This window comes from Streptomyces olivochromogenes, from assembly GCF_021538895.1.
Lineage (GTDB): Bacteria > Actinomycetota > Actinomycetes > Streptomycetales > Streptomycetaceae > Streptomyces > Streptomyces olivochromogenes_A.
In genome coordinates, this window is sequence record NZ_JADDRL010000086.1 from 1 (window position 1) to 40,910 (window position 40,910).

At 69.1% G+C, this 40,910-nt stretch carries 37 protein-coding genes, 1 tRNA gene and 4 pseudogenes; 19 read left to right on the forward strand and 23 right to left on the reverse strand.

Features of this window, described 5'->3' with window-relative positions:
* Nucleotides 1-935 (reverse strand): SpoIIE family protein phosphatase (locus tag IPZ69_RS33215; RefSeq protein WP_374294707.1); only part of this gene is annotated, 935 nt, incomplete at its 3' end.
* A gap of 161 nt (nt 936-1,096) precedes the next feature.
* On the opposite strand from IPZ69_RS33215, the pseudogene IPZ69_RS33220 reads away from it, so the two are divergent.
* Nucleotides 1,097-1,737, forward strand: a pseudogene (locus tag IPZ69_RS33220) (carbonic anhydrase).
* 46 nt (nt 1,738-1,783) lie between these two features.
* On the opposite strand, the pseudogene IPZ69_RS33225 reads toward IPZ69_RS33220, so the two are convergent.
* Nucleotides 1,784-2,743 (reverse strand): annotated as a pseudogene (locus IPZ69_RS33225) (L-threonylcarbamoyladenylate synthase); the annotation flags it as partial.
* Nucleotides 2,744-2,920: 177 nt separating this feature from the next.
* A pseudogene (locus IPZ69_RS33230) lies at nt 2,921-3,061 on the reverse strand (VOC family protein); the annotation flags it as partial.
* Between the two features lie 249 nt (nt 3,062-3,310).
* Here IPZ69_RS33230 and IPZ69_RS33235 point away from each other — a divergent pair.
* Nucleotides 3,311-3,384 (forward strand) — tRNA-Met (locus tag IPZ69_RS33235).
* A 366-nt stretch (nt 3,385-3,750) separates the two neighbouring features.
* On the forward strand, nt 3,751-5,319 hold the full coding sequence (locus IPZ69_RS33240) for an SWIM zinc finger family protein (protein WP_235458385.1): 1,569 nt from the start codon (nt 3,751-3,753) through the stop codon (nt 5,317-5,319).
* Nucleotides 5,320-5,440: 121 nt separating this feature from the next.
* Here IPZ69_RS33240 and IPZ69_RS33245 read toward each other — a convergent pair whose 3' ends face one another.
* Entirely contained in the window at nt 5,441-5,677 is a 237-nt protein-coding gene (locus tag IPZ69_RS33245; RefSeq protein WP_235458386.1) for a hypothetical protein, read from the reverse strand.
* 443 nt (nt 5,678-6,120) lie between these two features.
* Between IPZ69_RS33245 and IPZ69_RS33250 the strand changes: the two genes are divergently transcribed.
* From IPZ69_RS33250 to IPZ69_RS33265, 4 genes are all read left to right on the forward strand, one after another.
* The gene (locus IPZ69_RS33250) at nt 6,121-7,323 is read left to right on the forward strand and encodes an IS110 family transposase (protein ID WP_235458387.1); all 1,203 of its coding nucleotides are present in this window, start codon (nt 6,121-6,123) and stop codon (nt 7,321-7,323) included.
* The gene (gene pcaH / locus IPZ69_RS33255; protein WP_374294728.1) at nt 7,236-7,913 is read left to right on the forward strand and encodes a protocatechuate 3,4-dioxygenase subunit beta; all 678 of its coding nucleotides are present in this window, start codon (nt 7,236-7,238) and stop codon (nt 7,911-7,913) included. The genes IPZ69_RS33250 and pcaH overlap by 88 nt, the downstream gene beginning before the upstream one ends.
* Before the next feature lie 6 nt (nt 7,914-7,919).
* Entirely contained in the window at nt 7,920-8,525 is a 606-nt protein-coding gene (pcaG, locus tag IPZ69_RS33260) for a protocatechuate 3,4-dioxygenase subunit alpha (RefSeq protein WP_235458388.1), read from the forward strand.
* A gap of 433 nt (nt 8,526-8,958) precedes the next feature.
* On the forward strand, nt 8,959-9,474 hold the full coding sequence (locus IPZ69_RS33265) for a GNAT family N-acetyltransferase (RefSeq protein WP_235458389.1): 516 nt from the start codon (nt 8,959-8,961) through the stop codon (nt 9,472-9,474).
* On the opposite strand, the gene IPZ69_RS33270 is transcribed toward IPZ69_RS33265, so the two are convergent.
* Genes IPZ69_RS33270 through IPZ69_RS33290 form a run of 5 tightly spaced genes read right to left on the reverse strand, consistent with a single transcriptional unit; the run spans nt 9,471 to nt 14,751 of the window.
* A complete protein-coding gene (locus IPZ69_RS33270; protein WP_235458390.1) occupies nt 9,471-10,643 on the reverse strand; it encodes an MFS transporter in 1,173 nt (390 codons plus the stop codon). The genes IPZ69_RS33265 and IPZ69_RS33270 overlap by 4 nt on opposite strands.
* A 4-nt stretch (nt 10,644-10,647) precedes the next feature.
* Complete coding sequence (locus tag IPZ69_RS33275; RefSeq protein ID WP_235458391.1) at nt 10,648-11,193, reverse strand: GNAT family N-acetyltransferase; 546 nt, start codon at nt 11,191-11,193, stop codon at nt 10,648-10,650.
* Entirely contained in the window at nt 11,190-12,368 is a 1,179-nt protein-coding gene (locus IPZ69_RS33280; RefSeq protein ID WP_235458392.1) for a type III PLP-dependent enzyme, read from the reverse strand. Before IPZ69_RS33280 ends, IPZ69_RS33275 begins: the two co-directional genes overlap by 4 nt.
* An 8-nt stretch (nt 12,369-12,376) precedes the next feature.
* The gene (locus IPZ69_RS33285; RefSeq protein ID WP_235458393.1) at nt 12,377-13,696 is read right to left on the reverse strand and encodes a DUF6271 family protein; all 1,320 of its coding nucleotides are present in this window, start codon (nt 13,694-13,696) and stop codon (nt 12,377-12,379) included.
* A complete protein-coding gene (locus IPZ69_RS33290) occupies nt 13,678-14,751 on the reverse strand; it encodes a phytanoyl-CoA dioxygenase family protein (RefSeq protein WP_235458394.1) in 1,074 nt (357 codons plus the stop codon). Before IPZ69_RS33290 ends, IPZ69_RS33285 begins: the two co-directional genes overlap by 19 nt.
* Before the next feature lie 282 nt (nt 14,752-15,033).
* On the opposite strand from IPZ69_RS33290, the gene IPZ69_RS33295 reads away from it, so the two are divergent.
* Nucleotides 15,034-16,545, forward strand: coding sequence for a glycoside hydrolase family 3 protein (locus tag IPZ69_RS33295; RefSeq protein ID WP_235458395.1), 1,512 nt, complete (start codon nt 15,034-15,036; stop codon nt 16,543-16,545).
* 25 nt (nt 16,546-16,570) lie between these two features.
* Here the strand turns inward: IPZ69_RS33295 and IPZ69_RS33300 are convergent, their stop codons facing one another.
* Entirely contained in the window at nt 16,571-16,726 is a 156-nt protein-coding gene (locus tag IPZ69_RS33300; RefSeq protein WP_235458396.1) for a hypothetical protein, read from the reverse strand.
* 146 nt (nt 16,727-16,872) lie between these two features.
* On the opposite strand from IPZ69_RS33300, the gene IPZ69_RS33305 reads away from it, so the two are divergent.
* The 3 genes from IPZ69_RS33305 (at nt 16,873) to IPZ69_RS33315 (ending at nt 19,450) form a co-directional block, all read left to right on the forward strand.
* On the forward strand, nt 16,873-17,466 hold the full coding sequence (locus IPZ69_RS33305; protein WP_235458397.1) for a hypothetical protein: 594 nt from the start codon (nt 16,873-16,875) through the stop codon (nt 17,464-17,466).
* Between the two features lie 519 nt (nt 17,467-17,985).
* Nucleotides 17,986-19,218 (forward strand): cytochrome P450 family protein, encoded by a 1,233-nt coding sequence (locus IPZ69_RS33310; protein ID WP_235458398.1) that lies wholly within the window; start codon nt 17,986-17,988, stop codon nt 19,216-19,218.
* A 25-nt stretch (nt 19,219-19,243) separates the two neighbouring features.
* Nucleotides 19,244-19,450 carry an FAD-dependent oxidoreductase gene (locus IPZ69_RS33315; protein ID WP_235458399.1) on the forward strand — a complete coding sequence of 69 codons (207 nt, stop codon included), beginning with the start codon at nt 19,244-19,246 and terminating at the stop codon, nt 19,448-19,450.
* Nucleotides 19,451-19,591: 141 nt separating this feature from the next.
* Here IPZ69_RS33315 and IPZ69_RS33320 read toward each other — a convergent pair whose 3' ends face one another.
* From IPZ69_RS33320 to IPZ69_RS33335, 4 genes are all read right to left on the reverse strand, one after another.
* A complete protein-coding gene (locus tag IPZ69_RS33320; protein WP_235458400.1) occupies nt 19,592-20,155 on the reverse strand; it encodes a hypothetical protein in 564 nt (187 codons plus the stop codon).
* A 606-nt stretch (nt 20,156-20,761) separates the two neighbouring features.
* A complete protein-coding gene (locus IPZ69_RS33325) occupies nt 20,762-21,070 on the reverse strand; it encodes a hypothetical protein (protein WP_235458401.1) in 309 nt (102 codons plus the stop codon).
* Between the two features lie 92 nt (nt 21,071-21,162).
* On the reverse strand, nt 21,163-21,747 hold the full coding sequence (locus tag IPZ69_RS33330; RefSeq protein WP_235458402.1) for a TerD family protein: 585 nt from the start codon (nt 21,745-21,747) through the stop codon (nt 21,163-21,165).
* Nucleotides 21,748-22,128: 381 nt separating this feature from the next.
* Nucleotides 22,129-22,602, reverse strand: a complete 474-nt coding sequence (locus tag IPZ69_RS33335) for a DUF6193 family natural product biosynthesis protein (protein ID WP_268835357.1) — start codon at nt 22,600-22,602, stop codon at nt 22,129-22,131.
* Between the two features lie 319 nt (nt 22,603-22,921).
* Here IPZ69_RS33335 and IPZ69_RS33340 point away from each other — a divergent pair, with 319 nt between their 5' ends.
* A complete protein-coding gene (locus tag IPZ69_RS33340; protein ID WP_235458404.1) occupies nt 22,922-23,455 on the forward strand; it encodes a GNAT family N-acetyltransferase in 534 nt (177 codons plus the stop codon).
* A gap of 230 nt (nt 23,456-23,685) precedes the next feature.
* Here the strand turns inward: IPZ69_RS33340 and IPZ69_RS33345 are convergent, their stop codons facing one another.
* Nucleotides 23,686-24,879, reverse strand: coding sequence for a PASTA domain-containing protein (locus tag IPZ69_RS33345; RefSeq protein ID WP_235458405.1), 1,194 nt, complete (start codon nt 24,877-24,879; stop codon nt 23,686-23,688).
* A gap of 89 nt (nt 24,880-24,968) precedes the next feature.
* Nucleotides 24,969-25,373: a hypothetical protein gene (locus IPZ69_RS33350; protein WP_235458406.1), complete on the reverse strand. Its 405-nt coding sequence runs from the start codon at nt 25,371-25,373 to the stop codon at nt 24,969-24,971.
* 177 nt (nt 25,374-25,550) lie between these two features.
* Here IPZ69_RS33350 and IPZ69_RS33355 point away from each other — a divergent pair, with 177 nt between their 5' ends.
* The gene (locus IPZ69_RS33355; protein WP_235458407.1) at nt 25,551-26,240 is read left to right on the forward strand and encodes a response regulator transcription factor; all 690 of its coding nucleotides are present in this window, start codon (nt 25,551-25,553) and stop codon (nt 26,238-26,240) included.
* Nucleotides 26,237-28,117 carry a histidine kinase gene (locus IPZ69_RS33360; RefSeq protein WP_235458408.1) on the forward strand — a complete coding sequence of 627 codons (1,881 nt, stop codon included), beginning with the start codon at nt 26,237-26,239 and terminating at the stop codon, nt 28,115-28,117. The genes IPZ69_RS33355 and IPZ69_RS33360 overlap by 4 nt, the downstream gene beginning before the upstream one ends.
* A gap of 109 nt (nt 28,118-28,226) precedes the next feature.
* Here IPZ69_RS33360 and IPZ69_RS33365 read toward each other — a convergent pair whose 3' ends face one another.
* The 5 genes from IPZ69_RS33365 to IPZ69_RS33385 all read right to left on the reverse strand — a co-directional run bounded on the left by IPZ69_RS33365 (nt 28,227) and on the right by IPZ69_RS33385 (nt 33,652).
* A complete protein-coding gene (locus tag IPZ69_RS33365) occupies nt 28,227-30,908 on the reverse strand; it encodes a tetratricopeptide repeat protein (RefSeq protein ID WP_235458409.1) in 2,682 nt (893 codons plus the stop codon).
* A 23-nt stretch (nt 30,909-30,931) separates the two neighbouring features.
* Nucleotides 30,932-31,234, reverse strand: coding sequence for a trypco2 family protein (locus IPZ69_RS47540; protein ID WP_235458410.1), 303 nt, complete (start codon nt 31,232-31,234; stop codon nt 30,932-30,934).
* A gap of 359 nt (nt 31,235-31,593) precedes the next feature.
* On the reverse strand, nt 31,594-31,938 hold the full coding sequence (locus tag IPZ69_RS33375) for a hypothetical protein (RefSeq protein WP_235458411.1): 345 nt from the start codon (nt 31,936-31,938) through the stop codon (nt 31,594-31,596).
* 19 nt (nt 31,939-31,957) lie between these two features.
* Nucleotides 31,958-32,506 (reverse strand): DUF6232 family protein, encoded by a 549-nt coding sequence (locus IPZ69_RS33380; RefSeq protein WP_235458412.1) that lies wholly within the window; start codon nt 32,504-32,506, stop codon nt 31,958-31,960.
* Nucleotides 32,507-32,518: 12 nt separating this feature from the next.
* Nucleotides 32,519-33,652 carry a hypothetical protein gene (locus IPZ69_RS33385; protein WP_235458413.1) on the reverse strand — a complete coding sequence of 378 codons (1,134 nt, stop codon included), beginning with the start codon at nt 33,650-33,652 and terminating at the stop codon, nt 32,519-32,521.
* Between the two features lie 378 nt (nt 33,653-34,030).
* Here IPZ69_RS33385 and IPZ69_RS33390 point away from each other — a divergent pair, with 378 nt between their 5' ends.
* Nucleotides 34,031-34,306 carry a hypothetical protein gene (locus IPZ69_RS33390; RefSeq protein WP_235458414.1) on the forward strand — a complete coding sequence of 92 codons (276 nt, stop codon included), beginning with the start codon at nt 34,031-34,033 and terminating at the stop codon, nt 34,304-34,306.
* 79 nt (nt 34,307-34,385) lie between these two features.
* Here the strand turns inward: IPZ69_RS33390 and IPZ69_RS47545 are convergent, their stop codons facing one another.
* Nucleotides 34,386-36,059, reverse strand: coding sequence for a sensor histidine kinase (locus tag IPZ69_RS47545; RefSeq protein ID WP_235458415.1), 1,674 nt, complete (start codon nt 36,057-36,059; stop codon nt 34,386-34,388).
* 226 nt (nt 36,060-36,285) lie between these two features.
* On the opposite strand from IPZ69_RS47545, the gene IPZ69_RS33400 reads away from it, so the two are divergent.
* From IPZ69_RS33400 to IPZ69_RS33415, 4 genes are all read left to right on the forward strand, one after another.
* Nucleotides 36,286-37,716: a TRAP transporter substrate-binding protein gene (locus tag IPZ69_RS33400; RefSeq protein WP_235458416.1), complete on the forward strand. Its 1,431-nt coding sequence runs from the start codon at nt 36,286-36,288 to the stop codon at nt 37,714-37,716.
* Nucleotides 37,717-37,816: 100 nt separating this feature from the next.
* Complete coding sequence (locus IPZ69_RS33405) at nt 37,817-38,152, forward strand: response regulator (RefSeq protein WP_235458417.1); 336 nt, start codon at nt 37,817-37,819, stop codon at nt 38,150-38,152.
* A gap of 7 nt (nt 38,153-38,159) precedes the next feature.
* Nucleotides 38,160-39,815 carry a sensor histidine kinase gene (locus IPZ69_RS33410; RefSeq protein WP_235458418.1) on the forward strand — a complete coding sequence of 552 codons (1,656 nt, stop codon included), beginning with the start codon at nt 38,160-38,162 and terminating at the stop codon, nt 39,813-39,815.
* Nucleotides 39,721-40,371 carry a response regulator transcription factor gene (locus IPZ69_RS33415; protein WP_235458419.1) on the forward strand — a complete coding sequence of 217 codons (651 nt, stop codon included), beginning with the start codon at nt 39,721-39,723 and terminating at the stop codon, nt 40,369-40,371. The genes IPZ69_RS33410 and IPZ69_RS33415 overlap by 95 nt, the downstream gene beginning before the upstream one ends.
* Nucleotides 40,372-40,587: 216 nt before the next feature.
* Here the strand turns inward: IPZ69_RS33415 and IPZ69_RS33420 are convergent.
* Nucleotides 40,588-40,832, reverse strand: a pseudogene (locus IPZ69_RS33420) (nuclear transport factor 2 family protein); the annotation flags it as partial.
* Between the last annotated feature and the right edge of the window lie 78 nt (nt 40,833-40,910).

The window sequence follows — 40,910 nt, forward strand, 5'->3', positions numbered from 1 at the left end:
AGGACGGGCGGGGGGTGGCCGGCGCTGCTGTAGATGAGCAGTTGGCTGTGGCAGTCGACGAGGACCTGGACGGCGGTGGCGGCGAGGGCTCCCTCGACCGAGCGGGCGTACAGCCCCAGGACCTCCAGTGCCTGGGCGGGGCCGTGGACGGTGCGGGTGGCGGCGCTCAGCGCGCTGCGGAGCCTGCCCATGACGGTGGCGGCCGTCAGCCCGTGGCCGACCACGTCGCCGACCGCGACGGTGAAGCGGTCCGCGGGCAGGTCGACCGCGTCGTACCAGTCGCCGCACACGTTCAGTGATCCGGTCGCGGGCAGGTAGCGCACCGCGATGTTCGGGTGCCGGGCCAGATCCGGCGAGTGGAGCATCGCTTCTTGCAGGGCGACAGCGACGCGCCGTTCACGGGCGTGGGCTTGTCGCAGTTCCTGGTTCAGCTGCTGCAGCTGCCGTGCCCGGGCGTACAGCTCGGCTTCCATGGCCGCTTCCCGGCCGGGGCTGACCGACGGCAGATGCGCGGTGCGGCGGGCACGGACGACGTCGGTCATGTCCTCGGACCGGTGGATGATCCAGGCGACTTTGCCGTCCGGGCCGAGGACGGGCACATTGATCGCGGTCCACCACCGCTCCTTGAACACCTCGGGGCTGCCGGCGACCGGGATGTCGTACTTCTGCAACGCCATGTGATCGGTCTGGCCGGTGGACAGGACACGGTGCAGTGAGGCTTTCAGCGTGTCCACCCCGTGGGCGTCCGGGTCGGCGGGGTTGTCGGGGAAGGTGTCGAAAAGGTACTGCCCGAGCAGTTTGGCCCGGCTCTGTCCGGTCACCTCGCAGAAGGCCGGGTTGGCGTCGGCGATCGCCAGGTCCGTGCCGAGCACCAGGCACGGGCTCGGAAGGGCTGCGAACACCCCTGGGTAGTCGATCTTCGGTGTCACAGGCATTCCCTGCCACTCGCTCGCTCTTCAATCTACGGAAGGTCCAGCTCCCGCGCCCGCCGACCTCGCTCGTGGGCAGCGGGTTGCAGGGTGTGACGGCGTCGCGGGAAGAGGTTTAAGCATGGCCAGGCGATGCGACAGGTGGTGCCGGGTCCTTGGCTGCGGACATGACCGAGATCAAGACCCTGACGCCCCGCGACGCCTTCGAGCTGCTGCTGGCTGGTAACCAGCGCTTCGTCGCGGGCACCCCCGAGCACCCGAACCAGGACGCCACCGGCCGCGTCGAGATCGCACCGTCCCAGCAGCCCTTCGCCGGTTGTTCGGCTGTTCCGACTCCTGGCTGGCCGCCGAGATCATCTTCGACCGCGGCCTAGGCGACCTGTTCGTGGTGCGCACCGCAGGCCACGTCATGGGCACGGAGGTGCTGGGCAGCATCGAGTACGGCGTGAACGTGCTGGGCTGCCCGCTGGTGGTGGTGCTCGGTCACGACTCGTGCGGCGCGGTCGGCGCGGCCTGCGCCGCGCTGGAGGACGGCATGGCACCGGCCGGCTACATCCGGGACGTCGTCGAGCGGGTGACTCCCAGCGTGCTGGCGGCACGGGCCGCCCCAAAGGTCGAGCCGGGCGAGATCCTCGCCGAGCACATAAGGCACACAGTCGACCTGCTGCTGGACCGCTCCCGGGTGCTCGCCGAGAAGGTCGCCGCCGGCCAGGCCACCGTGGTGGGCCTGTGCTACCGCCTCGCCGACGGCAGTGCACAGCTCGTCGCGGCCCGCGGCCTCGATGGGGCGGTGCCCGCCGTGTCCTGACCGCCACGGCCGTGGCTGCCCGGGCACGCCACCCATCCGATGCCGCTCACTCGCAGGGCCGGGGCCCCGCGGCGCGGCGGAGCCGGTTGGCGATCGCCAGTGCCAGCCCCTCCTCCACCGGCAAGGACGCGACGATGAGGTCGCACCCCCGCAGGTCGAGCTCGCGCAGCAACCCGTACAGCCCGCGCGCGTAGGCGGCCACCGAACCGGGAACCGTCACCACGGCGTGCGCCTTCACCGGAGCGCCGGTGAAGGAGGGGGGAAGAAAGACGCCCACCTGGTGCCCCCGTTCCTGGGCGCGCTCCGCTTCGGCGACGACCTTCTCGGGCTCGACGAGAACGACCCGCGCATGCGGCGCGTAGTGGGACGGATGCCGGCCCGGCACCCGAACGCGGCTCGTCGAGGGCACCGCGAGCGGGCATCCCAGCACCGTTTCGAGGTCCTCGCGGGTCACCCCGCCGGGCCGAAGGATGGTCGGGGTATCGCCCGTGGCGGCGACGATGGTCGACTCGACGCCGACCTCGCAGGAGCCGCCGTCCAGCACGAAGTCGACCCCGTCACCGAGCTCCGCACGGACATGGTCCGCCGTGGTGGGGCTGAGCGAGCCGAAGCGGTTGGCGGACGAAGCCGTGACACCGCCGCCGAAGGCCGACAGCAGCGCGAGGGCGACGCGGTGGTCGGGCACGCGCACGGCCACCGTCTCCAAGCCACCCGTCGCTTCGAGGGGAAACGCGAGGACGCGCCGCAGGACCAGCGTGAGCGGCCCCGGCCAGAAGTGTTCGGCCAGCAGGCGCGCGGTTCCGGGCACGTCCTGGACCCAGTCGTCCAGATGCTCCGTGCCGCCGATGTGGACGATCGGTGGGTGGGAGGGTGGACGTCCCGTGACCTCGAAGATACGCGAGACCGCGGCAGGCTCCTCGGCGTTGGCGCCCAGACCGTAGACGGTCTCGCTCGGGAGGGCCACCAGCCCTCCGGCACGCAGCACACCGGCCGCCTTCTCGACGTCACTGGCTTGCCGTCAGTATCGCAATCCTAGGCGTACCCGGTCATCAGGTTGGCTGCAGTCGGCTGACCAGCGACGTGACCCGAGGGCGCAGCGGCGTGCAGCGGCGTGCAGCGCGCCAACTGCCACGTCCAGTCGCGTCGAGACCCGACCGAGGTCAGGCCACCGGCGTGAGCGGCATCAGGCATGCTCCCCATCGTCACCGTGACCCTCGCCCGGTGGGGCGATCCCGATGACTGCAAGGTTCCGCGCCTCCTGACCGGCCGGATCGAACGGCTTCGCCGCAGTGAAAACGATCCGTGCCTTCTCGGGGGTGATCACCGTCAACCGGATCGCGGATTTGCTAATCCGCTGCTAACGAACCACCTTCATTGCCAATGAAGTCGCGGATCCTAGACCTGGTGTAGGACCCGCAGTTCCGTGAGCACTGGTTCCTGCGGGAACATCAGAATCCGGACTGGGTGAGCAGTGGCCATGTCGGTCGATCATGAGCAATTCGGGCTCAGTCCGAGCGCAGGCGAAAGTCGATTGGGCCGATCCGGGTCGGTGCCGTACAGTTCACCGTACCGACGCGGGGTGGAGCAGCTCGGTAGCTCGCTGGGCTCATAACCCAGAGGTCGCAGGTTCAAATCCTGTCCCCGCTACTCAAACGTGAAGGCCCGGTATCCACCGGGCCTTCGCTGCGTGGTGGCCGGTTCGGACCTGGTTCTTGGTGAACAGGGCGCCGACGTCGCAGACGGCGTCAACGTACTGGGCTGCGCCGACGCCGTACGCTGGCTCGGCAATCTGCCCCCGCGACCCGGGGCGGGTCTTTGAGTCAGTGCTTATGATCACCCAGGTTTGCTCGGTGGGTGCTCATGATCAGCCGACGGTGCTCACGGAGTCGCGGATCCTGCAATGCGTCCTGCCGTGCCTGGTTTGTTGAGGAGTTGGTTGATGAGTTGTTCTGTCTCCGGTTCCAGGGAGCAGTCCAGTGCCCGGTTGATTTGTTGGATGCGGGTGATGGCGGTGTGCAGGCCCTGCCGGTTCCCGGCACGGAACGGTACGAGGTAGAGCTGACCTTGGACGGGCCCGGCGGCGTGACCGGCGAATGCGACTGCCCGTACGGCCTGGAGGGCAACTTCTGCAAGCACCTGGTCGCCCTGGGCCTGAAGGTGCTCGCCGAGAGGGAGTCCCTGCCCCGGCAGCGGAAAGCTGCCCGGGAGCGCGCGCAGGACCTGGACGGATGGCTGTCCGCCTTGTCCAAGGACGAGTTGCTCGCTCTGCTGCGGGAACAGATCGACGAGGACCGGCAGTTGCGGCGCCGCCTGGAACTGCGGGCCGCGAGCGTCCGTGGGGACCTGGCCGCGGTCCGGGTCCGTATCCGCGGCCTGCTCGACGTCGGACCCTTCGCGCAGTACGGGTACGTCGAGTACGCCGATGCCCGCGCCTACGCCGACCAGGCCGGGCAGGCGGTTTCCGCGATCAGGGCGCTGACCGGCTCGGGCCGGGCTGCTGATGCGATCACCCTGGCGCGGGAGGCGATGCGGCTGTTGGCCGAGGCGGCGGAGAGTGTCGACGACTCGGACGGCTGGTTGGGGCAGATCGGTGCGGACCTCGCCGACGCCCACCTCGACGCGTGCCGTGCGGCACGCCCTGACCCCGAGCAGCTCGCGCGGTGGCTGGTCGGCCATGCGCTCGGCGACATCGACGATGGCCTGACCGACATTGATCCGCTCGATTACGAGGACGTCCTTGGCGAAGAGGGAATTGCCGTCCTGTGGAAGTCGGCGGTCGAGGCGTGGCGGGGCAACCGTCGCGGCTGGGCGGAGAAGTACCTGATGGAGCGTCTGGCCAAGGCGGGAGGCGATGTCGACGCGGTGATCGCCGTACATGCGGCCGACCTCTCACCGAACGGCCACACGCACCTCGTCATCGCTCGCGAGCTGGACACAGCCCGGCGCCCCGACGAGGCCCTGCGCTGGGCAGAGCGCGGCATCCAGGAAACCCGGGACCTCGCCGCCGTCGACACCGCCCTCGTCGACTACCTCTGCGAGCGCTACACCCAGGCGGACCGCCTGTCGGATGCCGTCGCCGTGCGCGGCGACCACTTTCGCGCCCGCCGCTCCCTGACCGCGTATCAGCAGCTGCGCGCCGCCGCGCGAGCCGCGGACTGCTGGCCGGCCGAGCGCGGGGAAGCCCTTGCCCTGCTGCGGGCCGACGCGGAGCGGCGGCAAGAGGGGCGGAACGGCGACCCGGTCCTGGTCGATGCCCTGCTCGACGACAAGGACGTCGACGCCGCCTGGCAAGCCGCCACCCAAACCGGAGGCCACGACCGGCAATGGCTTGCCCTCGCCGACCAGGCGCGGCCCGCCCGTCCCGCCGACGCGCTCGGCGTCTACCTGCGCCTGGCCGAGCCGCTCACCAAGCAGACCGGCAACGCGATCTACGAGCGGCTCGTCAGCCTGCTGCTGAGCATCCGGGACTGCCACCGATGCCTGGAAACGGAGGACGAGTTCGCCGTGTACGTCACCGCCCTGCGCACCGCCCAAAAGCGCAAGCGGAACCTGATGCGCCTGATGGACGAACAGGGCCTATGAGCCGGACGGTGTCTCGGAGATCCACTCGGTCCGCCCGGCCCACGCTGCCCTTCCACCCTTGCCGCCGGACGCTGCTTCATGGTCTTCTCGCGGCGGAGGCCCTGGCCAGTCGGTCGAACGGTCAGCTGAGCGAACGGTCGTCGTCCCAGCTGTCCCACTCCTCCAGGTCCTCGCCATCCAGCCCATGATCGGCTATCAGCTGCTCGTCCTCGGTCCCTGCGCCGCGTGCAGGCAGGGATCGGACCAGTACGACGGCCACGTTCCAGCGGGCGTCGGGGTCCGTCGGGAGGTCCAGTGTCCTGCGGGCCGCCTCGTCTGCGGCGCCTATGGGACACCTAGACGCAAGCGGGATGAGCACGAGTGCTGTCAGGATCTCGCCCAGCCAGCGATGGTGTCACCCTTCAGCGAGCGGGCCTGCTGGCACGCGATGAACCTTCGGCGGCACGGAGCTTCTACGTCCGGAGCGGGGAACTCGGCGCAGCTCTGAACAGGCGCTACAAACCCAGGAGTTCGAGCACCTCGTCGGTCGTGCCGATCTGGCCGAGGAGACCGTGGGCGTCCCCCCCCATTACCTTCTTGATCAGCCCCGCAATGGGGTTCCCGGCCTCCGGGACGGCATGACTGCTCCCCCCTGTTGATCATGATCTGGGGGGTGGTGTCACCGCTCCCGGAGGCACTGGTAGACCGCTGATGAGGGGCATGACCACCAACTCCTTCGGGAGGCAGGGAGGTTCTTCGTAATGTGGATGCCGGCAGCTGGTGCCGCAGGTGAGGCCGGGACCGTACGACCGGAGAGTGCTTGTGATCAACACCAGTGACATCGGCGCCTTCCTGGGCCTGGACGTCGGCAAGGGCGAACACCACGCCACCGCGCTGACCCCGGCCGGGAAGAAGGCCTTCGACAAGCGGCTGCCCAACAGCGAGCCCAAGCTCCGCGAGGTCTTCGCCAAGCTGATAGCGAAGCACGGCACCGTACTGGTGGTCGTCGACCAGCCCGCATCCATTGGGGCCCTGCCGCTGGCCGTGGCCCGGGACACGGGCTGCAAGGTTGCCTACCTGCCCGGGCTGACGATGCGGCGGATCGCCGATCTCTACCCGGGCGAGGCCAAGACCGATGCCCGCGACGCGTTCATCATCGCGGACGCGGCCCGGGCAATGCCGCACACACTGCGGACTATCGAGCTCACCGACGAGACGGTCGCCGAGCTGGAGATGATCGTGGGCTTCGACGACGACCTCGCAGGTGAGGTCACCCGAATCGCAAACCGGCTCCGTGGGCTGCTGACCCAGATCCACCCGCACCTGGAGCGAGTTGTCGGTCCGCGCATCCAGCATCCGGCCGTCCTGACGCTGCTGGAACGCTTCGGTTCCCCGACCCAGATCCGCAAGGCCGGACGCCGACGGCTGGTCACTCTCATACGTCCGAAGGCCCCCAGGATGGCTGAGCGCCTGGTCGACGAGATCTTCACCGCCCTGGATGAACAGACCGTGGTCGTTCCGGGCACCGATGCCGCCGCACTGATCGTCCCCAGCCTCGCCGCCTCCCTCCAGGCAGTGCTTGACCAGCGCAAAATCCTCGCCGTCAGGATCGAGGAACTGCTGGCCAACCACCCTCTTTCGAAGGTCCTGACGTCTATGCCGGGGATCGGCGTCAGGACCGGAGCCCGCATCCTCATCGACATCGGCGACGGCAGCAGCTTCCCGTCCGCCGCCCACCTCGCCTCCTACGCCGGCCTCGCACCGGCCACCCGCAGCTCCGGCTCCTCCATCCGCGGCGAACAACCCTCCAGACGCGGCAACAAACAGCTCAAGAGAGCGTTCTTCCTCTCCGCGTTCGCCGCCCTCGCCGACCCGGCCTCCCGCACCTACTACGACAAGAAGATCAAGCAAGGCAAGCACCACACCCAGGCCATCCTCTGCCTCGCCCGCCGCCGAGCAGACGTCCTCTTCGCCATGCTCCGCGACGGCACCTTCTACCAGCCCCAACCCGCCCCATCAGCTTGACGAAACCCATAGGGGCACCCCCCGCCTTCGGGGAGCGCGACATCACCGAGACCGACAACGACCTCACCCGGCAGCACACCGGCGAGCCGATCGGTGAGCGCATCACCGTCTCCGGCCGTCTGCTGGACCGCGCCGGCCGCCCCCAGCGTGGTCAGCTGATCGAGATCTGGCAGGCCAACTCGGCCGGGCGCTACGCCCACCGGCGCGAGCAGCACGACGCCCCGCTGGACCCGAACTTCACCGGTGTCGGCCGCACCCTCACCGACACCGACGGCTTCTACCGCTTCACCACCATCCAGCCCGGCCCGTACCCCTGGCGCAACCATCTCAATGCCTGGCGTCCGGCGCACATCCACTTCTCGCTGTTCGGTTCGGCGTTCACCCAGCGGCTGGTGACGCAGATGTACTTCCCGAACGACCCGCTGTTCCCGTACGACCCGATCCTCCAGTCGGTCACGGACGACGCGGCCCGGCAGCGGCTGGTCGCGACCTACGACCACAGCCTGTCGGTGCCGGAGTTCTCGCTCGGCTACCACTGGGACATCGTGCTGGACGGCCCCGCCGCCACCTGGATCGAGGAAGGACGCTGACTCGCCATGACGAAGATCGACACCAGCAGGCCTCGGAGCGTGCTGCCCACCCCCTCACACACGGTCGGCCCCTTCTACGGGCACGCGCTGCCGTTTCCCGGGGGCGGGGACATCGCGCCGGTCGGGCATCCCGACACGATCACCGTCCAGGGGTATGTGTACGACGGTGAGGGCAACCCACTGCCGGACGCCTTCGTGGAGCTCTGGGGCCCCGATCCCGACGGCCGGGTGCCGCGGGTCGACGGCTCGATGCGGCGCGACCCGGCGGCCGGCGGCCATCTCGGACGCAACGGCGTGGAGTTCACCGGCTGGGGCCGCGTCCAGACGGATGCCGCAGGCCATTGGCACGCACGCACGTTGCGGCCCGGCGCACGCGGCCGCAACGCGCCCTACCTCAGCGCCTGCGTCTTCGCGCGCGGTCTGCTCGTTCATCTCTTCACCCGGATCTATCTGCCCGGTGACGAGGCGGCGCTCACCGTCGACCCGCTGCTCGCCCGGCTCGACGAGGCGCGGCGCGACACGCTGATCGCCGTCGACGAGGGCCGGGGAACGTACCGTTTCGACATCCGCCTTCAGGGCCAAGGCGAGACGGTATTCCTGGAGTTCCAGTGAACCCCAACGGGTCCGGGGCCGGCATCGGGCCGCGCACCATACCCGCACTCACCGCGATCGCCCTCAGCGCCGTTCGGCACCTCGTCGGTACCGGAGAACATCCGCCAGTGCACCGGCGGTTGAGTGGTGCACACCCACCAAGAAGTGGCTCGCTTGCGCCAAGTACGGACGGTGCTCATGGCGAGGGCCGAGCCTCCCTGCGTGTAAATCCTTGAGCGATGGCGTGAGCGATACGCAGCATCGGCGTCGACGACGGCCACTACTCCTTCACATTTTCGCTCCTCCACGTAGTTGAACATAAGCGCAGCGCGATCAACGTGACGCGAAGTCCTCTTGAGTCGAACTGGAGGCGGCAAAAGACTGCTCGGCAAGGCCGCGCTCGCGTCCCGGGACGCGGCACGGTAGTCACGATCGCCATGTGAGGAGAACGTCGATGCCCGACGCCGGCCGTCGAGACGACGCACACCCGATCACGCTGACCGACGGAACCGCCACCCGCACCCGGGAGGCGGCCCCCGTCGACCTGGTGCCGGTCCAGGAACTGCACCGCCGTTGCTCGCTTGGCAGCCGAGCCCTGCGATACCACGTGGGCAAGTCCGGGATCTCCCCTGCCGAATGGCGTCGGCTGTCCTGCCCAGAGCGCGGCACCACGCTGGTGACCGCTCCGGCCGAGCGTACGGAATACATCATCGCCATGACGAACGTCATGCGCACCGATCAACAAGGGGTGGGGGAACTCGCGATCCTGGTCGAGGACGCGTGGCAGGCCAGGGGGCTCGGCACCGCGCTGGCCGAACATGCGGCGACCGTTGCCCGCCGCGACGGACACCACGCGCTGGCCGCCACGGTGGCGGCGAGCAACAAGACGATGCTCCACGTCCTGGAGAAACTGGACGCGACGCCGGTCGAAACCACCGGGCCCGTGCTCGACCTCCGCATCCTGCTCTAGACCTTCATGCCGCTCACCGACGTCCACCGGATCTGCGTACTGCACAGGGAGACCACGGCCGCCGCAGCCGCGACCACCGCCAGACCCCACACCAGGCTGCTCGAATTCGCCACGAAACCGATGAGCGGGGGCCCGGCGAGCAGACCCGTCGTACCCATCGCGGCGACCAGTGCCAGCGCCTGCGATCCCTGTTTCGCCGCAGCCACATAGACGCAGGGGGTCACGGCCGCGCAGCCCAGTCCGACGCAGGCGAACCCAATCAGGGCCGCCGCCACTCCCCCGCTCACCAAGGCGAAGACCAACCCGGCGGCGGCCACGGCACTGCCCAGCAGGACGACGCGCCCGTCGCCCCAGCGGCTGCGCCAGCCGTCGGCGAAGAGTCTGGCCACCACCATCATGCCGGACACCACGGCGATGCCCATCGGCGCCAACTCCGCGGAGGCCTTGGCGACTTCCCTCATGTAGAGGGCGGACCAGTCGTTCATGGCGCCCTCGGTCACCGTGCCGAACGCCATGGCACAGCACATCCAGAGCGTCATCCGGGACGGAAGGCTCCATCCGGTGCGGCTCTTGCTCTGCCTCTCCTCCGAACGAGCCTCGTCTTCAAGAAGACCGGGGCGCGCCAGAGCCACCAGCAGGACGAGGACCACGGCAGCCACGCCGAAATGTGCCGCGACGGAGGAGGTCACCGCGTTCATCCCGGAGGCGAGCAGCGCCGCGAGCAGGGAGCCGGCGCTGAACGTCGCGTGCAGCCGGGCCATGGCGTTGCGTTCGTGCCGGGTCTCCAGTGCCGTTCCCTGAGCGTTCATGGCCACGTTCAGACATCCCACGCACACCCCGTCGGCCACCATGACCAACAGGGCGACCGGATAGTCCGGCGCTGCGGCGAGTGCCAGAAGCAGCAGGGTCAGACAGAGCGCCGACAGCAGCGCCAGCCGTGCGGAGCCCAGCCGCTGCACGAGCACCGGCACCAGGGGAAACGACGCCACCGCGCCGATTCCGGCCGCCATCAGCAGCACCCCCACCTCGGCCGCGGTCAGCCCGAGGTCCGCCTTGATGGCGGGGATGCGCGCGGCCCAAGTGGCGTACTGGAAGCCGAGGGAACAGAACAGCGCGGCGATGGCCAACTGGCCGCGATGGAAAGGATCATGGACACGGAACACGCGCATCAACTCACTTCGTCGACTCGGTCATCGCCTTGGACATGTAGACGGCGCTCGCGCCGTAACCGCCCGGAGAGATCCCCGGGTACGCGCTGAACCCGCGCGCCGACCAGAACGGCTCGCTGCGACCGACGGCGATCAGTGAGATCCGCTCGAACCCGCTCGAACCGGCGGTCAGGGTCAGGTGGTTCAGGAGTCGCTGCCCCAGACCCGTGCCGCGCAGGGGCTCCGCGACAACGATGTCATGCAGGTGCAGATTGCGCCCCGTCCGCAAGGGCATCGTCGGGTCCCCCGCCCGCGAGGGCACCGCCGGCTCCTCCACCCGATCGAGGCTCGGGTATCTGAAGGGCGGATACGGCAGTGCCAGCAGGTACCCGGCAGGCTGGGCACCGACGTCCAGGACGAAACTGGTGTCCGGCGAGGCGTACGCCCTGGACTGCAGGGCCGCGCGCCCTTCCGAGAGGCCGAGTTCCGCGTAGGTCCGGGATTCCATTGCCGCGATGGCGTCCCAGTCGGCGTCGGCGATGTGGCGTATGGATACGCCGTCGCCGCTCATGGGCGTCCTCCGCCCGTGCAGGTGTACGGGAGCGGGGCGAAGCCGTTGAAGCCCTGGGTCGTGTAGCTGATCGCGTAGGCGCCGCTGGCGAGCACCCAGACGGGATCGCCGGATGCCAGATTCCGGGGGACGTGCACGAGGCCGTGTCCCTGGGGGTAGGCGTCGTCGCTGTCGCAGGTGGGGCCCGCGACGACGGCGGGGACGTACTCGGCATCAGGGTGAGTCGGGAAGACGAGCGGGTACTGCAGCGCGTCCATCTCGTAGAGGCCGTTGAACTTGCCGCAGCTCAGGTAGAGCCAGTGCTGGCGCTCGCCGTCGGGGCGACGCCGCTCGGCCAGCCGGGCAACGTGGGCCCGGATGGCGCCGTGGTCGGCGACGAGGTAGCGCCCCGGCTCCATGACGAACTTGAGATGCTCCCCGTGGACCTTCCTGAGATGGCGCATTCCCTCGCGGATGACGGCGAAGATCTTGTCCAGCGGAGGCTCCAGAGGTGTGCCGCACCGGTCGAGGTATCCGAGGGCCGGCAGACCGCCGCCGAGGTTGACGTGGTCCAGCACTATCCCGCGCCGGCCCAGGGCGGTCAGGACGTCCGCCAGGCACTCGACGGCGCTGTGCCAGGCGTCCGCCGTCATCTGCTGGGAGCCGACGTGCACGGACAGACCGGAGGGTGTCAGGCCCTTGTCCTGCGCCGCCTGAAGGATGCGCACCGCGTCCGCGGGTGCACAGCCGAACTTGCCGCTGAGACCCCACAGCGCCCCTTCACCACTGGTCGCCAGCCTGCAGAAGACGCGGGCTCCCGGGGCGTGGGCCGCGATGGCCGCCAAGTCCTCGGCACTGTCGGTCGCGAAGTCCCTGACGCCGAGGCGGTGGGCGTCGGCGATGTCGCGGTCCGCCTTGACGGTGTTGCCGTAGTGCATGTTTTCGATCGGCACGCCCGCGCGCAGCGCCTGCTCCAGTTCGCGGGGGCTTGCCCCGTCGACTCCGGCGCCCTTCCTGGCCAGATGGGCGAGCACCTCGTCGACCGGGCAGGCCTTCATGGCGAATCGGACGGCGACGCCGGGCAGTTGACGCCGCAGTGTGTCGTAGCGGTCTTCGATTCCGGCGAGGTCGAGGACGATCCGGTCCTCGGTCGCGCGCGCCAGAGCGGCGAGCAATGGTGCGGACTCGTGCGCCATGGCCGCTCTCACTGTTGCCACCCGGGCGCCGGGGCCACGGAGGTGAGTGCGGCCGCCCGCGTCAGCGGCCCCCATGCCTCCACCAGCAGAGCGAAGTCCTCGATGTCGCTGCGCGCTTCGTCGAGGAGGCGGGCGCGCCGCTGCCACAGGAAGTCGGCGAACTCCGCGTATCTGCCGCCCAGTTTGCGGTACGCGGCGTCGAGGACGTCGAGTCGGTGGACGTTCTCACTCCGGTCGAGCCCTGCGCTCTCCCTCGCCAGCAGGGCTACGGCCGACGCGCGCACCTGCCCTCGTTCGTCGAGCAGCGACGCGCCGGTCCGGGCCATTTGGTCGTAGACGAAGTTGAAGTACAGCATCGACAGCAGGAACTTGACGAAGCGCAGCTGGTACGCCATGAACCCGGAGTCGGTGCGGCGTTCACCGGTGTAGAAGTTGACGATGTTCCGGTTGTGCAGGACGCCCGGCAGTGCGGCGTCGTGGACCAGGTGGGTCAGGAAGTAGTCGCTGCCGATGGTGTCGGTCGCGGGCGGCAGGGGCACGTGTGCGTGCACGTCGTGGAAGGCGATGTTGCACATGTCCACGCGCATGGGGTCGACCACGGTCAGCGTGGAATGGTCCCCGGCGAAGGCGTCGGTGCCCGCGCCCCGGAAGGACTCGTCGACGAGTTGCCTCTTCTGCTCGCCGGACCAGTGGGCGGGCGCCCACAGACCGACCATGTCGTGGTAGACGTCGGGGTCGATCCGTAGTATCTCGCCGATGTCCACGGACAGTTCGCCGACGAAGGAGCTGCCGACCATCACGACCTTTCGGTCCATGTGCTCCGCAGCCAGTGCGGTCTCGGTGACGTGACGCGCGGCCTCGGACGCGTGCCTGCCGAGCGACATCAGCTCGTGGTGGACGGGGAAGACACTCCGGCCGTTCACGACCTGGTACCGGCTGTCGGAGTCCCTGCGGTGGACGGACTCGCAGCCGAGCGCGGCGGCGACGAGGAAGGCGCGGTTGGTGCAGGCGCCGTAGGACACGCCGGTCGGGAGCATCAGATCCAGCAGGAGGTCGGGCTTCACCGCTTGGGCCCGGTCGATCACCCGTCGCAGGAAGTCCCGCTGCCGCGCCTCGTCGAGATGGTGTACGACGATCCGTGGGTCTCCGGATATGCGGTGCACGGCCTCGGCGTGCTCCGTGTACGCAGGCGCGGTGCAGGAGTCCAGGATCAGGAGGTGCACCTCGGTGTCGAAGTGCTCGGCGGCATAGGCCGCTTCCTCGGCCACGGCCGCGATGGTCGCCGTGCAGGGCCTGTTGGTCGGCAGGGTCAGACAAATTCGACGCATGTCTCTTCTCCGGCCGGCTCTTCCGCCTCGTCGAGGTCCGCTCCGGTCCAGGACGTGAGGCCCAGCAGCTTGGCGCCGAGTTCGTCGAGAGTGGCCCTCCCGTACCTCAGGGACTCGTGTCGCGTGGCGTCGCCGAGCAGGGTCGCGTTCCAGTCCGGCGTGCTGAGCGTGCGCCATGACTCGGCCCGGGAGCGTCGCATGGTCCGGTGGGACTCCAGCGCCGGCATCATCGACAGGTACTGGACCGCGCGTACTTCTCCGTCGGAGGTGTTCGGTGCCACCCCGTGTGCGAGCAGGCCGTTGAAGATCAGCAGGTCACCGGCCTCGAGTTCCGGTCGCACCACGGGGAACTCCGCGCGGTCGATCCTGGGCCGGATCGGGTCGCGGTCGACCGGCTGGAGTGCCTTCCATCGGTCGAACTGCCGGAACAGCTCGGGGCAGCACTGGAAGCCGCCGAGTTCCGGCCTGGTGTCGTTGAGGGCGATGATCCCCTGCACCCGCTGTGGCAGTACGCCGAGTGTGGTGTCGACGTCCCAGTGGAGTTCGATGTCGAAGCCCTGCTCCGTGCGCGGGATCAGAGCCCGGTCACGGTTCTTGATGTTGGGCGGGTTCAGGTTGAGCCGGTCGAGCGTCACCCACAGTTCCTCGCAGTCCCAGACGTCGACGAACGCGTCGTAGACCCGCTGCGTCTGGCGGCTGTCCCAGATGAGCTGGTGGTGATAGGCCTCGACGAATCCGTAGATGTGCAGTTCCCGGTCCAGGTCGGAGCGGTACGCGCGGTCCTCATACCAGGTCTCCGGCCGCTCGGGGTCGAGTCCCTGGAACTCCCAGGCGAAGGCCAGCAGTCGCCGGGCCAGGGCAGTGGGGATCGCCTGCTTCACCACGACGTAGCCGTAGGTCTGCCACGAGGCGAAGTCCTCCTCGGAGAGGACTCGCAGCGGGCGGGTCTTCTTCAGGTCCCGCAGGGGTGTCTGGGCGAGATAGGCCTCGCCGTCCGAGCTGAAGTAGGGGATGTTCGAAGGGGCTCGATGGAGATAACGGTCAGTCGTGGACATACGGTGCTCCACACCTCGATCTCAGGTACCGGCGACCCCAACCGGGTCACCAACTGCGCGGAACGAGGGGTGGCGACCATACGGCAGGGCCACCGCATCACGGGCCACACCAGCCCCTCTTCGAACTCGCGCATCACTAAGTTGGACTAGACCAACTCGACCTGTCAAACATTGCAGTTGAGGGCATGTTTTCGCCAACTCGGCCCAATTCACCCTCACTTGACAAGATCGGCTAGCCTGAGCGGAGACGCATTGGTCTGTACCAACAGAAGGGCGCATGCGATGGTCTCCAGCAAGCACAGCGAAGAGTTGCGGCGACTGGCGCGCTCCGTCCTGCAGCCGGGGTTCGTGGGCACCAAGGCGCCCGACTGGGTGCTGCGCGAGATCGCCGACGGGCTGGCATCGGTGGTGCTCTTCTCCCGCAACATCGTCACGCCCGAACAGGTCGCCCGACTGACCGGCCAACTACGCGCGGAAAACCCCGAGTTGATCATCGCGATCGACGAGGAGGCCGGCGACGTCACCCGGATCGAGTCCGCGACCGGCTCCACCCGGCCGGGCAACTTCGCTCTCGGAACGGTCGACGACACCGAGCTGACCGAGGCCGTCGCCGCCGACCTGGGACGCCAGCTGCACGCCGCCGGGGTAAGCCTCGACTACGCGCCCAGCGCGGACGTCAACTCCAACCCGGACAACCCGATCATCGGGGTCAGATCCTTCGGCGTCGACGCCAAGGTGGTGTCGCGGCACACCGGCGCCTGGATCCGGGGCCTCCAGTCGGGCGGTGTCGCCGCCTGCGCCAAGCACTTCCCCGGCCACGGCGACGTGGCCGTCGACTCCCACCACGGCCTGCCCGTCTACGACGCCGACCGCGCGCACATCGCCGAACAGGCTCTGCCGCCGTTCCGCGCCGCCCTCGACGCGGGCGTCCGTGCGGTGATGAGCGGCCACCTGCTGGTCCCCGCCTACGACCCCGACCTGCCCGCCACCCTGAGCCGACGCATCCTGGACGAACTGCTGCGTCAGGAACTCGGGTTCGACGGCATCATCGTCACCGACGCCATCGAGATGGGCGCCGTCGCCGACCGCTACGGGATCGGCGGGGCCACGGTCAAAGCCGTCGCCGCCGGCGCCGACGCCGTCTGCGTCGGCGGCGAGAACGCGGAGGCGGCCACCGCCCGGCTGCTCGTGGACGCCCTCGCGGACGCCGTCGTATCGGGGGCCCTTCCTGAGGAACGGCTCGACGAAGCGGGCCGCCGGATCCGGGAGTTCGCGGCCTGGTCGACGAGCCTGCGACCGACCCATGCCGCCGACTGGGACACCGGCGGCATCGGCTTCGCCGCCGCCCGCCGGGCCATCCGCCTGCACGGAGCCGTACAGCACGTCCTGCCCCTGGTCAACGCACCGCACGTCGTGGAACTCGTGCCCACCACCAACCTGGCCATCGGCAAGGAGACCCCCTGGGGCGTGGCCACTCCGCTGGGCGAACGGCTGCCCGGAACCACCTCCGTCCGAGTGCGGCGCGAGGACCTGCGGTCGGCGGCCACCGCCCTGGAAATCTACGCACTGGCGCCCGCCGCGAGGCGGCCGCTGGTCGTGGTCGTCCGCGACGCCTCTCGGCACGCGTGGATGGCGCGCGCTCTCGCCGCCCTCCTCGCGGCTCGCCCCGACGCGATCGTCGTGGAGATGGGCCTGCCGAGCGCCCCGGTCCCCGGAACGGCCCAGATCTTCACCCACGGCGCTACCGCCGCGTCCGGGGTGGCCGCCGCGGAGGTGCTGGCGGGTGCTCTTTAGTTCTGGGAGGTTGCGAGGCGGGTGGCTAGGCCACCCTGGCGGTGGAGGGGCCGCGTCGGTGGACGCCCAGCTGGATCCAGCGCAGTCCGCCGTCGAGGGAGTACCAGGCTCGCGTCGATGTCAGGGTGCTGGGCGCGGCACCCTTCCCGTGGCGCACGTTCAGGGTCAGCGGCAGGTCCACGCCGGCCTTGGCGTGGTTCCATGCGTCGAGGCGGATGCCGTACGCGGCGGGACCGACGCGTGTGACACCGAAGGCTGACTGGGGTGTTGTGACCGATGAGTAGAAGTACTCATGACGCCCAGCGAGCCGCGGGGAAGGATCGGGGGATGACGACGCGAAGGAAGACAGGAGCCCGGCTCGGGATGCTGCCGTTGACGGTGATGGTCCTGCTGACGGCGGGGTGCGGAACGCAGCGGGCAGGGAAAACCGCCGACGCGTACCGGCGCTCGCATCCAACGCCGACCGGCATATCGACGCCGAGTACACAGGCGGACTTCACCTGTCCCGGCGAGAGCCCCAAGCCGACGGCGCCCCCGGCCGCCCACACCCCCACCTCAACCCTGCCGCCGACCGACCACTACGCCGAAAACCACGGCTACCAAGTTCCTATCCCGCTCCACGGCCAGAACCGCTGCGACGGACTCACCGCCGTCGGACGCGTCGAGAAAGCACTCGAACCGCTGCGCCGGCGCGGCGACTTCGCCCCGGACAGCGTCCGCAACGCGCTCACCAACCTCGGCTACTCCGCCGGGAAGGTGCAGGCGTACCAGGACGGGTCCGCCGGGGTCGGCTTCCTCATCGACATCGGCGTCTCCCCCTGGTGCGTGGAGGGCACGATGAGCGGTGAATCCACCAAGGCGGATGCCTTCGGCGGCTACCCCGACGGCACCAACTGCCAGCCCCCGAGCGGCGGCCACTGACCACAGCCCCCGCCAGTGGCAAACCGTCAACGCTCGCTGTCAGAGGTCACTGAGGCTCCAAACACACCGATGAGATGCCCATACCGGGCAGGCGGCCGCTATTGCGTGGCCGGGCATAGACGCGGCTATCGCCGAACGTCCCCGCCGAGCCGACGCCCTCGCCGAACACCTCACCGCCTGACACGCCTCCCCCATCACCGTCACCCTCGTCGGGAGTAACGACGGGTGCTTCTCCCAGACCAGGTACAGGATGGTGACGACGCCGAGACCGAGACCGACCAGGATCGCGGCGCCCAACTGGCATTGCGGTACGCGATATCGACGCCAACGCCACCAGGGGCGAGAGCCACGACCAACGGCAGAGTCATCGCCCCTCCGAGGAAGCCGTCGGGAGACTGTCCGCAGGACATGACACCCTCGCTCCTGGTGGCCACCACGTCGAAGCCTTCCAGACCTCCCCGCTCATCCGGCCGTTCTCGCCCGCCTCACGCCATCCTCCACAGACACGCGAACCCAGCCATGACACTGTTCGACCACACCCGCATCGCAGACCCCACCACCACCTATGCCCGGCTGCGTGAAGCGGCCGCGGTCCATCGCACCTCCACCCCCGACGGCCAGCCGCTGTGGGTCATCACCCGCTACGCCGAGGCCCGAGCCGCCCTCGCAGATCCCCGCCTTTCCCTGAACAAAGCGAACGCGAGAACCAGTGGCGAGTACCAGTCCTCCATGCCACCCGAGCTCGACGCCCACCTGCTCAACATGGACCCACCCGACCACACCCGCCTGCGCAGCCTCGTCGCGAAGGCCTTCACGCCACGGCGCATCGCAACCCTCCGCAACCGCATCCAAGCCATCACGGACGACCTCCTCGACACAATGGCCGGTCCACCCACGGACCTCATGGCAGCCCTGGCCGTTCCACTGCCCATGGGTGTCATCTGCGAACTGCTCGGCATCCCCGAGAAAGACCGTCACGACTTCAGGACCTGGACAAACACCCTCCTCTCCCCTTCACCCGGCTCAGCACGAGACTCACGCACAGCCATGCGGCAGATGCACCAGTTCCTGACCGGGGTCATCCAGGACAAACGCAGCCACCCGGCCGACGACCTTCTGTCGGCCCTCACCCAAGCCCGGGACGAAAGGGAGACCCTCAGCGAACAAGAACTGCTCTCACTCGCCTTCCTCACCCTGTTCGCCGGATACGACAACGCCGTCCACCTCATCGGCAACACAGCACTCGCGTTGCTACTGCACCCACACCTGATGGACGACGTGCGACACCACACCGTCCCTATACGAGCGGTGATCGAAGAAGCCCTGCGCTGGAACCCGCCCTTCCCTCTGGGCGTGCGCCGATTCGCCCTCGAAGACCTGACCATCGGCGACGTCGTCGTCCCCGCCGGCGGCCGGGTCTGGATCTCCATCGCCTCAGCCAACAGGGACCAACGCGCGTTTCCCTCACCCGACACCTTCGATCCAGGCCGCGCCCCCGCTCACCTGGCATTCGGCCACGGCATCCACTACTGCCTCGGTGCACCGCTCGCGCGACTGGAAGCAGAGTTCGCCCTCCAATCCCTCCTCCAACGCTTCCCCACACTGGAACTCGCCGTGCCAGCAGATGAACTGACATGGTGGCCGTCGTTCCACAAACGCGGACTTCGTGCTCTGCCCATACAGACGCACACACAGAGTCTCGAGTGCGGGAACGCCGCCCAACCGCTGGCAGACCGTGCTCCCATTTGCTAGGCATGCCCATGCCGAGATGCGCAACGTGGAACGTCCTCTCAAGAAGGCCGGCAAGCGCGTCGTCGTGCTGGAGGCGCGCGCCCGAGTGGGCGACCGCGTTCTGAGCATCCAACTCCCCGTCGGCACCGTCATCGAGGCGCCGGTGAGCCCAGTCGCGTACGCCACTCCCGGCGCCTTGACCCCGTCGGCCCCGCGCGAGCGATGGCGAGGGGGGTTGTGGGCGGGCTCTTGAGCCCAGGACCTCCGCGAGGAGCGCACGTGCCCTCATGCGTAAGCGGCGCCGGGAACCTCAGGCTCCCGGCGCCGCAGTCGTGCACTTCGATGGCGATGCGGATGTCGCACCCTCACTGTCTGAGCAGCCGTCGGGCGGGCATCAGCGGGGCGAGGCCTCCGGCTTGCCCTGCACCGTCTTCGACTCTCCGCAGTCGAGCAGGGCCGCGAGCGCCGCGCCCGGACCGTGCGTCGAGGCGGCGTCCATCTGTGCACTGCACTCCGTCAACTCGTCTCGGAAGAGCTCGAGTTCGGCGTGCGTGATGCCGTCGGTCACCATGGCGTTCCGCGGGCCGTCCACCGTGGCAATGGCGCTGAAGTGCGCGAACTCGTCCTCGCCGAGCAGATGGGCGCAACGCCCGACCTCGTCGTTCACGCCGCCGGCAGCGATCAGGTTGTGGATACGGACCTGCCCGTCCGTGGAGGGGTTCGCGAACTCGCCTGCGTTGTCGAGACGGCCGAACGCCTGGGGTTCGAGAAGCGTATTGGTGCAACGCACCAGATCCCGGACCCGGGACGTCACCTGGCTCTCGTGCGTGGCCGTGAGATCGCCGACTCGGTAGATTTCCCCGGCGATCTGGTCGGGGTCCTTGACGAACACCTGGCCTTCGAACGTATTGCGGCCCACGAAGAGCGCGTCGCCCTGAATGATGATGGTGTTCGCCACGAAGCGGTTGCCCTCGTAGACGCCACCCGCCAGGTTGATGGTGCCGCCTCGGACGTTGAAGTCATTGCCGAGGAAGAGATGTTCCCTGTCGTACTCGGTGATTACGCGGCCCGTTATGCTGAGCGCGGCGCGTTCGACTCCGCAGTCACGGTACTGGCGGCTGGCGACATTGATTTCCCTGGCGTTGAAGCAGTTGCAAGGAACATGCTCGCACCGTCCACCACGACGTAGTCCCCGTCGAAGGTCTGGGTGGTGTTCGGGACGCCACTCTGACCGGGCGCGGTCGGGGTGGCGGTCTGGGCCGGTGTGACGGTCATGGGCGTGGCGTCGTCGGCTTGGGAGTCGGGGGCCGTGAGAATCCCGCCGAACGATACGGCGATAGTCGCACCTACTACCGCCCATGCCCTTTTCGCTAATCCAGCTCTCTGCACGGTCAAATCCCTTCGTATTCCGTTGCGTCGAAGTGCGGCTTCTTTCGTTCGGTGCCGCCGGTTCATTCGGGACGCTACCGGACACGGGACGACCTCAACTGAATTTGCGGCCTTACGAAGTTCTTACGCAAGCGCCGTCGAACTTCGGCATCCTCGCGCAAATCTTTCGGAAGTCTTACGGATTGATTGACTTGCCGCCCAAACGCCCGGCACCCCGTCGAGCAACGAACTCGCACCACATCGTCTTGCCGGGGTCCCGCTCCCCAGCGGGGGACGGCAAGTCGCTAATAGTGCGGGCCGTGTTCTTCAGCGGCCGCTCCCGGTCGATGGTGGCGCGGGTGCCGTTGATGTACCCCTCGTCGGCCTGCCGGGCGGGCGCGGAGTAGGCGCACGAGCAGTCGGCCTCAGGCATGAACGCGCACTGGGCAGTGCCTCCGATGCACTCGGTGACGGGTTCGGTGACGGTGCGCTTGTCGTTGCCCACAACTTCACCAGATCCGCTGAGTTGTGCTGTTCGGACACCTGGTCCGTCCCCCGTGTCCCTCGGCCACGGGGGACGGACAGCACACGCACGCACTACTTGCTGATCGCGAAACGCATCAGGGCGTGCTCGTCGCCCTGCTTGATCTTCCCCGTCACGTTGATCACTTCGAGCTTCCAGGATTCGCCGACTCGCATGGCCTTGGCTACGGCGCAGCCGTTGTCCTGGGTGAGCAGGCTGGGCCAGATGTCGGCGACCTGCTGAGAGCTTCCGCCGGTCGCGTCATAGACCTTGAAGCTGATGTTGCGCGCCTTCTGGAAGGAGCTGCCCTTCTTGAAGGCGGCAGCGACGAACACGATCGAGGTGACGTTGGGCGGGATGCGCGCGAACGCCACGGTCACCGTCTCGTCGTCCCCGTCCCCTCGGCCGGTCTGGTTGTCGCCACTGTGCACAAGTGAGCCGTTGCCCATGGGGTCCAGAGAGTCCAGGCCGGCCAGGCGCACCGGGTCCGAACCCTGCATGGCAATGGCGATCAGGTCCAGGTCAGTGCCTGCCTTGCGACGGAGCACGCCCATGACTCCGCCGCTGGCGCCGCCCGTCGGATCCCAGGACACGCCGATCGACAGATGGGTCACTCCGTCCAGATCCGCCGGGCCGTCTTCCTTGGTGAGCGTGATCATGCGTTCATCCTCTTCGTTATGGGCTGCAACACGCAGAGTCTGCCGGGAACTTCCGCCGCTCCATCCACCGGGGTCACTCTCGCCACGTACGACCCGTCTTGGATGCGCTTGCCCGACGCGGACGGTCGGGCCGCACACGGCGGTGCCTGACCGGCAGGACGTGGCCGGGTGCACGCGTTGGCCGCGGGCTACCTGGCGGTCGTGGCCGCCATTCCGGAGGCGGTGCCGAACGAGTCGGTGCCGGGTGGGCGGCAGTGGTGCTGGGCTGAGTCAGCACGTCCGCGTCTCGTCTCGTCTCGTCTCGAAGGGTCGCCGGCCGGGCTGAAGCGACGACGGTGAATGGGGATCTTTGACTCAGCTCGGCTACGGTTTCGTGAATGATCACGCGCATTCGCCAATGGAGCCGGTGATGACCGGACCAACCCCGGACGGCAGTAGGCCGACGGCCAGCGCCACTGCCTCCTCGGCAGTGCAAGCCTCGTCGACCATGGCGAAGGGGTGGTGCCGGTAGACCTTGAATCCCCCGGTGGGCAGGGCTTCGATGGAGCCGCCCTGCACGGCCCATGGGTAGCTGGTGCCACTGCTGAAGCACAAGGTGAAGTGGCTCGTGAACGGGTACAGGCGCCGAAGTCGGGGTGCCGCGCCGGCTGCCACAATGAGGTGCAGCATGTCCGGGTAGGCCCGGCCTGGCATGCGGATCGCGTGCACCTCGCGCATCCACCGCCACTTCAGGACAAGGTGCTGCCACTGGGCATCGACGGCGTCGACTGGACCGCGTCGTCGCGCTGCAGCCGTGTCAGGGAAGATCGGCCTGGGAGGCAAAGGTGACCGCTCGGCTGACAATTGGCTGCTCATGTCCACGCCACAGTGTGCCCCGGCCAGGGCCGTCACGAAATCGCGGACGTAGCCATGAAGACGGCTCTGCCCGCTAATCCGTGAATGATCTCGGCGCTGCGGCAGGCTGCCGCCGAATCGGTCTCACCCCTCGACCGCGCTGCCGAAGTGACACGTCATGCACCCGACCGACCGCCCGACCGACCGCCCGACCGTCCGCCCGATGTGTCACCCGTCGCGGTGTGCGGTGCAGGCGGCTTGACGCCTTGCGGTTCCGCAGCCGTAGCGAGGGCGAGCGTCGGATTACGGATGAAGCCCCTGTCTTCGGCAGGATGGGCGCATGACCGAGATCCGCACACCCCGCCTCCTCCTCCGTACCTGGCACGACGACGACCTCGCGCCGATGGCTGACATCAACGCCGACCCGCGGGTCATGCGCTGGATCGATGACGGCTCGGTGCGCGACCTGGACCACACGGCCCAGGACATCGAGCGGTGGGAGGAGGATTGGGACGAGGAAGGCTTCGGACTGTTCGCCGTCGAGCTGCTGGCCTCGGGCGAACTGATCGGCTTCACAGGACTGTCCGTGCCCGAGTTCCTGCCGGAGGTGCTGCCCGCCGTGGCGATCAGCTGGCGCATCGGCTCACAGTTCTGGGGCCAGGGATACGCGTCCGAAGCCGCCCACGCCACACTGGAGTTCGCGCTCCAGGACCGCGGCCTGGACCGCGTCATCAGCATCAACCGGGTGGGTGACAACGCCTCCGAGAACGTCATCCGCAAGCTCGGCATGGTGCCCGAGCGGGAAACGGCCCACCCGGTGTACGGCTACCCGCTGTGCGTTCACACCATCGACCTCACCGAGTTCCAGGCATGAACCCGGCGAACCGACGATCACCGCAAAACAGCCCGCCCGTGTCCCCACGTTCCCGAGCACAGTAAGCGCGACGGTACGAACGCCAGGGGTGGATGGCGTCCTCCCATCGCCGACCTCCCCATTCACGGAACCGAGGCCAGAGCCCTACTGCATCTAACGCCCAGCAGCCCGCCCCTGGACGTGGTGACCAGGGGCGGGCTGTGCCGAAGTGGTTCCGTCGAACGCGGAGCTCAGGCCGTGTCGTCCGTACCACCGAAGATGTTCGCGGAGTCGGTGTCTCCGGGCACGGGAGTGCCTGTCCCACCGTCGCCGACCCCACCGTCGTCACCGACCCCACCGTCGTCGCCAACCCCACCGTCGTCGCCAACCCCACCGTCACTGGCCGAGGTCGAACCGTCCGTGGGTGAACCGTCCGGGTCCGCAGTGGTGTCGTCGGTGCCGCTCGATGTCGCCGTATCCGGTCCCGCGACCTTGAGCGTGATCGTCGAGTCGGGGCTGACCGAGCTGTTCGCGCCCGGTTCGGTCGAGATGACGGTGCCCTGTTCCTGTCCGGAGTCGGGGACGCTTTCAGTGACGGCCTGCAGCCCGAGTGACTCCAGTTGTGCGCGTGCTTCGTCCTCCGGCTGCCCGGCAAGGTCGGGCACGGTGACAGTGTCGGGGTCGGTGCCCTTGACCGGTTGGTCCTCTTCCGCGCCGTCGGCACCCACCGGACGTTGGATGTCCTTGTCCGGGTTGTGCACGTCCGCCAGCACGAGGGCCTTGCGCGGCTCCTTGCTGGCCGTCACCTTCACGACCCGCTTCTTCTTGAAGTCCCACTTCCCGCCCTTGAATTCGACCTTGATCTGCGCATGAATGTCGGTCGACGCGGATGTCAACGGATTGCCGCAGTTGCATTTCACGGCCGGTACGCCGTGGATGTCGACGAGCACGGCCATGCCGCCCTGCAGAACCGAGTCGTAGGCGGTGGCCTTCCCCTTCTCGTAGCCGTGGTTACGGACCAGTGTGTCGTTGCCCAGCAGTACCGGTGTCACTTCGTGGAGCAGGTAGTGCCCGATACTGCTGGGGTCCAGTCCCAGGATCTGGGCCCAGGCCTCGGCCTTCTTGCGGTTGGCCGGATTCCGCAGGAAGGACAGGAGCCGTCGGACGTTGCAGCTGGACGTCTTCAGGCTTCCGCCGTACAGACCGGCCCTGCTGCCGCTGTACTCCCCGCCCTTGGCCAGGGTGGAACGGGCCAGGGTTCGTTCTCCGTAGGCGAGCGCTCCCCTCATGAAATCCGTCCGTGCGGCGTATCCCACGGCCTCTGCGGCGACGGGGACCGCCCTGGCGGCCACGCACCCCTCCGCCATCAGTCCCAGGCCGAGAGCCAGCGCCAGCCAGATGGTCGTGATGCGACGTACGGGTACCGAAAATATTCGACGAGCCATGAAACTCCCCCGAGATTCAGCGTGTTCGAATGGTGGGCCCCCGATGGACACCCGATGGACACCCCGATGCACAACCTGCTTCGGATCGGTCAGCGCACCGCGGCCTCAGGGGCCGGGCGAGTGAGAACGAGCGCGATGACGACGACGCTCAGGATCGTGAACACCGCCACCACCAGCACGACCCAGGCGGGAACGCCGCCCACGAACAGTGCCGGGAGGGCGGTGATCACCGACAGGATCCGAGAGCCCGCCACGACGCGGGAGCCGGCGCGGTTGAGCGTGCGCCAGGTGTAGACGACCGCGATCACCGTGATGACGCCGAGGACTCCGTCGGCGACAAGAATCGCCGTCGGCGGGCCCGGGGTGTCCGGTTCCTGGGCCGGGATGCTGAAGAAATTGGTCGTGTCGAGCAGGCCCAGAAGGCCCGCGAGGACGAGACCCACCTTGTTCTTGCGGGTGAGGGGGACAACATCCGTCCCGTTGTTCTCGCTCATCTCTGTTCCTCTGTCCGGGAATTGGCGGCGCGCCCTGCGGCGACCCGCTGCAGTGAGCATGCGTCAGCGGCCCTGTGCCACGCATCGGTCGTTGCTCCCGGTGCGCCGGGAGGATTTCCCCTACGTCCCGGGCGACGAACTCCTACGCCGGGAAGCGATGTCGGCCATCATCGGGACATGACCTCCACGACCCGCCCCGTCCGGGTGCTCATCGCCGACGACCATCCCGTCGTACGGCGCGGGATGAGCGCGCTGCTCGGCTCACTGGACGGAGTCGAGGTGGTCGCGGAGGCGGCCACCGGCGAAGAGGCGCTGCGCGAAGCTCAGTTGAACCGTCCCGATGTCGTGGTGATGGACATCCAGATGCCGACGATGGACGGAGTGGAGGCGACTCGCCGGCTGGCCTCGCTGCTGCCCGACGTCGCGGTGCTGGTGGTGACCATGTACGAGGACGACGAGACGGTGGTGTCCGCGCTGCGCGCCGGCGCCCGTGGCTATCTCCTCAAAGGGGCGCAGCAGGACGAGATCCTCACCACCATCCGGTCGGTCGCGGCCGGCCAGTTCGTCATGGGGCGCAGCGTCGGACCCCGCTTGGTCGGGCATCTGGATCCCACGCCCCACCCGGCCAACCCCTTCCCCGAGTTGACCGCGCGCGAGCGCGAGGTCCTCGACCGGATCGCGCGCGGCTACGGCAACGCCCGTGTCGCGACCGAGCTGCGGCTTGCGAGCAAGACGGTCGCGAACCATGTCTCGGCCCTCATCACGAAGTTGGGGGTGAGTGACCGGGCCGAGGCCATCCTCCTCGCCCGCGAGCGGGGACTGGGCGGCGGGACGTCCGACAACAACAGCGCCGGCCCTGGTTCATGAGCGCACGGTACCGCTCCGTCCTGCCCTGGGCGGGGACGGCTCTGACGGCCGGCGCATCGGTCGCGTCACTGTGGTTCGCGCCGCCCTCCCCGTCGCAGTACTGGGTGGTGTGGGCCATCATGGCCGGGGTCTGGCTGGCGGGGGTGGCCGTGCTCGTCACTCCCCGGCAGCGGGCCTCGGTCGCGGCCCGGCTCCTTCGGGCGGCCGCGGTGGCGCTGTTCGCCGCCCCGCTCGCGCTCGCCGCGGGTCTCCCCGACCTCGCCGTCGGCCTGGCCGTCCTGGCGTCGACGGCCGTCATGCCGCTGGCCGCCCTCCGCGTCGTCGAGGAGCGCCCGGCTTCGCGTCTGCTGCGCTGGGCGGAGGCGTCGGTGGTCGCCACCGGTGCCGGATGCACGACCGCGTCGGTACTGGACAACGAGGCCGCATTGATCGCGACCACCGTCGCCTCCGCGACCACGATGTGCGCCGCAGCCTGGGTGCTCTTCGAAGTCACGTCCGGCGATGACCGGCGCCGCGTCCTGTGGCTGGTGGTGGGCGGCGCCGCGACGACGCTCGGCGGCATGCTGCTCTTCGCGGCGGAGAACTCCCTGCCGATGGGCCCCCTGGCCGAGGTCATCGTGCTCGGTGTGCTGTCGGCCGTGCTGCCTGGCGCCATCGCCGTCGCGCTCGTCCTGCCCCGCAGGGCCGATGTTCGGGCGGTGATGCGCCGCGCGGCCGTCCTCATCGTCATGCTGGCGCTCAGTGCCTCCGTGTACGAGGGCATCGCAGCGGTGTGGCAGATGGCGGTGGGCACGCGCCCCGGCAAGGGGGTGCCGGCACTGCTGGCGGCCGGGATCGCCGCCGGATACCAGCCGGTCCGGCTGCGCATCGAGGCGGTCATGGACGAGATGCTGTTCGGCAGATCAGCCGATCCGGTGGAGACACTCACCCGCCTCGGCACGGACCTGACCGCCGGCGCTCCGCCGCCGCTGTGGCTGCACACCCTGCGTTCCACGCTCGGCGTGCCCGGGATCGAACTGCGCCAGGAGAACACGACCATCGCCACGGCCGGCACCGTCGACGCGCACCAGACGCAGATCACCGCCCTGCGTGCGGGCGGTGAGGAGGTGGGCGATCTCGTCGTGGGTCTGCCGCCGGGGCATCTGCGGCTGCCCCGCGCGGCGGGCGCGGTGATCGAGCTGGTGGCGGCACCGCTCGCGCAGGCCCTGCATGCCGCCCGGCTCAGTGAACAACTCCGGCTGTCCCGCGGCCGCGTGGTGACCGCGCTGGAGGAGGAGCGCCGCCGTATGCGGCGCGATCTGCACGACGGGCTGGGCCCCGCCCTCACCGGCATCGCCTACACCGCGGACGCGGCCGTCAACCTCATCGCCATCGACCCCGGCCGTGCCGTCGAGACGCTGCGTGGCCTGCGCGCCGACCTGGGCGACACGATCACCGAGATCCGCCGCATCGTCTACGGCCTGCGCCCCCGCGCCCTGGACGAACTCGGGCTCGTCGACGCCATCCGCCAGCGCATCGGCCCGCTGCGCGCCGCCGACGGCCGAGCCCTCACCGTCAGTGTGGACGCCCCGGCCCAACTGCCGCCGCTCCCCGCGGCCGTCGAGGTCGCCGCCTACCGTGTCGCGGTGGAGGCGGTCACCAACATCGCCCGCCACGCCTCGGTCACCACTGCTTCCCTCGCCCTGACGATCCAGGACGGAACACACCTGCGGGTGACCGTCGAAGACGGGGGTCAGTGCACGCAGGCATGGACACCGGGTGTGGGCATCCGTTCCATGCACGAGCGTGTCGAAGAGATCGGCGGCAGCCTCACCATCCACAGCGGTCCCCAGGGCGCCACCATCACCGCCGACCTTCCCCTGAGCATCGAGAACTGACGGCCCAGGAGCTTCCCCCGCCGCGGTACTTCCTGCCCAGCGCACGACTACACCCCGCCTCGGCGTCCGGTCCGGGAGCAACGGCTCGATGCGCACCCAGTGCTCCGCCTCAGCCGGAGGCACGCTCCAGGGCCGCCTCAAGTTCCGCCACCCGCCGTGGGATGTCGAGGGAGCGGACCAGCTCCAGCGCCTCGCCGTACGTTTCCCGGGCGAGGGCAGGCCGGCCGGCGTGGAGGTGGATGTCTCCGTGGATCGTCAGCATGGTCGCCAGCCCTGCCTGGTCACCGCGGTGCCGGTGGAACTCGGTGGCCGGCGCGAGGGTCTCTTCCGCCTCGGCGTACCGGCCCATCTGGTCGTACGCCAGGGCCAGATGCCACTGGCACCACACGATCTCGGCGGGGTCACCCCGTCGCCGGCTCTCCTCCAGGGCATCCGTCAACACGCGTGCCGCGTCCTGCGGCCGGTCCAGCTGCCGGTACGCGTCGGCCATGTGGGCGGAGAGCCAGATCTCGGCGCCCTTGTCGCCCCGCTGCCGGTAGATGGCCCGGGCCTCGGCGTACCGGCGCAGTGCGTCGCCGGGACGCTCCAGGTCGCACTGGAGGTCACCGAAGTGGGTCAGGATCCAGCCCTGCTTGCCCTCGTCGCCCCGCGTGCGGGCGATCTCCAGCGCGCGCTCGTACAGCCCGGTCGTCTCCTCGCGGCGTCCCAGGATGCGCCGTGCCTCGGCGAGATGGATGAGCGACCCCAGTTCGGCGGACTCGTCGTGCCGCGTTCGGGCCGCCTCGACCGCCATGGCCTTGACCGCTTCCATCTCCTCCCACTGGCTGCGGTAGAAGAGGAGCCCGTACAGCGGCGCCACCAGGCGCAGCAGCAGCTCCCACTCGTGGCTCTCGTACGCACGGCGGATATTGGCCTGGACGTTGAGGTGTTCCGCCGTGAACCAGTCGATCGCCTCAGCGGGCAGGTTCTCGTGTGCTCCCGGGCGGCTCATCCAGGTTTCCAGCCGGGTCGCATACCAGTCCAGGGAGCGCCGGAAGGCCTCGTCCCACTCGGCCTCCGGTTCGGTGCGCTCGGCGTGCTCCCTGGCGTACAGGCGCAACAGGTCGTGCAGCCGGTAGCGCTCGCCGTCGGGGCCGTCCACCTCGACCAACTGCCGGTCGGCGAGCTCGCCGAGGAGACGTCCGGCCTCCTCCTCCCCGATGCCGGCGCAGCGCGCGGCCAGCCCGGGCACGAAGTCGGCTCCGGCGAGCAGGCCGAGATAACGGAACAGCCGGCGGGTGTCCTCGCGCAGCGCCCGGTAGCTGATCTCGAAGCTGCTGCGTACTCCAGCGTCCTCGCCGTCCAGTTGGCCCTCCAGCCGCGAGATGCGCCGCCGTTCGTCGGCGAGCAGTCCGGCGTGCTCGCTCAGTGGCCGTCTGCGCTGGGAGGGGGCGATGAGGTTCCCTCCGGTGATGCAGATGGCCAGGGGCAGCCCTCCCAAGAGCGTAACGATGGTGTCCGCGGCGTCGCGCTCGCGGGCGACGCGCTCGGCGCCGACGATGCGTTCGAACAGCCGCAGTGCCTCCGTGTCGGGCAGCGGTTCGACCTCCACCCGGTCCGCGCCTTGGACAGAGGGCAGGGCCGAGCGGCTGGTGAGGATCGCGGCGCTGCCCGGTGCCGCGGGCAGTAGGGGGACGACGCGGGCCGCGTCGGCCACGTTGTCGAGGACGAGGAGACTCGGACCGGCTCGCAGATGGTCCTGAAGGTGCTGCCGCCGCGCCCGCGCGTCGGCGGGAAGGCTGTCGCCGGACTGTCCGAACGCCTGCAGGAGCTCGATCATGGCCGCCTCGGTCGACACCTCGAAGCCCTCGCCGCCGAGGTCGATCCGGATGCGGGCGTGCCAGAAGGTGGGCGCCAGGCGGTGGGCGATCTGGGTCGCGAGTTCGGTCTTGCCGACGCCCGCCATGCCGTGGAGGACCACCACCGGGGCGCTGTCGTCGAGCTGGTCGACGAGCAAGCCGGTCGCCTTGACGATGGCCCGTTCGCGGTCGGTGAAGTTCGTGCGGGCCCGGCCCAGGTTCATGTGCCGGGTGGTGCGTGGCAGGGCGCCGGCGGGGATGCGCGGCAGGGCGACCCAATTGTCCGCCTGCAGGTCCCACCACCACGGCGTCCCACGCCCCAGCTCGATCAAACCCGTCAGGGGTACCACGGTCAGGGTGGACGCCCCCTCGGGGAGGTGGTGCTCGCTGATGACACCCACGGCCATCTCGCCCAGCTGGGAGTCGTCACTGAACACCACCGCCCCGGACATGCCACGCCACTGTGAGCCGTTCCTGCCGGGCGTCCCTTCGGGCGTCGACTGGGTACGGAACTCCAGCAGCCCGCGCCGCAGATGGGAGCCCGGTGGGATGACTCCGTTGATCTGGGAGCTGTCGCGCAGGGGGCCGTCGGTGCCGGACTGCGGGTGCTCGTTCCAGCCTGGGTAGCCCATGGCCCAGCATTCGACCAACGCGGTCCGTCGGCGGTCGATCCTGGCGTACCGGACGGCGGGCATGTCCGTGAGGGAGGGGTGGTCTGCGACCCGCAGGACGGCGAGGTCCTGTGCCGGGTCCGCGGCGAGGACCTCCGCCGTGAGTTCGAACCGGTCCGCGCGACGTACGCTGATCACGTCGTCCACGGAGCCGTCGGTAAGGACGTTGTGCGCTGCGGTCAGAGCCAGCCGGCCGCCGACAAGGCACCCGGAGCCCACGCTCCAGGGGCCCGTCCGGCGTCTGCGGAGGACTTCCACCGCGCGCTCGATGAGGGCGGTCACCTCGGTCGTCCAGGGTGTCCGGGTCAGGGCTTGGCGAGGGAGTCACGCGTGACGCGCACCGGCTGTCCCGTACGGTCGGTCGGCGCCTCCAGCCTGATCAGGACCCGCTGGATCTCCTCCCTGCGGTACTGACCCTCGCCGCCGAGTTCCAGCACCCAGAACTTGGCGCGGCCCGTACCCGTCGCCTGCCGTGTGACCCCGACACTCAGCTCCAATTGCACCTCGCCGACGCCGAATCGGAAGTCCTCGTCCGAGCCGGCGGCGACGGCTTCGGCCAGTTCCTCCCGCAAGGCGGCGATGGTCTCGGCAAGCCCAAGGTTCCCCACTGTGATCCCCCTGTGTCCGTGTTCCGCGTCGGCACGGCCCCGGACGGCCGTCACGACGGAATCGGGCCGCGGACCGGAGAGAGGCCTCCCGCCCGTGCTGGACGAGTATTCCCACGCGGACGGCGGGTCACGCGAGAACCCCGGGAAACCCCGCGATGCGCCGCGCGCCGTGGTACTGCCCTGGGCCCAGTCCACGCCGCCGGTGCTCCACCCGCACGCCTCAACGAAGGGGCTGATCAGCCGATCAACTGCTGCGTGAGGCTGTGGAAATGCTGATCGGCTACTCAACTGCCGTTCGCTGCCCACGGCACCAGGGTTCCTCGGCCCGCCGCCCGAAGGAAGACGTACACTGCGACCGGTCACGCCCTCCCCACGAGAGCCGCGATCAGCGCTGCCACGCCGCCCTGGACCGCCGACAGCAAGGCCTGCTCGGCACCGCCGGCGACTGCCCGGCCGACTGCCTGCAGCCGGCCGGGCTGGGACTGCACCGCGGCGACGACCGCACCCGGATCGGTGACGCTGCCGTCCGCCGCTACGACACCGTCTCGGGTCAACTGGGCCACGAAGGAACGTAGTTCGCTGATTGCGGCGTCCAGTTCCGGAGCGGAGAGGCCCTGTGAGTTGTTGACCGTGAAGTTGTTGTTACTGCCGTTCTGGACGTTCTTGTCCCTGCCGATCTTGTCCCCGTAGACGTAGTCGGACATCCGCGTTCCTTCCCTCTTGTCAACCGGCGGGAGCCGTCCCCGCCCTGTTCTGCACGTTCTTGTCCCTGCCGACCTTGTCGCCCATCACGAGATCACCGCGTACGTGCAGGATCCGCTCCGTGGACGGTGGATCCTCGATCGCGGCGACGATCTCGGCCTGGATTCGGTGGATCTCGCCGTGATCCGTACCGGACAGCGCGGTGTACTGGGTACCCGCCGTCTCGATGAGCAGCGCGTAGCGAGTCCGCCTGATCAGCAGCCGGTACAGCAGTACGCACACCAGGTACGCGACCCGGACCGCTATCAGGGCCGCGGCGGCGTCGGCGATCCGCCGCACCGTTTCGACGTAGTCGAAGCGGAGATCCACTTGGGGCAGTACCAGAACGAGCGCCGCTACCGCCGGCAGAAGAAGCACGATCTCCCGGAGCGGGTAGAACGTCGCCAGCTTGCCGCGCCAGACCACTCGCAGGGTCTGCACCCGGGAGATGTTGGCCAGGGGGTAGGTCTGGTGTCCGATGGTGACGACCCGCTTGGCAATGCGGATTTCCCCGACTCTTCTCTTCGCCATAGTCATCAGCCTTCAACTGGTCGGTACGGCATCCGAGGACGTCGCCGGCGGAGCGTCGGACGCGGTTCCGGTGTCCGGGCAGTCGGGGAGCGACAGACCGTCAGGGCCGCCGGTGAGCGCCGTGGCCGTGACCCAGCCGGTGCCGCCGGTGCCGAGGAGCAACTCGGCCCACAGGTCGCTCGTGTAGCCGTGGGCCTGCACTGTCTCGCCGTGCGCCATGCACAGTGCCTGGTACTGGCCTCCCGGCTCAATGTGACTGGTCTGTTCCCCGGCCGTGCCGCGGCTGGTCCGTACGGGCGCGTACGCGGCGCCTACCACCGGCGTGGTCCCCGGCACGGCGGTCTCGGAGGGCTGGTCGGAAGGCCGGTCGGAAGGCTGGTCGGAGGGTTCGTCGGTGCCGGTCTGCGAGGGTGAAGGCGCCGTCGCCGCGACGTACACCGTGGCCGGCGATCGACGGCTCACCGTCACCCGGTCTCCCGGCCCCGGAGCACTCGTGTCGACCGGAGGCAGCTGCACCGGGTCGGCCGAGCCGTCAGTCGGGATGACGACCCTGGAGACAGTGCCCTCCGCCGCACCGTCCATCGGCTCCGTCGCGTACTGGACCTGAAGGCAATCGGCCGTCAACTTCGTGACGGTGTCGGTGACATCGGCTCCCGCGGACACCTCGGGCAGGGTGATGTCGATGCCGTCGGTTCCGGCGCAGGAGGACGCCGTGCTGGTCGGCACAGGCGAGTCCTGCTGCTCCGGGGCATCGGCGATCTGCAGCTGGGTGACCCTGCCGGGCTGCGTGTGCGTGGCGTCGACGACTATCGTGCCGCTCTGCGCCAGGGCAAGGGGCTGTCCGTTCAGCGCGGGCCGGACATGACGGCCCTTGGCCTCGATCCTGTACAAGGAGTAGACCGGGCTCTCGCTCTCTTCCGTGAACTCCGCGTACGAGGAGTGGACCCGCCCCGTGGTCCGGTCCACTGCCGTGCTCCGGCCGGAAACCGCGCCCCGCTTGAGATGCCGGATGGCCGCTACGAGGTACGGCTTGGGGTTGCCCAGCTCATGCTGGAATCCCGACACCGATACCTCGCCCAGCGGCGTGACGATCTTCGCGTCCGCGGAGATGCTGACGTTTCCCGACGAGTCGATCGTTAACGTCACAGGCAGGAAAGCGGGTTTGACAGAAACCCGCGTCCCTCCTGTCAGATCCTTGCAACCGGTTGCCACCACCGACGCAAGCAGTACCGGAGCGAGCAGCCTCGCCGTGAAACCCCGCATGTGACCCCCCGAAAATGAATCCCGATCCGTGGGGCGCGCGCCGGGCCGTGGACACCCGATTGCGCCCGCGTCCCATGGGCTGTCCAACCAGTGTGGAAGCGCGGCGGGTCCGGGTCTTCGGGGCAGCCACTGGTCTCAGGCCCGGTCTTCTCAGTGCTGGCCCTGATGCCCCTACCCGCGGGATCCGCCAGCATGAGGCCATCGGCAGCAGCGTGCTGATCGTGGTCGACGATCCCGCCGGCCGAGCCGCCGTAACGTGCCTTGCTGGAGGCCGACCGTGATTACGCCGTGTCGGATGCCGCTTCGGGGCCCGCTGCCGTCACGGAGACCGCCCGGGGAATCCGGCCGGACCTCGTGCTCCTGGATCTCGGGCTCCCGGGCAAGGACGTGCTCGCCGTCATCCAGGAGCTGAACGCGCTGGAGGCCGACGTGGTGACCGTGCCGCATTCGGTCGCGCGCGTCCCGCAATTGCGCTTTCACGGTGCGCGGCATCCGGCGGAGCAGGTCGGCCACGGCCGTGGGGACATCAGCCGCTGATCCCGATCCCGAACCCGGCCGCAGCGGAGTCCCCTACCCACGCAACCGGCCCAAGGCCGTCGACAACGAGCCGGGCCGACTATGAATCGGCGACGGCGATTTGGCCCGTACCGCGCAGTGGAAGCTGGGCGGTCACCCGCGTCTCGCCATGCTCGGTGCGGGAGACAAGCACCCCTTCGAGTGTGGTGATCCGGTCGGCCAGGTCAGCGAGGTCCGGCATGTCGCCTGTCACCGTGACGTGGGCGATCAGTTGTCCTTCGCGACTGTCGACGGACACCCTCGTCGACCTGTTCTTGCTCATCCGAGCCACCAACAGGTACACCGTGGATTCCAGGACGTCGGAGTAGCGCACGCGCGGGACAACTTCGACATGAAGGTCCCGGGTTTGACCCAGTGCCTCGAGGGCGACGGCAAGGCCGGCCTCCTTCAGCAAGACGGGGTGGAGTCCGCGCGCCAGCCGTCTGAGCTCGGAGACGGCCTGTTCGAGCTCCGCCTCGGCCAGGTCCAGCCGGCGTGCAGGAGTCGTCGCGCGCATGCGGAGCAGCCGCAGCCCCAAGGCCAGGCCCACAAGGCGCTGCTGGGCGCCGTCGTGCAGGTCGCGCTCCAGGCGCCGTCGCTCCTCGTCGCCGGCTGCGACGATGCGGGCGCCCGAGGCGCGCAGGGCGGCCAGTTGGGCGAGACTTTCCGCATGGAGACGCTCGTGCTCCAGGGCCATATGAGCGCCGGACAGGAGGTCTTCCATCGCACTCGGGCTGTCCAGCAGGCCGGGAGAGTGAATCAAGGTGGCGATGTGGGAGTCACCGCGGCGGAGCGTGGTGGCAGTTCTGCCGTTCGGCGGAGGCAGCGCGACCGGGTTGGCAGCCGCGTCGACGTGGCGGTTGTCGACGCCGACCGGGTAGGCGATCTGCAAGTCCGGGTCGCCGAGACGTTCGGCGATCGCGTCGCGCAATCCGCTCGCGGTGGCCGTGCCACCCAGGTCGATCACCAACCGGGTCAGCTCACGCTGTCTCAGTCCAACGCGGACGACCTCCACGATCGACGCGGTCACCAGCAGGCACAGCGCCCCGGCCTGCAATTGCCACAGTTGGCCATCACGGGCGTCGGAGCCGAGGAAGCCGCGGTCCAGGCTGCGGATGTAGGAGACGGACACGGCTGTGAAATAGCCGAGGGCGCACAGCGTCGGCAGGCCTGTGGACCGCCGTGCGGCCGGACTTGAGGTGAGCAGGCGCCAGGCGAGGAAGATGATGAGCACCAGGAGCCAGACCGTGCCCGCCTGTACGCCCAGCGACGCGATGCTCTGTGCGCGAGCCGGGGCGTCGGCGATTGACCACCAGTTTCGCGGGCACTCCGAGCAGCCTTGCGCTTGAGGTCGGAAGTACGCGGCCGCGCCCACGCCTTGTACGCCCACGGTGATCGCGTAGCCTGCCACCGCGAGCACGCGGGCGGGCCATGACCCGAGGCGGCCGCCGGGGTAGGCCAGCGCCACGTGGCCCACCACTGCCGGGCAGGCCGCGTTGAGGGCGAGACCGAGGGAGAACACGACCGCCGAGGTCGTCCCCGGGTTGTCCCACTCCGGCAGGAACCAGGCGTATGCGGCGAGGAACAGCAGAAGTCCCGTTCGTCCGGCGGAAGTTCTCCGGCTGAGAGCGAGAGCGCCGATCAGCAGCGCCCAGCCCGCCCCGAGCAGGGCGGTCAGGCCGTGCGATGTCGTGAGCGCCATCGAGAAGCCTCGCTCCGCCCGGGCGATCACCACGGTGACCAGACTGAGAGCAACTCCCAGCCCGAACAGCAGCAGGCGTATCGGCATCGGCACATCTCCGGCAGGCGAATCGCTCTTCTGTCGGCACGATGGTCCCGGAACGGGCATTGTTTGGGCAGAGGGCTGTCCCTGATTCCGACCGTGGCGTTTCGCCGGGACCGCCCCGATGTCCCGCTCCGGGAACGTCCCTAGCGTCATGGGCATCGACAGGAGGTGCCCCGTGAAACGGCGCATACGAGGAACGTGGGCCGCTGCGGCGGCAGTTGTGGGAATACTGCTGGTCTCGGAGGGGTGCTCGGCTTCGTCGACCGACAGGGCCGGAGGACACGCCGGCGCCGAGGCCACCGTGCTCACCCTCGCCAACCCCGGCGGAGCCATTGAGCCACCGCAGTTGGTGGCCTGGGCCAAGCGTGTCGACCAGCTCTCCAAGGGGACGATCAGGATCAGGTTCCGGGATCAGTGGCGCGAAGGAGATGCCCGGCCGGAGTTGGCGACACTCGACGACATCAGCAAGGGCAAGGCCGACATGGCCTGGGTGGGAGCCCGCGCGTTCGACCGAGTCGGCGTCACGGACTTCCAGGCACTGTTGGCACCCATGCTGGTGGACAGCTACGAGCTGGAGACGAAGGTGTTCGAGGCCGGCATTCCGGCGAAGATGCTCGGCGGAGTGCGAACGCCCGGTGTCGTCGGCATCGGCGTGTTGCCGGGCCCCCTGTCGCGGCTGGTGGGTACCCGCGAACCCCTGGTGAACCCGGGTGCTCTCAAAGGCAAGAAGATCGTCAGTCAGGATTCGGCCCTGATGGACGAAAGCCTGCGGGCCCTGGGTGCCACTCCCGTCACGGCACCGCCGAGCACCGATCTGAGGTCCTACGGCGGCATTCAGATGCAGCTCGGCGCGGTCGTCGGCAGGCATCACGACCGCGATGCCAAGTACGTGACCGGCAATGTCGATCTGTGGCCGCGCCCCCTCGTGGTCGTCATGGGCAAGGCGGCCCACGACAGGCTCTCCCCGCGGCAGCGGACCATCCTCACCAAGGCGCTCAAGCAGACGGTCACACGGGCGGTGGATGTCGCCCGGGCCGAGGACCGGGAGTCCGCCCCCACCCTGTGCAGGCTGGGCATGAAGATCCCGTCGGCGTCCTCCGCCGATCTCAAGGCCATGAAGTCGGCCCTGGAGCCGGTCTACGCCAGGCTGCGCAAGGACACACGCACGGCGGACTGGCTTGAGCAGATCGAGTATCTCAAGAACACGACGGGCGTGGGACCTGACACCGCCTCATGCCCCGGCACGTCCACCACGACCAGCCCGCTCGAGGGGAGATGGACGCGCACGATGGCCGACGGGGACTGGCGGCACTGGCCGGGGGACGAGACCTGGACCGAGGGTCCGCCGAACGGCACTTGGACCCTGGACTTCGAGAACGGAATCCTCACCAAGACCGACCCCGTCGGCGAGACCGAGCGGTGGCCTTACCAGACGTTCCGCGACCGGATCCATCTCGCCGGATCGTTCACGCTCGACGCCACCTTCCGCCTCGACGGCGACCGGCTCACCTTCGACAATTTCGACTGCACGGAGGACTGCGGAGGCTATGCCGTGACCTTCGGCGGCTCCAAGCAACCCTGGGTCAAGGCGCCGGTGGCCCGTTGAACGGGCGCCACGGGGGCGCGGCGGCACATCGGGGACAGCCCTGATGTGCCGCCGCCCTCCATGCTGTCACCATCGAACCGTGCCGCCGACGCTTCTGATCGTGGACGATCACGCAGGCTTCCGTACCTTCGCCAGGGCGCTGTTGGAGGCGGAGGGCTTCGACGTGGTCGGGGAGGCCGCAGACGGCGCGTCGGCCGTTTCCGCGGCCGCGCGGCTGGACCCCCAGATCGTGCTGCTGGACATCATGCTGCCGGACCTCGACGGTTTCGAGGTCTGCGCGCGCCTGACCGAAGGTGGGCGGGAGCGGCCCGCGGTCATCCTCACCTCCAGCCGCGACGCCACGGCGTATTCGGGTCGGCTCGACCACAGTGCCGCTCGCGGGTTCATCCCCAAGGACAAGCTGTCGCGCACCACACTCCTGGCGCTGGCGGGGTGAGCACACCATGCCGGATCGGGTGCTGTCTCTGGCCGACGCCGCGGTCGGTACGGTGCTCCTGGGGTCGGGCGCCGTGGCCTGGACGGGCAGACGCCACAGCCGCGTCGGCCTGCTCATGGCGATGGCCGGGGCGTGCTGGTTCCTGGGCAGCGCCTTTCCCGGCCTGGTGTTCCTCCACCGGGGACCGCTGATCCATCTGCACCTGTCCTATCCGGTCGGGCGGCTGCACCGGCGACCGGCGGCGGTCGTGGTCCTCGCCGCCTACGCGGCCGCGATCTACGAGGGTTTCGTGCGGACGCCGGGACTGACCGTGGGCCTGTCGGCTCTCGTCGTCGCAGCAGCCCTCGACGTCTTCGCCCGGACGTCGGGACCCGCAAGGCGGGCAGGGCGGTCGGCACTGGCCGCCGCACTGGTCTTCGCCGGCGTGCTGGCCCTGGCCAGCGCCAACGTGCTGCTGGAGTGGGGCGCGGACCGCACCGTCCTGCTGGTCTACGACGCGGCCGTCTGCCTGGTGGTGATCTGGCTGACGGTGGACCTGCTGTACGGGCGCTGGACCGAGGCCACCGTCTCCGACCTCGTCACGCAGCTCGGTCGCCGCACGGACACCGAAGGGCTCCAGGCCCAACTGGCAAGGGCGTTGGGCGATCCCGGCCTGACACTGGGCTACTGGGTGCCGTGGCAGCAGGCGTACTTCGACGAGACCGGCCAGCCGCTCAACGTCGCCCAGCGTGCCGCAGGGCGAGTGACGACGACTGTCGCGGACGACGGGGAGCCCGTCGCCGTACTGATCCACGACCCCGCAATACTGGACGACCCGCAGCTGGTTCGTGGGGCAGTCGCGGCGCTACGCCTGACCGTCGCCAACGCCCGGATGAGGGCAGAAGCCCGCGCCCGCATGGCTGAGCTCGCCGCGTCGCGCCGCCGCATCGTGGAGGCGGCGGACGCCCAGCGGCGGGCGCTGGAGGCGGAGTTGGCCACAGGGGCGCAACGCCACCTCGTCCAGGCACGGCTCCACCTCGCCGCCCTCGATGCCGAGGCGGGCGTGGAACTGCGCGCCGTGCTGCGGGAGGTACTGGACGAGATGGCCACCGCCCTGGGCGAACTCGCCCAGTTCGCCCAGGGGGTCAGGCCGCAGAGCCTCACCTCCGGTGGACTCGGCGCCGCACTGCCGCTGCTCGCCGACCGGGCAGGGCTGCCGGTCTCGGTGGCGGTCGAGGTCGGCCGACTGCCGCCTCCGATCGAGGCCGCCGCCTACTTCGTGTGCGCCGAGGCATTGACGAACGTCGCCAAGCACGCGGCCGCCACATGGGCGAGCGTGGACGTCGTCGCTGAGGCGGGAGACGTCGTGGTGCGCGTGACCGACGACGGCCGCGGCGGTGCCGACGCCAAGGGCTCGGGACTGCGCGGGATCGCCGACCGGGTCGAAGCTTTGGGCGGCAGCATCACTGTCGGCGGTGGTGCCGCGGGCGGGACACTACTCATGGCCAGGATCCCGGCCGAGGGAGCGGAGTCGGATGGAGATCGTGAACGGGGGACGTCCAATGCGGATCGTGAACGGGAGGCGTCCGATGCAGATCGTGATCGCGGACGACTCGATGCTGATCCGCGACGGCTTGGCGCGACTGCTCGCGGAGGCCGGCTGCGAGGTGGTGGCCACCGCTGACAACACCGCCACGCTGATGCAAAAACTCAACTCTGCCGTGCCCGACGCGGTGATCGTGGACATCAAAATGCCCCCGACGTACACGGACGAGGGCCTCGTCGCGGCCCACAAACTGCGATCCATGAATCCGTCCCTCGGCGTGCTCGTCCTGTCGCAGTACCTTGAGGCGCACTACGCGATGCGTCTGATCAGCGACGCGCCCGAACACCTCGGGTACCTCCTCAAGGAGCGCGTGTCGGACGTCGCCCTGCTCGTCGACGCGTTGCGCCGCGTCGTCGAGGGCGAGTGCGTCATCGACCCCACGATCGTGACCACGCTGATGCGGCGGCCGCGCGGCCCCGTCCCCCTCGCCGACGTCACCGCGAGGGAACTCGAGGTGCTGGCGCTCATGGCCGAGGGACGTTCGAACGCAGCCATCGCCGCAAAGCTGTCGATGAGTCCCAAGACGCTCGAGGCCCATGTCCGGCAGATCCTGCAGAAGCTGAACCTGCCTCAGTCCCCGGACGACCACCGACGTGTACTCGCCGTCCTGAAGTACCTCCAGGCCACGCGCTGAGCCCGCCGGTCACAGACCAGGTGAGTGATCACCAGACGGGACTACGCGGGCCAGTGGCCGTTCGCACTCGGCTGCGCAGCCGTCGGCTCGCGATGGCGGTCAGTTTCCGGTGTGGCAGACAGGTGAAGCCCCGCATCCCGGCGGCCGCCCGGCCCGCGACGCGCACCGACGGCTCCCGAGCGAGGTGTTCCGTTTCACGCGCCGCGCTGGGCCGGACTCGATGCGCTCGAAGCGGCCGTCGGGGGCGAGGTCGGCGAACACGTAGACAACACGTAGACCTCCATGCTCACGGTCGTGCCGTCCTTCTTCGTGATGTGGCAAGTGTGCCGGTCGGCTTACTTGCTGCCGTCGGTGCGCTGGCGGTAGTCGGCGGTGAAGTGGCGGTCGGCGGCCTACTCCAGGGTGATGTTCTCGTTGAGAAGCAGGTCGGTGAGAGCGGCCTTGATCCCGGTGCGAGGTATCAGAGGTCCTTCCAGCAGATTCGGACGAGAGGGATTCGCGGCCGTGCCGGGTGAGTCGGGACCTCAGGCGCTGGTGTT

Bases quoted from the DNA above. Each gene is read 5' to 3' on its own strand.
- IPZ69_RS33275 (WP_235458391.1), bottom strand. From the start codon at position 11,193: ATGAGCGGCGACGGCGTATCCATACGCCACATCGCCGACGCCGACTGG.
- IPZ69_RS33295 (WP_235458395.1), top strand. From the start codon at position 15,034: ATGGTCTCCAGCAAGCACAGCGAAGAGTTGCGGCGACTGGCGCGCTCC.
- IPZ69_RS33310 (WP_235458398.1), top strand. From the start codon at position 17,986: ATGACACTGTTCGACCACACCCGCATCGCAGACCCCACCACCACCTAT.
- IPZ69_RS33345 (WP_235458405.1), bottom strand. From the start codon at position 24,879: ATGGCTCGTCGAATATTTTCGGTACCCGTACGTCGCATCACGACCATC.
- IPZ69_RS33375 (WP_235458411.1), bottom strand. From the start codon at position 31,938: ATGTCCGACTACGTCTACGGGGACAAGATCGGCAGGGACAAGAACGTC.
- IPZ69_RS33410 (WP_235458418.1), top strand. From the start codon at position 38,160: ATGCCGGATCGGGTGCTGTCTCTGGCCGACGCCGCGGTCGGTACGGTG.
- IPZ69_RS33290 (WP_235458394.1), bottom strand. From the start codon at position 14,751: ATGTCCACGACTGACCGTTATCTCCATCGAGCCCCTTCGAACATCCCC.
- IPZ69_RS33270 (WP_235458390.1), bottom strand. From the start codon at position 10,643: ATGCGCGTGTTCCGTGTCCATGATCCTTTCCATCGCGGCCAGTTGGCC.
- pcaG (WP_235458388.1), top strand. From the start codon at position 7,920: ATGACGAAGATCGACACCAGCAGGCCTCGGAGCGTGCTGCCCACCCCC.
- IPZ69_RS33265 (WP_235458389.1), top strand. From the start codon at position 8,959: ATGCCCGACGCCGGCCGTCGAGACGACGCACACCCGATCACGCTGACC.
- IPZ69_RS33280 (WP_235458392.1), bottom strand. From the start codon at position 12,368: ATGGCGCACGAGTCCGCACCATTGCTCGCCGCTCTGGCGCGCGCGACC.
- IPZ69_RS33285 (WP_235458393.1), bottom strand. From the start codon at position 13,696: ATGCGTCGAATTTGTCTGACCCTGCCGACCAACAGGCCCTGCACGGCG.
- IPZ69_RS33380 (WP_235458412.1), bottom strand. From the start codon at position 32,506: ATGGCGAAGAGAAGAGTCGGGGAAATCCGCATTGCCAAGCGGGTCGTC.
- IPZ69_RS33330 (WP_235458402.1), bottom strand. From the start codon at position 21,747: ATGATCACGCTCACCAAGGAAGACGGCCCGGCGGATCTGGACGGAGTG.
- IPZ69_RS33335 (WP_268835357.1), bottom strand. From the start codon at position 22,602: ATGAGCAGCCAATTGTCAGCCGAGCGGTCACCTTTGCCTCCCAGGCCG.
- IPZ69_RS33305 (WP_235458397.1), top strand. From the start codon at position 16,873: ATGACGACGCGAAGGAAGACAGGAGCCCGGCTCGGGATGCTGCCGTTG.
- IPZ69_RS33350 (WP_235458406.1), bottom strand. From the start codon at position 25,373: ATGAGCGAGAACAACGGGACGGATGTTGTCCCCCTCACCCGCAAGAAC.
- IPZ69_RS33360 (WP_235458408.1), top strand. From the start codon at position 26,237: ATGAGCGCACGGTACCGCTCCGTCCTGCCCTGGGCGGGGACGGCTCTG.
- IPZ69_RS33340 (WP_235458404.1), top strand. From the start codon at position 22,922: ATGACCGAGATCCGCACACCCCGCCTCCTCCTCCGTACCTGGCACGAC.
- IPZ69_RS33355 (WP_235458407.1), top strand. From the start codon at position 25,551: ATGACCTCCACGACCCGCCCCGTCCGGGTGCTCATCGCCGACGACCAT.
- IPZ69_RS33415 (WP_235458419.1), top strand. From the start codon at position 39,721: ATGCAGATCGTGATCGCGGACGACTCGATGCTGATCCGCGACGGCTTG.